A 49,762-nucleotide genomic window follows, 5' to 3' on the forward strand; every position below is an offset into this window, starting at 1 on the left:
CAAGGCCCAACGGCCCGACCGCTCCTTCAAGCGCGGCGCTTAGACGGTCTGCTAATGTCACGAACACCCGAGGCGGGTGCGCTCGGCATCGGCCTTGCTTGCAGGTTCGCCCCCCGGAAAGCGCAGGCCGACTTCGGCAAGCGTTTTGCAGGCTTCAACAGTCTGGCCCAAACGGCCCAGCCCCTGCCCCAGACGAAAGAGAGATTCTGGCGCATCTTCGCCGTTCGGATCACGACGGAAGGCATCAAGATAGGCCCGCGCAGCACCTGTCAGATCACCTTGCCCCTCCAGAGCCGCGCCATAAGCCAGCGCGGCTTTGCTCGCCACAGGCGAACCGGGGTAAGTCTCGTTAAAAGCTCTCAGACGCTCGGCAGCGTCGGCATATTCGCCAGCCTCAAGCGCTTTGCGCGCCGCCGCAAAATCAGCCTGCTCGCCCACGGCCAGCTCCGGCATCGGTTCACTGCCTTCAATGGGCTGTGATACCACAGGTGCTGCGGCCTGCCCCCCGGGCAGATCACCGCCCAAAGTGCTGGTTTCGCCAAGCTTGCTCACATCGCCGCCCTCAAGCTCCACAAGACGGAACTCAAGGTCAGCCACCCGCCGTGTGCCATCTTGCACAACAGCCTCAACGCGCAGACCAAGCTCTTCGGTCCGCGCAGTCAGGCGCCGTAATTCCGCTTCAATCCCGTCCACCCGCTGCAAAACCGACGCCCCTAAAGTGGCGTTGCCCGAAGCTCCTGTGGTCGAAAGCTCGCGTTTGAGCTTTTGCATCTCCACATTGAGAACGGTCAGTTCCTGACGAATGTCAGCCAGCGTTTCACTATCCTGGGCGGCAGAAAAACCCGCACTCAAACACAGGACAATGGCGGCAAAAATAAAGCGCATCAATAAGCCCCTCTTAGCTGCTCAAGCCGGACGAGAGAATTGTCACAGAGCGGCGGTTCTTGGCATAGCAAGCCTCTTGCGAGCAGATCTCGAGCGGGCGCTCTTTACCATAGCTCACTGTTTTCAGACGTCCCGCAGGCAAGCCCTTCGCCATCAGATACTCGCGCACCGAATTGGCACGGCGCGCGCCCAAGGCAAGGTTGTATTCGCGTGTGCCCTGCTCGTCAGCATGGCCTTCGATTACAACATTATAATCCGAGTTTGTTGTGAGCCAGCTTGCCTGCCCGTCGAGCACGCGCATGGCTTCGCCATTCAGGCTTGACTGGTCCACATCAAACAAAACGCGGTCACCAATCGTCTGCTGGAAATACAGCGGCGATTGCGGGTCTTGCGCCGAACCGGGCAGAACCGACGAAGACATGCCCCCGGCATTCGCACCGGCTGTGTCGTCAAAACGGTTCGCATTGGTACAAGCCGAAAGCGCGAGCGCCGCGGGCAGAACAAGTGTTATCAGTTTGAGTTTCATACTCTTCGCCTTATTTTTTCTGGGTCCTGTCTAACACAGACAGAGCGCCCTGTGAATCCTATTGATGAGTAAACAGCATCCCGCCGCTCACACCATCCCGTTACTTTTGCAAAGGGCTCCATGACGGGTCTGATGCCCCGCCCTCTGTTTTCACTCTCTGCAGGTTGCGTCCCGAAATATCGACAGAATAGAGGCTCGACGCACCGCCTTCACCCTGCGTTTCACGCGTAAACATGATCACACGACCGTTCGGCGCCCAAGTCGGGCCTTCCTCAAGGAACGATGCAGTCAGAAGCTTCTCGCCCGACCCATCCGTACGCATCACGCCAATGTGGAAGCGGCCTTTTGACTGCTTGGTGAAGGCAATCAAGTCTCCGCGTGGCGACCAGACAGGTGTGCCATAGCGCCCCGTCCCGGTGCTGATCCTCCGTGCCTCACCACCGGAAGCAGACATGATATAAAGCTGCTGGCCGCCTGATCGGTCACTTTCGAAGACAATCTGGCTGCCATCAGGCGAAAAGCTCGGCGCGGTTTCAATCGAAGGCGCGTCTGTCAGACGCTGCTCTCCGCCCGAGTTCACGTCCATCATATAAATATCGGTGTTGCCCCCACTTTCCAGCGAGAACACAACCCGTTGCCCGTCGGGCGCAAAACGTGGCGCAAAGCTCATCGTGCCGTCACGGCTTTGCAGCACACGGCGGCCAACAGAGGCCACATCAAGCACATAAATCTTGGGGAAGCCTGATTCGTAACTTGTATAAAGCACACGGTCGCCTGTGGGCGAGAAGCGCGGTGCAAGCACGATAGACGAGCTGTCCGTCAAATACTGGTTGTTCGCCCCGTCATAATCCATTATCCCAAGACGTTTCTTGCGGTCATCTTTCGGGCCGGTCTCGGCCACATAAACAACGCGGCTGTCAAAATACGGGCCCTCACCGGTGAGGCGTGTGTAAACCTGATCGGCCACTTTGTGCGCCATCCGCCGCCAGCCCGCCCGCGTGCCGGCAAGCTGCAGCCCCGCGCCCATCTCCTGGCCCGCGAATACATCATAGAGCCGGAACTTCACGGTGATCTGCTCGCCTTCAACCGTCACAGCACCCAAAACAAGCGCCTGCGCATTTATGGCCTTCCAGTCGGCAAACTGCACAGGCGCGCCGAACGAGCTCACCTGAGAGATGTAGGCCCCCTTGTCGATTTCGCGAAACAGCCCTGTGCCCTTAAGGTCTTCCGCGACGACGCGGGAAATATCGGCAGCAATCTGCCCCGCGCCGGAGGTTTCCGCCACAAAGTCGGGAACAGCGATAGGCAAGGGCTCTATCACCGCATCGGTGATCTCGATGCGCAAAGGCTCCTGCGCGCGGGCCGAACTCGCCGCAACCAGACATGCAGCCATAAACGCAGCCAGACCATAGCCCCAAAATCTTACGATCATACCCTTACCTCATGCTCTCGGGGTTAAACTTGATTTCGACCGTTTTCCACTGGTCGTATTTCTCGGCAGGCAGCTGGAAGCCGTCATTGCCACAAATGATGATGGCGCGCCGCGCCGCCTCATAAGCTTGTTTCGCAGCGGCCTCCGAGCCGTTCTCGCTGCGTAGAAGCTTGATCGAATTGATCACAGGCTTGCCATCACGCGTCATCTCGACACTAACATAGATGTTAACGCCAAGCGCCTCCGATGAAAGTGCACCCACGTTATAACAGCGGGAAATTGCCAGTTTGAGGCCTTCACGCTCACCGCTTGTCAGCGGTGGGCCGGTCGGGCCAGAAGGCGCAGGCGTTTCTTCGGCAGTGTCGGCACTCCCGCTCATCGCCTCGGCCAAGGCATCATTCACAGCACTGCTGGTATCAGATGCAGGGGCCGTGGCCGTTTCAGCCTGACGTTGCGGACGGCCCCTGGGGCGCATCGATTGCGCAGGTGCAAGCGTCACATCATCCGCGGCCTCGGGGTTGATCTCGGTTGTCGCCTCTTCGGGCGCAGCGGCCTCTGTCTCGGGCTGCACAACCTCGGCGGCCCTATCGGGCACAACTTCAGGCGTGGCCTCTTCGGCGGGCTGCACATCTGTCTGCTCGGGCTGGGCCACAGGTTCGGGGGCCACACGCTCGCTCGGGCGCAGTTGCGGGCGCGGGCTTGCACCCGGCACAAGCACAGCCACTTCCTCTTGCGGTTGCACAAGCTCTGGCGGCACGTCTTCCACTTGTGCCACCTCGGGTTCGCTCGTATCCACCACAGGGGTCGGGTCAGCTTCCGGGCTGGCCACTTCGGGCGCGTCCTGCACTTCGGGCTGGGTCTCGGGCGCCGCTTGCGGCTGCACCGTTTCTTCCTCGGCAGGCGGCTGCGGCGCTTCAACATCCGAAACAGCCTGAGGCGCACGCGCCGCCGCCACAGCTGCCTGATACTCGGCCTCGCTCACAACAGACACATCGGCCACTTCAAATGGTAAAGGATCGCTGTTCCAGCTCCCCCCGAAGAGGAGCCAGCCAATCAGCCCGACATGGCCGATAAGGGATATGCGCTGGCCGGTGTTCAAAATGCCCTACTGGTCGCCTGAGTCACTGGCCCCTGTGCCGTCAAGCGCTGGTCCGCCTGTCTCGGTCACAAGGCCAATGTTGGTAAAACCGGCACGGTTGAGCGCGCCCATAACCTGCACGACCTCGGCGTAGGGCACAGCCCCGTCCGCCCGCAGGAAGACACGGTCGCCCTCGCGCTCTGCAGCAATCGCGCGCATCCGCCCGATCAGAGCCTCGCGGTCAACTTCGGTCTGCTGGATCATGATCTGTCCCTCGGAAGTAAGGGTCACAGTGAGCGGCTCTTCCGCCTCAACGGGCAGGCTGTTGGCCGCCGTCTTGGGCAGCTCTACAGGCACACCCACAGTCAGCATCGGCGCCGCCACCATAAAGATAATCAGCAAAACCAGCATAACATCCACAAAAGGCGTTACGTTGATATCCGCCATAGGCCGTGAGCGGCCCCGCGCACGGCGGCGGCGGCTGCCGCCTCCCGTGTCTTTCTGAACAACTCCTGCTCCCATAACTAGCTGTCCAACTGGCGGCTGAGAATGGTCGAGAACTCATCGGCGAAGGCCTCATAGCCCGCCACCAAGCCTTCGCTGTCAGCGCTCAGCTTGTTGTAAAAGATAACAGCGGGAATCGCCGCCAAAAGGCCAAGCCCCGTGGCCAGAAGCGCTTCGGCAATACCGGGCGCAACCACAGCAAGGTTGGTGTTCTGTTGCTCGGCAATCTCGATAAAGGCGTTCATAATCCCGATCACTGTCCCGAACAGGCCGATAAACGGCGTGGTCGAGCCGACTGTGGCCAACACTTGCAAGCCCTTTTGAAGCTTGTCGGCTTCCTTGGCGATGGCAACATCCATGCTGCGGTCAATCCGCGAGTGAGCCCCCGCAATCAGCGCACCGTCAGCTTTGTGCGAGCGTCGCCACTCGGTCATCCCTGCGGCAAAAATCTTCTGGCTCTGCCCCTCGGGCTCCGCGCCAATCTGCTCGTAAAGCGCATCCAGCGGCTCGCCCGACCAGAATTCGCGGTCAAACCATTCGGCCTCGGCCCGCGCTTTGCGGTAGTTGATAAATTTCTGAACAATGATCGACCATGACCAGAACGAGGCCACTATCAAAATAATCATCACGAGTTTAACGGTAAACGTTGCGCGCACAAAAAGCGCCCAGATAGAGAAATCAATCTCCTGCGCAACCGCAAGTACTTCAGTTTCCATTATGCCTGCTCTCTTATAGTGGCTTTTTCGCCTTATTGAGAGCAAAATAGCCGAACTCAAGCGATAAAGCTATCCCCAGCATAAGTTGGCCGATGTTCAGTGCACCATTTGGCGGATATTTGCTGGCAGACGGGTGGACTGGCCCTCAAGAGTCATACAAACAACGGTGACAAGCGCATGGAAAAGCACGTTTTCATCCCGCTTAACCCATTGTTCCATGATCATTCTCACACCCGTAACCGCCTTCACCTGCGTATCAATCACAAGTTCGTCATCCAGCCGCGCCGAACCAAGGTAATCTGCCTCGACACGGCGCACCGCAAAGACGATGCCGTCACGATCCTTCATCACATTCTGGTCAAGCCCAACTTCACGCACCCATTCGCTGCGCCCCCGCTCGATATAACGCAGGTAATTGGCATAATAGACAATCCCCGCCATATCGGTGTCTTCATAGTATACGCGCACTGGCAGGGAGTAGATCATCGGGCAGGCTTTCCTGTTGGGTTCGCCACACTTCAGCACAGCTTCCCGCGAGGAGCAACGCCTAGCCGCGCGGAAGCGCACTCACCCGCGCAAACAGGCGCAGAGCAAAGGCGCTATCCTCGTCTGCCTGCGGCAGCTCGGGCGCATAAGCCGCGCGCAATACATCGCCAATCTCGGGGCGCAAAATGTCGGCTCCGTTCGGCAGCCGCGCCAAAGGCGAGCGCGCCGAGAAAGCCTGCTCACCCCAGAGCAAAAACACCTGCGAAGCCTCCGCCAGTGCAAGGCTCTCGGCAGGCCAGTCGGCCAATGGCCCGTCCATCCTGATAAACACAAACGCCGCCTTGATGGCGCCCTGCTCATCAAACCGAAACAGCCGGTACTGGTTTGCGCCCTGCGCCTCCAGCCGTGTCACAAGCGCGCCAAGCTCGGGCACAAGCTTGTCCAGATTTGGCAAATCAACCAGCTCCGCCCAATCGCGAAACAGAAAAAACATAAGGTTCGAGCCAAGCTCCGTATCTGTCTCAGTCAGCGGATGCTGCGTCAGCGCAGACAGCGCCTCGACCGCCCCCTTAAAGACATTCAAGGTCGCGTCATCCACACCAAATACAATCGGCGCAATCGGCCTGCCCCAGCGGGCAAAGCGAAAGTTTCCTGCTGCATCTGAAAACAGCGCTTCAATCTCGTCAGGTGTCATGGTCATTCAAACATATCCGTCTGGCTCTTTGGCGGGGTCAGCCCCATATGCGCCCAGCCTTTTTGCGCCAGCATCCGCCCGCGCGGTGTGCGCTGGATCAGCCCCTGTTGCAACAAAAACGGCTCAATCACCTCTTCCAGCGCGTCTCGGCTCTCCGACAATGCCGCCGCAATCGTCTCGATGCCCACAGGCCCGCCCGCATAATTCTCGGCAATCAGATTGAGATAGCGCCTGTCCGCACCATCAAGGCCCAACTCATCCACACCAAGCCGCGAAAGCGCACGGTCCGCCAGGGCGCGGCTCACAACGCCGTCCGCCTCTACCAGCGCAAAATCGACAACGCGGCGCAGCAAGCGCCCCGCAATCCTCGGAGTGCCGCGCGAGCGCTTGGCAATCTCCAGCGCGCCTTCCGCATCGGCCTTCACGCCCAGCTTTTGCGCATTCACGCTCACAATCCGCTCCAGCTCGTGCACCGCATAAAACTCAAGCCGCGTCGGGATGCCGAATCTGTCGCGCAAAGGTGTCGTCAGCAAGCCAAGCCGCGTGGTTGCCCCGACAAGCGTAAACGGCTGAAGCTCGATGCGCACCGTGCGCGCTGCCGGCCCCTCGCCAATCACAAGGTCCAGCTCGAAATCTTCCAGAGCTGGATAAAGAATTTCCTCAACCACAGGATTGAGCCGGTGAATCTCGTCAATAAACAGCACATCATTGCGCTCGAGGTTCGTGAGAATAGCCGCCAAATCGCCGGCTTTCGCAAGCACCGGCCCGCTCGTCATCCGAAAGCCCACACCCAGCTCGCGCGAAATAATCTGCGCCAGCGTGGTCTTGCCAAGCCCCGGGGGGCCATGAAACAGAGTGTGGTCCATCGCGTCCTTGCGCATCTTCGCGCTCTCGATGAACACCTTGAGGTTCGCCCGCGCCTCTGCCTGCCCGACAAATTCGCTCAAAGTCTGCGGCCGCAAAGCGCGCTCCACATCCTCGGGCAGCGCCTCGGGTATCAAAACGGGTTCTCGCGCGCTCATAGTTTACCCCTTCGGTGCCAAAAGCCGCAGCGCCTGGCGGATCAACGTGGCCGTGTCCTCGCCGCCGCCGTTCTCCTGCGCCTGCGCAATCGCGCTCGCCGCCTCGCCGGGCGCATAGCCAAGGTTCGTCAAAGCCGAAAGCGCTTCCGATTGCGCCGCCCCGCCAATGGGCGCGGAAGGCGCACTCACAGGCGCAATATCCTCAAGCACATCGTCATCGCCCATGTCAGGCGCGCGCCCCGCCCCCAAAGCCATCACGGCAGGTGCCTTGTCTTTCAGTTCGTTCACAACCCGCTGCGCCGTCTTGGGGCCAATACCCTTCGCCGCCTTCACAGCGTTCCAGTCCCCCAGCGCAATCGCGCGGCTCACACCGTCAGGCCCAAGTGCACTCAGCATCGCAAGCGACGCCTTCGCGCCCACACCCTGCACGCTCATCAGCAGCCGATACCACTCTTTCTCGATAAGCGAGGTAAAGCCAAACAGTTGCAAATTGTCTTCGCGCACGAGCAAATCAGTATAAAGCGCCACGGCCTCTCCCGCAGGTGGCAGGCTGCGCAACGTCCGCTCGGAGCAATAGACAAGATAGCCGACACCCTTCACATCAATCAGCGCATGGTCCTCGGCGATATAGTCAATCCGTCCTGCAATTTTCCCGATCATACCAGCCTAGCTTCCTGTCTTCGCAAGCGTCATTTGCGCGTATTTGTGGTGATGTGCATGACAAATGGCAATGGCCAAGGCGTCCGCCGCGTCAGCTTTGCTCACATCCGCGCTCGGCAACTGCATCTTCACCATATGCTTGATCTGGTCTTTCGTGGCATGGCCCACGCCGACAACAGTCTTTTTAACCTTGTTGGGCGCATATTCCGCCACACCAAGGCCAAACTGTGCGGGCACGAGCAGTGCAATCCCCCGCGCTTGGCCGAGCTTCAGCGTGGCCACCGCGTCTTTGTTGACAAAGGTTTGCTCTACAGCGGCGGTTTCGGGCGCGTATGCGCGCAAAACATCGGTCAGCCCACTGTGAAGCGAGAGCAACCTCTCGGCCAGGTCCTCGCCCACCGAGTTCACAACACCGCAAGCAACATAGCTCAAACGCGGGCCATTGGCCTCAATCACCCCCCAACCCATATTCCGCAAACCGGGGTCGATCCCTAAAATACGCATTCCCTGTCGCCTCGCTGCCCGAATATGTTGCTTTTTTGAAGCACTAGCACGAAAGGGGAACATCTGCCAAGTCTTAACGCCTGTTGCCGGTTTTGACACAGAAACGCCGCAATGCAGCACAAACCGGTTCAAATCCGCCTCTTTCAATGCTGAAACCGACCTCCCCAAGGCCGAGTATAGCTATGAAATAAAGGGCGATCAGCAATTTTTCACTCATGCAAAAAATGCATGGGACTTATGTAAAAGAAACACCTTGCGCAGTGTCAGAACGCGGCCTACATGCCCCTCAACAGAACACAGACCATAACTCTAGAAAAAGGAATACGGATATGGCCTCCATCGAGTACACACGCGCACAGCAAGTAGCTGCCTCAAATGGCCGTATCGGCCAGTTCTTTGTTCACATGACAGCTGCTTTCGTTTCATGGAATGCTGCCCGCTCAACGCGCAACGCCCTGTCACAACTCAGCGACCGTGAGCTGGAAGACATCGGCCTCTGCCGCGGCGACATCGACGCAATCGCAGACGCACAGCGCTAAGCGCTTCTCCCCCCTAAAAGTGAAAGCCGCGCTTCCCATCGGATGCGCGGCTTTTTCTTTGGAGGTCTTAACAGAGAGAGAGAGAAAACAATTACCGGATAACATCCGAGAGAGCTTGGGACACATACATCGTCACAACACCTGGCTCCATGAGCCACGCGCCCGCCTGCTCAACAACCGTGCCATTGCGCATCGGTGCGAGCTTGGAGGCGTATTTTTCGGGGCCAAAATTGGCCACAGCAACGGCTTTGAACAAAACACCGATGCAAAGAACACTGAAGAGAATGGTCAGAGGAGCGGCACCTTTAGCGCGCTTGGGCTTGATGGTGATCAGCCCGGTCCGATCAACACGGAAGCCGTAGCCGTTGCTCATCGAGCGGTGCTTACGAACAATGCGTGTCAGACGCTTATCAAATTTTTGCACGTTGGCAGACATAACAAACTCCAGCGCCCCCACTGAAATGTCCTTATAAAATGCCCCTGAAATGTGGCAAAACTTGGGCAAGTGCCTCAAATTCGTCGAAAAAAGACACGTATTTGTCAGGATTTCTTCAGCAATAGTGTCGTCCAGTCACCAATCACATTGCTCTGCACCAGATTGGTTCCATTCCGTGCATAAACCTCAATCACTTCGTCAGCCTGCTCGTTCAATATCCCCGACAGAATCGCATAGCCACCGGCCGTGAGATTCGCGGAAATCTCGGGGGAAAGCGCCACAAGCGGGCCTTTCAGGATATTGGCAAAGATCAGATCATAAGGCGCGGCCTCCGCCAGAACAGGATGCCCGAAGCCCGCCGCTTCGACGCATTCGATCCGTCCCTCAAGCCCATTGGCCCGTGCGTTGGCTTCGGCAACCTCAACAGCCACCTCGTCAATATCGCTGGCAATAATCCTCACTGGCCAAAGCCGTGCAGCCCCCATCGCAAGCACAGCCGTGCCACAGCCGATGTCAGCGACGCTAGCAGGCACAAAACCTTCAGTCGCCAAGTGATCAAGCGCCAGCAGGCAGCCCAGCGTTGTGCCGTGATGTCCCGTGCCAAAAGCCATCGCCGCCTCGATCAGAAGCGGCTCCGCTTCTGCGGGCACCTTGTCAGCGTCATGGCTTCCATACACCACAAACCGCCCCGCCGTGACGGGCGCAAGCTCGCGCCTCACCTTGGCCACCCAGTCGGTCTCGGGAATATCCGAAACAACAAAGCGCGCACCATGCATCACCTCAAGCAGCGCCAATCCTGCTTTGTCGGGCGTTTCCGTGAAATACCCCGCCACTTCCCAAAGCCCCGAGCCGTCTTCCATCTCGAAAACACCGACCCCTGTAGGCTCCGGCTCCATCCGTTCCAGCGCTTCGCCAAGGGCTTCCGCATCGGCCTTGTTGTCAATCGTGGTAAATGCCGAATAGCTCGTCATGATATCGTCCTGTCTTAGGGGGAGTTATTCTGCGGGCGCCGCCGCGACAAATTTGGAGAAAACAGTTTCATTTCCGGGCTCAGGGTGGCGCGGAATAAGAAGCGCCAGCATGAATGACACCGATGCCATCCCGGCCGCCAGCATAAACACAGCCGTCGGCGACACCAGCCAGAGATAGCCAAGCGAGGCAGGCAGGCCCACAGCTGCAATATGGTTGATGGTAAAGGCCACAGCCGCTGTGGGCGCAATATCACGTGGATCGGCGATTTTCTGGAAATACGTCTTCAACGCCAACGCAAGACCGAAGAAAATATGATCAATCACATAAAGCGTCGCGGCCAGTACAACGCCCCAACCAAACATGTAGATCCCGCCATACGCGAGAAACACAATGAACAGCCCGACATATTCAAACATCAAAGTGTTGCGCTCGCCGTAGCGGTGCACAACATGGCCCAGAAACGGGGCCACAAACATGTTGATCACAAGGTTGATAAGGTAAAGCGAGGCAACTTCATGCACAGCAAAGCCGAACTTCTCAACCATCATAAAGCCCGCAAACACCATGAAGATCTGTCGCCGCGCCCCCGCCATGAACTGCAAGCAGTAGTAAAGCCAGTAACGGCGGCGCAGGATCATCTTTTTCACCTGCGGATGCGGCGCTTCAAACTGCGGATAGGCCAGCATGCAGAAGATAGCCAAAGCGGCCGTGATACCACCCGAAATCATGTAAACAATGTTATACGTCAGGCCCAAAGGCTCCCAAAGGGCGACGATAAAGAGATAGCAAATCAGCGTTGCCCCTGAGCCCATGGCCAGCAAATACCCGAGCACCTTGGGCGCACGGTCCTTGCTCAACCATTGCAACTGAAGCGACTGGTTCACCGTCTCGTAATAATGAAACCCGATAGAAGAAAGCATGGTGATCGTGAGAATTCCCGCCATCGAGGGGAACCATGCAGTCACAGCCGTCGCGGCGCCAAGCATGACAAGCGACACAAGCCCCAAGACCTGCTCGCGCACAAAAATAATGATCGCGATAACCCCGACCGCCAGAAACCCCGGAATTTCCCGCACCGTATGCAGCCAGCCGTTGTCAGAGCCATCAAACCCGCCCACCTCGATCACGAAGTTGTTGAGCAGCGCGCTCCATGTGGCAAAAGCAACCGGCATCGCAAAAGCCATGAGAAACAACAACGCAACCGGCCGCCGCCAAAGCGGCAGGTCTGATGCATCTTCGAGTTTCACAATACGGGCCATAGCTTCGCTTACGCCTTTTCGGCGGGCTTGCACAGAGCAAATCACACCCCGAAAGCGGGGCAATGCAGTCTCCAGAACACCCGATCCCCCTTCAAAATCTGATCCATATCAAAGCATGAATGTATATAATCAGCTACGCGCAGTCAGGAAAGCGAGGACGCATGGACATTATCCCACTCATCGAACGCATCGGCGAAGCGCCCACAGCAGCGCTCTTTGGTATGATCACAGGTCTGGTTTTCGGCATCGCCGCCCAGCGCTCGCGGTTCTGTCTGCGTGCCGCCTCGGTCGAATTTGCCCGCGGACTGATGAAAGACAAGGTCGCCGTCTGGTTCCTCACCTTTTCGACAGCCCTCGTCTGGGTGCAGGGCGCACAGCTCTTGGGCCTCATGGAAACACAGGAGGCCCGCATGATGGCCGTGCCGGGCAGCTGGTCGGGCGCTATCATCGGCGGCCTAATGTTCGGTGTCGGCATGGTGCTGGCACGCGGCTGCTCGGGGCGCTTGCTCGTGCTGGCTGCCACAGGAAACTTACGCTCCGTCGTGGCGGGCCTCGTCTTTGCGGTGGTGGCGCAAATGTCGCTTTCAGGCGTGCTCTCGCCCACGCGGGACTGGCTCGCAGCGCTCTGGATCACGGACGGTGGCCGCAACATGGATTTGCTCGCCTCCGTAGGACTGCCACCTGCATCGGGGTTCTATATCGGCCTCAGCTTTGCAGCACTGGCGCTCTACCTGTCGTTCAAAGAAAAGATCGGCATATCACGGCTTATCTTCGCTTCGGGTGTCGGCTTTTCAGTCGCCCTCGGCTGGGTGCTGACCTATACGCTGGCGCAATCCGCTTTCGACCCCGTGCAAATCGAAAGCGCTACTTTTTCAGGTCCATCCGCCCACACGCTCATGTTCTTCCTTGATCGCAACGCGGTGCTCGAATTTGACGTGGGCCTCGTGCCCGGCGTTGTGATCGGCTCGCTCCTCGCCTCCCTGGCCACCCGCGAATTCAAGTTTCAGGGGTTCACCGACGAAAGCAACATGCGCCGCTCGATGACAGGTGCAGTGCTCATGGGCTTTGGCGCGATGCTCGCAGGCGGCTGCGCCATCGGCGCGGGTGTAACCGGCGGGTCGATTTTTGCTGGTACAACCTGGCTGGCACTCTTCTGTATGTGGATCGGCGCGATGGTGACCGATGTGCTTGTCGACCAGCGCGGGCTGAAAGGCGCGAACGCGGCCAGCTGAGGTTCGTTTCGGGGTCGAATTTTCGCTGCGCGAAAATCCGACCGGCTGGGGGCTTTGCCCCCAGACCCCCAGGATATTTAGAGCAAGAAAAATGACTTAGTAGAAGCTTTGCGGGTCGATATCGACTGTGAGGCGAAGCTGGTTGGGGAGTTTGAGCCCCTTTAGCCACGCTCTCAATGCAGCTTGCAAGGGCGCATCTTTTGGGGCCTTGACAAGCAGGCGCACACGGTGACGGCCCCTCACACGGGCCACGGGCGCAGGCGCGGGGCCAAAGACCTGCGCGCCGATTTTTGCCAGCGGCGCAGCATTGCGCGCAAGGTGCTCGCCGAGGTCAAAGGCATCGCGCTCATCCGGCGCGCTGATCACAATCCCCGCGAGGCGGCCAAAGGGCGGCATCCCCGACAAGCGGCGCTCGTCCGCTTCGGCCCGCCAGAACCGGCGCTCCTCGCCTGACATGATTGCACGCAACACAGGGTGCTCCGGCTGATAGGTTTGAAGCATCGCGACACCCGCCTTATCGGCGCGCCCCGCACGGCCGGAAACTTGTCGCATCTGCTGAAAGGTGCGCTCGGCAGCACGCATATCGGAGCCTTGCAAGCTGAGGTCGGCATCTATCACGCCGACCAGCGTGAGCAACGGAAAGTTATGCCCTTTAGCAACCAGTTGAGTGCCGATGATGATGTCTGCCGCGCCTTCCGCGATGGCCACGATCTGCGCTTTCAAAGCCCGCGCAGAGCCGAAGAGATCGGAGCTTAGCACCGCCACCCGCGCCTCGGGGAAACGCTCTGCCGTTTCCTCGGCCAGCCGTTCCACACCGGGGCCGACAACCGCCAGCGTGCCTTCGGCCTCGCACGAGGGGCACACCTCGGGGATGGGCCGCGTGGCCCCGCATTGGTGGCACATAAGCTGCTTGAGAAAACGGTGTTCCACCATCCGTGCATCACAATGCTCGCAAGCGATCTGCTCGCCGCATTTGCGGCAGAGCGTGACAGGCGCATAGCCGCGACGGTTGAGAAACAGAAGCGACTGCTCCCCCCTGAGAATCCGAGCGTTCACAGCGCTCTCCAGCGCGGGCGAAATCCAGCGATTGGATGGCAGTTTCACCTGCCGCATATCCACTGTGCGCAGCTCGGGCAGCACCGCCTCACCATAACGGGATGCCAGCTCGATCATCTCGTATTTGCCCGATTGCGCGTTGGTCCAGCTCTCAAGGCTCGGCGTGGCCGAGGCCAGAACCACCTGCGCGCCACAGAGAGAGCCGCGCAAAACCGACATATCGCGCGCATTATAAAGCGCCCCGTCTTCCTGTTTGTAGGAGGTATCATGCTCCTCATCGACAACAACCAGCCCCAAATCCTGAAACGGCAAAAACAGCGCCGAGCGCGCGCCAATCACCAGCTGTGCGCCGCCCTCGCCCACCATTTTCCAGACGCGGCGGCGCTCTGTCATCGTTACCCCAGAATGCCACTCGGCCGCCTTCGCGCCGAAACGCGCTTCGACACGACGCATGAAATCCGCCGAAAGCGCGATCTCGGGGAGCAGCACCAAAGCCTGTCGCCCCTGCCGTAGCGCTTCGGCCACCGCCTCAAGATACACCTCGGTCTTGCCCGAGCCGGTGATGCCCCACAGCAAAGTCGCGGAAAAAACGCCTGCCTTTTGCTGCGCAACAAGCCGCGCCGCAGCTGCCCCCTGCTCTTCTGTCAAAACCTTACCTGCGCGGGTGGCATCGAGCCGTGCAAAAGGCAAATCGCGTGGCGTATCTTCCTCGCGCACAGCGCCCTGCTTGACGAGGCCCTTGATCACCGAAGGCGTCACCCCTGCCTGCTCGGCCAACTCCGCCTGCGTAAAGCCAAGCTCACCGAACTCTTCGAGCACAGCCAGAACCCGCGTGCGCGCATCTGTCATGCGCTCGGGCGCAGCACGTCCCATGCGGTAAATTTTCTGCATCGACGGCGGGTTGCTCAGCCCCGGCGCGCGCGTCGCGAGCCGCAGCATCTGCGGCAAGCTGGTGAGCGTATAGGCCCCGCATTTCTCAAGAAACGCGCGCATCTCCTCACGCATCGGCGCCACATCGAGCACGCGGGTAATGCTGCGCGCTTTCGCGAGATCAAACCCGCCAGCCCCCGCGCCCCAGACAACCCCGATCACCTTGCGCGGCCCAAGCGGCACTTCAACAAAAGCACCCCGCATCACGCCGCCCTCGGGCGCTTTATAATCAAGCGCCCGCTCAATGGGCTGCGTTGTGAGAACCGCCACAAGCGCGCCTTCGTCAAAATAATCCTGCTGGCCCACGCGCCCTCCGCTTAGGGGTTTCAGTGCCCCTTTCTATGGGCTAAGCTCGTGAGCGACAATTCCATAAACCGAGGTCGCCATGAAGTTCTTTGTAGACACCGCCGAGATATCCGAAATCGCCGAGCTAAACGACCTTGGCATGGTTGACGGCGTCACAACCAACCCCTCGCTGATCCTGAAATCAGGCCGCGACATCCTTGAAGTCACCAAAGAGATCGCTGAAATGGTCGATGGGCCCGTGAGCGCCGAAGTCGTCGCGCTTGAGGCCGATGACATGATCGCCGAGGGCCGCAAGCTTGCTGCAATTGCCGATAACATCGCCGTCAAGGTCCCGCTCACATGGGCGGGCCTAAAGGCCTGCAACACGCTCACAAACGATGGCTTCATGGTCAACGTCACGCTCTGCTTCTCGGCCAATCAGGCGCTTCTCGCCGCGAAAGCAGGCGCAACCTTCATCAGCCCCTTCATCGGCCGCTTGGATGATATCAACCTTGATGGGCTTGAGCTCATCGCCGATATCCGCACCATCTATGACAATTACGGATACGGAACCGAAATTCTCGCCGCCTCGATCCGCACGGTAAACCATGCGTTCGAATGCGCGCGCATCGGCTCCGATGTGATGACAGCACCGCCCAAAGTGATCAAAGCCATGGCCAATCACCCGCTCACAGAGAAGGGCCTGGCCGACTTTATGGCCGATTGGGAAAAAACTGGTCAAAAAATTCTGTAAGCCGTGCTATAAGGCGACAAAATAAAAGAGGCACTCATGAGCAGCAAGGCCCGCATGGATGATATCCTGCGCGAAAAAATCATTACAGAACCTGATGTTATCCTTGATGATCAGGATGTTATGCGCGCGCTCATCGCCGCAAACGAGCGCACGATGGGTGGCAATATCGTCGATCTGCGCGGCATCGCCATGGAACGCCTCGAAGCGCGCCTTGACCGTCTGGAAGACACGCACCGTAGCGTAATTGCCGCAGCTTACGAGAACCTCGCGGGCACAAATCAGGTGCACCGTGCCATTCTGCGCATGCTTGACCCTGTCGAATTCGAGGTGTTCTTGAAAGATCTGGGCGGCCCGGTCGCCGAAATTCTGCGCGTTGATTCCGTGAAACTCGTGCTTGAATCGGTCCAGAACGATAAAGACCCCGCCGTGCAACGCCTTGGTGATGTGCTCACCGTGGTCGAGCCGGGCTATATCGAAGATTATCTGCGCACAGGCCGCAATGGCGGCGAGCAGCGTCAGGTGACGCTCCGCCAGCTTGAAGAAGGCCCGCCCGTCTACGGCGAATCTGCTGCATGGATTCGCTCCGAAGCTTGCCTCAAGCTTGATTTCGGCGCTGGCCGCTTGCCGGGAATGTTGCTCATGGGCGGCGAAGATCCGCACCAATTTACGCCGCAGCAAGGCACCGACCTGCTCTCTTTCTTCGCAGGCGTCTTTGAAAGAGCAATGCGCCGCTGGTTGTCATGAGCGCCGAAGCCGCGTCTGTCTCGCCCGCCCTTCGCGACGCGGTGCAGACATGGCTTGAGACGCGCCGCGCTCTCAAAGGAGCGTCTGACAACACACTCACAGCCTACGCGCATGATGTGCACAGCTTCCTTGGCTTCATCGCGCAGCACACAGGCGGCGAGACGGGCCTTACTGCACTCAAATCCCTCACCATCACCGACATGCGCGCATGGATGGCGTCCCTGCGCCGTGAAGACCTCACCTCGCGCTCCATCGCGCGCAAGCTCTCCTCGGTCAAAAGCTTCTTTCGCTGGCTGGGCGAGCGTGAAGGCTTTGAAGCCACCGCGGTTCTCAACTCTCGCGCGCCCAAATTTCAGGCCAGACTGCCCCGCCCCCTGCCCGTCGAGGCCACCCGCGATCTTATCGGCGCACTTGAGTTGCAATCAACCGAGCCATGGATCGGCGCACGCGATGTCGCCGTGGTCACGCTGCTCTATGGCTGCGGGCTGCGCATCTCCGAGGCGCTCAGCCTCACCATGCAAGACACCCCGCTGCCGCAAGTCATCCGCATCACAGGCAAAGGTGGCAAAGAGCGCGTTGTCCCCGTGATCGATGCCGCCCGCGCCGCTGTCGCGCAATATCTTGCGCTCTGTCCTTTCACCGCAGACACAGGCCCGCTCTTTCGCGGCGCTCGCGGCGGCGCACTCAGCCCCCGCCTCATCCAGAAAGTCATGCAAGCCGCGCGGATGCAGCTTGGTCTGCCCGCCTCGGCCACGCCTCACGCTATGCGCCACAGCTTCGCCACACACCTCTTGGCGGCAGGCGGCGATCTGCGTGCCATTCAGGAGCTACTGGGCCACGCCTCGCTTTCCACAACGCAAGCCTACACAGCGGTTGATGCCCGTCACCTGCTTGATATATACGAAAAATCCCACCCCAAGTCCGCGAGCAATAGTAAATGACAGCCCAAGCCAAAGCCCTCGCCGTTCACCTCTTCACAGCCACAGGCGCCGTCTTTGCCATGCTCGCCATGCTCGAAGCGATCGAACGCGACTGGCCGATGATGTTTGTCTGGCTCATCGTCGCCTTCGCGGTTGATGGCGTCGATGGCCCGCTCGCGCGCCACTATCACGTCAAGCATAACGCCCCGCAGTTTGATGGTGTCCTGCTCGACCTCATTATCGACTATCTCACATACGTCTTCATCCCCGCCTACGCGCTCTATGCCTCGGGGCTGATGGACGGCTGGTCCGGCTGGGTCGCCATCATCGTGATCACCTTCGGCTCGGCGATGTATTTCGCCGACACCCGCATGAAAACCGCCGACAATTCCTTCTCCGGCTTCCCCGGCTGCTGGAATATGGTCGTTCTCGTGCTCTTCGCCCTTTCGCCGCCATGGCAGGTCTGCCTCGCCCTCGTCGCGGTGCTGACAGTGGCCATGTTCGTGCCCGTAAAGTTCATTCACCCCGTCCGCACCGACCGCTGGCGCATCCTTTCGCTCCCCATGGCGCTGGCATGGACAGTCTTCGCTGGATTCGCCGCCTGGGAAGGCTTCGATCCGATCCCCGTCGTCTTCTGGGGCCTCATGATCACCTCGATCTACCTGCTCATCGCAGGGGCCGCGCAGCAGGCGATGTATGGGGCTGATGGCTAGATCAAAAGCCCCGCAGCGCCTTCATGCTTGAGAAGCCAGACCTTGGTCTCAACCCCGACACCGCCTGAAAACCCGCCAAGCCCACTTGCGCCAAGCACCCGATGGCACGGGATAATCAGCGGAATAGGGTTGCCGCCACAAGCCTGCCCCACAGCCTGAGCAGGCGCGCCGAGCCGCTTCGCAATATCGCCATAAGTCAACGTATCTCCAAACGGGATCGCGGCCATAACCGCGCAAACATCCTGCTGAAACTGCGAGCCGCGCACCTTCAGCGGCAAGCCAAACTCCCTCAGCTCCCCCGCGAAATACGCCTCGATCTGGCGCTCGGCGTCACACAACACATCACTCGTGTCGCCAAACCGGCCGCCCCATTCCACAGCCACAATCGCGCTGTTCTCCTCGGTCAGCGTCACTGCGCCCGTGGGGGTGTCCACCGTGCGTTTCATAGCCGCGTCAGCACAACGCCGCCCACAATCAAACAGGCGGCAGCAGCCTTGCCACGGTCCATCCTGTCGCCAAAGACCAGCCAGCCGATCAGCACCGCAAATAAAATCGAGGTCTCGCGCAGCGCCGTCACCAAAGCAATCGGCGCAACCGTCATCGCCCAGACAGCGATCGCATAAGCCCCATAGGAGGCTCCCGCCGCCAGTGCACCAACGCCCCAGTCTTTCCCGCTTGCCCGCAAAGCCGCCCGCCCGCGCAACGCCAGAATGAGCGGCGTGAAAATCAGCGCATCCAGCGTAAACAGCCAGCCGACATACATCACAGCATTACCCGCCACACGCGCGCCAAGCCCGTCAACAAGCGAATACCCCGCCGTCATACAAGCCGAGCCAAGCGCCAGCGGCACAAGCCTTCTGCTCTCGCCATTGGTGAAAGCCCCCCGCGCCATGAGCGCAATGCCAAGGCCAAGCAAGGCAATCGCGCCATATTCTATCGGCTTGATCACATCAATCAGCAGCAACGCGGAAATGACCGTCACAATCATTGGCGCAGCGCCACGCGCAATAGGGTAAACGCGGCTCAAATCGCCCTGCTCGTAGGCAAACGCCAGAAACAGCTTATACCCGGCATGAAACACACCCGAAGCCGCCAGCCAAAGCCAGACTTGCGCATCAGGCCACGGCTGGCTCATCGCAATAAAAAAACCGGCCACGCCCTGCACAAATGTGAGGATAAACATCGAGGCAATTTTCGACGCGCCCGTCTTGATAAGCGCATTCCAGGTTGCATGTAAAAGCGCCGCACCAAGAACGGCCAGAAAGACCGCCAGACTCACAAGCGCAATCCTTTGACACCGTTTGGCCTGTCGTGGCTGGCGTCATAGCCTTCCATATCGCCCGCCATCAGCAACGCGTTCAAAATGGCCTCTTCCGTCGCCTCTATGGCGGCTTCAAAAAGCGGGTCACACGCGCTGTTGCTCATGTTCGCCTCGGCAGATGTCGAAAAGGCCAAAGCATAGTCGCCCGAGCCGTTTGACAGCGCCGCACCCGTGCGCGCCAACCCCGCAAAACACCGTGTCGCCAGCCGTTTGAGGTTGCGCGCACATATAGGCGCATCGGTCGCGACGACAATCATGATAGAGCCGTCCACATCGGCCTGCGACGTATCACCATGCACTTGTCCGTTGATACGCAAGCTGCCGCCGTAATTGGCCTGCACCAACACACCCAGCACATGCTCCTGAACTTGTCGCGATGCCGTCCCGACCCCGCCTTTCAGCCCGAACGCCACAGTGCCGGTGCCCGCCCCTACAGCGCCCTCCTGCACAGCGCCGCCACTGGCCTGCGCCAGTGCCTGCCCGATCTCCTCAACTGTGGGCCGCACGGCACGAATGTCGTTCAGTCGGCTGTCATTCGTCTCGCCCACCACAGCATTGATCGAAGTGACAAGCGCATTTGCGTCCTGCGCCAAAGTGTAGTGGCGCAAAGCCTCAACAGCGCGGCCCGTGGCCAATGTGTTGGTCAGCACAATCGGCGTTTCAATCTCGCCCAACTCGTCGATCTGGCTTTGTCCGACAAACTTGCCATAACCATTAAGCACAGCCAGAGCCGCGCGGGTTTTCTGGGCAAACACATTGCCTTGATGAGGGATAATCGCCGTTGCCCCCGTGCGGGTGCGTGCGCCTTCGATCAGGGTGATGTGGCCGACAGTTACACCGCCCACATCGGTAATCGCATTCAGGCGCGCAGGCGCATACCGCCCGATATCAACTCCGAGCTCACGCGCCCGCGGCACTAGCCAAGCGCCTTGCTACAGCGCGCACAGGTGCCGGGGTGCTTGTGTGTGCCCACATCGGGCAGGATCTTCCAGCAACGCTCACATTTTGTCCCGTCGGCCTTTTCAAACTCAACGCCAATGCCTTCAACTTCAGGCATACGGAACGCCTCGTCAGAAATAGGGTTGTCTGTAAGCGAAAGCCCGGACGTGATGCAGATGTCCTTGAACGGAACCGACTTGAGCGCCTCAAGCATCTCGGGATCACGCACATAGACAATCGGTGCCGCTTCAAGGCTCGCCCCGATTACCTTGTCCGCGCGCTGCACTTCCAAAGCCGCGTTCACAACACGCCGCGCACGGCGCACATGTGCCCACTTGGCCGCGAGCGGTTCGTCAATCCAGTCGGCGGGCGTGTCGGGCATATCCTGCAAATGCACAGAGCCTTTGTCGTCGGGATAGCGCGAGAGCCACACATCTTCCATCGTGAAGACAAGCACGGGCGCAAGCCATGTCGTGAGCCGCTCGAAGAGCAGATCCATCACCGTGCGCGCCGATTTCGCGCGCAGCGTGTCACCGTCGCAGTAGAGAGCATCCTTTCGGATATCAAAGTAAAATGCCGAAAGCTCCACGGTGCAAAAGTTGAAGACAGCCGTGAAAACCCCTTGGAAATCAAAGGCCCGATAGCCTTTCTTCACCTGATGGTCGAGCTCTGCCAGCCTGTGCAAAATATAGCGCTCAAGCTCCGGCATATCCGCCGCCGCAACCCGCTCTTCTTCCTTGAAGTGTGACAGCGCTCCGAGCATGTAGCGCATCGTGTTGCGCAAACGGCGGTAGCTGTCAGCCACCCCTTTCAGAATCTCCGGTCCGATCCGCTGGTCAGCAGTGTAATCGGTCTGCGCCACCCAAAGCCGCAGAATATCTGCGCCATATTGTTTGATGATCTCTTCAGGCACGATGGTGTTGCCGATAGATTTGGACATCTTCATGCCCTTCTCATCCAGCGTAAACCCGTGCGTTACCACGTTGCGGTAAGGCGCGCGCCCAAGCGTGCCACAAGCCTGCAAAAGTGAAGAGTGGAACCAGCCGCGGTGCTGGTCGGTCCCTTCCATATACACATCGGCAATCCCGTCAGGCGCACCATCTGCACGGTCGCGCAGCACGAAAGCATGGGTCGAACCGCTATCAAACCACACGTCAAGCACGTCAAAAACCTGCTCCCATTCGTCGGCCTTATAGCCTTCCCCAAGGAAGCGCTCTTTCGCGCCGTCAACATACCAGCAGTCCGCGCCTTCGGCCTCAAACGCCTCGGCAATCCGCGCGTTCACCTCAGGGTCACGCAGCAAGAAGCCCTCGTCTGTCGGCAGCTTGCCCACGCGCGTAAAGCACGTCAGCGGAACACCCCAGGCACGCTGGCGTGAAAGCACCCAGTCAGGCCGTGCTTCGATCATGGAATACAAACGGTTGCGCCCCGTCTGCGGTGTCCACTTCACCAGCTTGTCGATAGAGTTCAGCGCCCGCTCGCGGATGCTCTTTCCCATCTCGTCCTGTCCGTCGCCCACTGCGCGATCTACACTGGCAAACCACTGCGGCGTGTTGCGGTAGATGATCGGTGCTTTGGAGCGCCAGCTGTGCGGATAGCTGTGTTTGATCTTGCCGCGTGCAAGCAGCCCGCCGACTTCGACAAGCTTGTCGATGATCGCCTTGTTCGCATCGCCCTCACCGCCCTTACGGCTCAGGATATATTTTCCGCCAAAGAACGGCAGGTCTTTGCGGAAGCCGCCATCGTCCATCACGTTATAAGTGAGAACCTGCTCCAGCATCCCCAAGTCGCGGTAAAGCTCGAACTCTTCCATCCCGTGGCTCGGCGCACAGTGCACAAAGCCCGTGCCTTCCGTGTCCGTCACAAACTCGGCCGCGCGGAAATCGCGCAAGTCGTCCCACTCGCCGTTGGAACCTTCTGCACCGTTCAGCGGGTGCTTGAGGCTTAGGCCCGCAAGCTCGTCCGCAGACACATCACGCACACGACTCCACATACCGTCGTCCAGCCGCGCCTTGGCAAAGACATCTGCCGCGAGGTTATCTGCCAGCAAATACTTGTCGCCCACATTGGCCCAGCATTCCTCAGGCGTCGCAGTCACTTCATAAAGCCCGTAGGAAATTCCCGCGCCATAGACCACAGCCTTGTTTGACGGCAGGGTCCAAGGCGTGGTCGTCCAGATAACGACTTTTGCGCCATCCAGCTCGCCGCCTACAACCTCGAACTTCACCCAAACAGTAAAGCTCTCCTTGTCGTGATACTCCACCTCCGCTTCCGCCAAAGCGGTCTGCTCCATGGGGCTCCACATCACAGGCTTTGAACCCTGATACAGCGTGCCGTTCATCAAAAACTTCATGAACTCTTCCGCAATCACCCGCTCGGCATGGTAAGCCATGGTCAAGTAAGGGTCGGCCCAGTTGCCCGTCACCCCGAGGCGCTTGAACTCCTCACGCTGGATATCCACCCAGCCCTCGGCAAACTTGCGGCACTCCTGGCGGAAATCTACGATGTTCACATCGTCCTTGTTCTTGCCCTTCTTGCGGTATTGCTCCTCGATCTTCCATTCGATCGGCAGGCCGTGACAGTCCCAGCCCGGCACATAGCGCGCATCATGGCCCATCATCTGATGGGAGCGCACGATCATGTCCTTGATGGTCTTGTTGAGCGCATGGCCGATGTGCAGATTCCCGTTCGCATAGGGCGGGCCATCATGCAGAATAAACGGCTCACGCCCCTCGCCCTTTTCGCGCAGGCGGTCATACACGCCGATCTCGGCCCAGCGTTCAAGCCATGCAGGCTCGCGGTTGGGCAATCCCGCACGCATCGGGAAGTCGGTTTCTGGTAGATTGAGAGTGTCTTTATATTCAGGCGTATCGGCGCACATGGTCGGCGTCCTTCGGATCAGATTTGAAAGTTGGTATGGCTCTGCGGCGTGGGCTCCCCAAGCGCCTTTTCCCGACAGCTCCTCTTCAGAGCGTCGGGCAAATAATTCGGTGAATGATCAGGTGAAACCATGTCATAATTGGCGTTATAGGCCGCTCTTTCGGCCCCGTCCAGAGCCACGGTTCACAGCGACAATCTGCCCCCTCGCAGCCCGTCCGTTTTGAGCAGAGCATATGCACAAACAAACAAAGGCCGCCCGATGTCCACCCTCGCCCCCCGCTTCCAAATCACCTCCGATGATATCGACACGGTCATGCGCCGCTTTTACGCCCGCATCCGTGCTCATGAGGTTCTGGGGCCGATTTTTGCTGCCCACGTCTCCGAATGGCCCGAACACGAAGCCAAAATCGGCAGATTCTGGAAAAAGGCGATCCTCCATGAAGACGGTTATTCAGGGAACCCGATGATGACCCACATGGGCGTCGCCCAAATGCGTGCCCATCACTTCGACATATGGCTCGGCCTGTTTGACGAAGTGCTAACCGAAACACTCGCGCCAACACCCGCCACCTCTTTCTCGGCTCTCGCACATCGCATAGGCCGCGGGTTGCGCCTCGGCATTGAAGACCGCGACAAACCAAAAGGCACGGTTCCCATCTTCACCTGACCCGCTCTATTCCAGTGAGGGCGGGCCGACAGTGTCCTTTGTCGGTTCCGCCTGCAAGCTGCGCTACAGGCAAGTCCCTCTCGCACCACGGCGATTTGGCGTGGCCTTTGCGCACATCCTAGTCCTTCTTCGGCCGCACAGGCTTGGCTTTCCGCTTCGGTTTGGCCTCCGTTTGCTCCGGTTCCGGCTTTTCGGGCACAGGTTCCGGTTCTGGCGTGGGCTCTGCTTCGGATTCCGGCTCTGGCACAGCTTCAGGCTCAGGCTCAGGCTTCGGCGCAACAGGCGGCGTTGGCGGAACACTCCCGCCGCCTCCATCTTTCCCGCCGTCGTTCCAGCCCGCCGCCAACACACGATTGAGCCACGTCAACCCCAACAGCGCCAGCCCCAGCCCCATAAACGAGAACACCCGTGTCAGCCCCGACAGCCCCGACATATCGACAAGGAACACCTTGGCAATCGTCAGGGCAACGCCCGCCATCGCCAACTTGCGCAGGTTCACCGAGCGGCGCTTATAGGCCAGCAACAAAAGCACAATCGACGTGACCAGCATCAAGAGCGTATAGGCATAAAGCTCCCCGTCGGTGAACCCGCGGACAGAAAGCCTGTCACCACGGAACAGTCGCCGCGTTTCATAAATCACATAGATCGCAGAATATATCCCGGCCAGCGCATAGCCCGCCTGCATCACGACCACCCGCTTGGCAAATTTCCATGCCGCAAAGGCAAACATAGCCGCCACAGGCAGGTAGGCCACCATGAGACTGTCAAAAATATATGGCCCGCGCACAAGTTCACGGCCAAACAGCCCGCCAAAGAGCGGGTTCGCCGCCACAAACTGTGCCGCGAGACAAAGCCCTGCAAAGCCACCGAAAATCAGCATCAGCACATAGCGCACCCCGCGCTGTAGCGCATAGCGTGTCGCGTCCAGCCTATAGAGCTGCGCCAGAAACGCACCGCCCCAAATGACAGCCCACAGGCCAAGGCCCCAATGGCTGAACAAATCGTCCTCAAACACACGAAAGAGCGCAACACCTATACCCACGAGCGCAATCAGCCATATGGCCGATTCCACAGCCACTTTGGCAGGCATCCGCACCGCCTCATTGCCCGCAAACCACCACGCTGCCGCAAGCAAAGCAATTACGCCAGCATAGGCCACAAAAGCATCAAAGGCGCTGGCCACGTTCACGGCCCAGTAAATACCGGGGTCCGCGACAAGCCGATAGGTAATCACAGCCACACCGATCTGCACAAACCAGCCCAGCATCGGCAATTCAAACTTGCGGTCTGCCAGAATAATCAGCACCACCATCGCCGCCAAAGCCAGCGAAAGTGCGGTTTTGGTAAGGATCAGGAACAGCGCCATGGCAATCAGCGTGAGCGCTGCCAAGGCAAACAGCCCCGTGCGTGCTTTCATCAAGCTGTCACCGTTGCCCGCCCGCGCGCAGCGCTCGGCCAACAGCGTCATAAACGCCGCCAGCGCCACCGCAACAAGCGCCCATGGGTAGCTGCCAATCACGTAGCTCACAGGCCAGACAAATTCCAGAATAAGGAAAACCGCAGGCGCAAACACCGCCGCACCCAAGGCCCATGTCAGAGGCGCATCGCCTTTTGCGCCCTCAACGCGCAAAGCCCGCGTCATCCGCCAGAACCCCACCAGCGAGATAAACGCGCCAAGCGCCACAAGGGTATAAACAAGCCAGCCCGTGTTTGGCGCGTTCACTTCGGGGTCGCTGCTCACGCCGCGCAGAAGCTCCTGCACAAGCACGCCACCTTGCAATCCGTGCAGCAAAAGCCCGGCCAGAAGCCCGCCCGCAGGGAAAACAACCAGATCATAAAGCGCCCGCGCGCCCTCGGCCCAGAGTGCGACAGCCGCAAAAAGCATTAACAACATGCCAAAGCCAAGCCAGACCTCCGCCGCCGTAGTGCCACTCAACAACAGCGAGAGCGCGGCCAAAGTCGCCACGGCCACAACCCCGCCCGCCAGCCGCGTCGGAAACTCGGCAAACTTACGCTCTCCCACACCCAGCATCTCGCTCAAAGCCGCGCCGGCATGGTTCGGCACAAGGCTGCGCACAGGGATCGTCATCGCCCCCAGCGTCACAATCATGATCGAGGCCGCAAAGGCAAAATCACCCGTATCCGCCGCATAAAGCAGCCAGATCGCGGCAATGCCAAGCACAAGCCCAAGCACAGAAATCCACGCCCAGCGCTTCACTGTATCAATGCCCAGCGCCATAAGGATCACGAGCACGAAATAATAGTATAGCTCCGGCGGCGCCCCCGCCCCCGTGCTCAGGACAAAAGGCGCAGCCATCGCACCGATAATGCCGATCGCGGCCAGCACAGGCCCGTAAAACCAGCCCAGAACCATGGCAAACAGCGAGACCAGAACAAGCCCCACAAGCGCCGTGTTACTGCCAATCAGCCCATACATCACCCTGGCCGCCAGCACGCCCGCAAACAGCGTGGCAACGCCGGCACCAGACAGAACCGAGGGCATGTGCCGCATCACAGGGTCGTCCTCGTCGCCATAGCGACGGCGCACATATTCGCCCGCCGCCACCAACGCGCCGCCAAAACCCAGCGCCGCCATCACCCGCCAGAACGGGCTCAGCACACCATGCTCGATACCGTATTGCACCATGAACAGCCCCGCAAACGCGAGCGATGCGGCGGCAATCGCCAACACCCAGTTCACCTTGAGCCACTCGACAAGCTGCTCCATCTTGCCTTCACTAAAGACAAACGCGCGCGGCTGTTCGGGTGGGGGCGTCGGCGCTTTGCGCGCCACAGCCGGAACGGCCGTGCGTGCCGCTTTGTCTGCCGTGCTTGCCGCCACAGCCGCAGGGCGCTCAGGCTCAACAGGGCGCGCAGTCTTCCCGGGCCAAACCGTCTTCACAACCTCCTCGGGCTTATCCGCCGTCACGGATGCAGGCTCTTGCGGTGTAGCCCGTTTCGCAACCGTATCTTCCGCAGCAGACACACCGCGCCGCTTCATATCGCGCATTTCCTGTGCCATCTTCCCCAGATCTTTTTGCAAATCCCTGATCTGGCGCTGCAAACTCCCCTGCCGCACAAGCGCCACAGGCACCCCAAGCAAAACAAGCCCGGCAAACACAATAGCCAGCAAAATAAGAAGGCCTTCCATGGCGTAAATCCTTTAAAAAATCTGCGCTTAACCTAAACGCGCGTCCCCCTCAAAACAAGCGCGAAGCAACAGCCTCAGCTCCCGGATTTACCGCCGCCAAACAGGCCCTTCAAAGCACGGCCCACCGTGGCCGAAACCGAAGGCCGCGCCACCGCCGCAAACGGCAAGGGCCGGCACACTTCCATCGCTGCCACACCTACGCGCGCGGTCAACGCCCCGTTGATCACCCCCTCGCCAAAGCGGCGCGAAAGCTTCGCCATAACACTGCCGCCCGCAAGCGAGCCGATCATATCATCTCCCATAGCCACAGCCCCCGTAGCCACCAGATGAGTCATCACCGCCTTAAGCAAGCGCCAGTTGCCCAAAGCCCCCGAACGGCCGCCATACACTTCAGCAATTCGCCGGATCATTCGCAAATTCGAGGTCAGCGCCGCCGCCACATCAGCCAAAGCAATCGGCACAAGAGCTGTCACTGTCGCCACCTGCCGCGCCGCCGCCTCAACTTCTTTCAAAGCCAGTGCATCAAGCGGCTGCAAAAGCTCCCGCTCTCCAAGTGCGAGAAGCACATCCGCATCGAGCGGCTCACCCGCGCGCTCGGCATAGCGTCCCAAAGCCCATTCCATTTCTGCGCGCCCGCTGTATAGCCGCGTCAACTGGCCCATCGCCCCCCGCGCCTTGTCCAGCGACCCCGTCGCCAATGCCGCCTCCGCCGCCTGCCGAATGCTATCCAGCCGCTTGAGACGCCCGAACGCCGCAAGCTCGCGCACCGCAACAACGAACAACACCAAAAGCAGCCCTGCAATCAGAGCCACAACGCCGTAGCCAAGCAGAGGCGAGCGCGCGATCAACCCAAGCGCAAAATCCCACGCCGCAACCGAGACAACCGCTGCCAGAAGCGCCCCGAGCAACGACCAGAACCACTTCGCCAACCGTGAAGGCCGCCTTGCCGCCAGCCGCATCGCCGTGCCCATCGCCGCACCTGTCGGGGCAATGGTCTGTGTCTCGGGCACGGGCGGCGCCTCGGCGGGCTTGGCCGTTTGAACCTCGTCCAACTCGATCAGAACCGGCCCCTTACGGTTTGCATCCTTGCTCATCGCTCAAGCCTTTCCCACGTCATAAAAATATCCGGCATACCCTCGTCGTTGCCTTGGCCATGCCCGCGCCGCACCTCGCGAAAGCCCTGCGCGGCATAAAAGCCGCGCGCGCCTTCGTTGGCCTCGGCAGCGTAAAGCTCCAGCCGCTCGGTCTGCTTCTGTGCCGCTTTCACAAGCGCGCGCCCCGCACCCCGCCCGCGCCACTTCGGACAGGTGTAAAGTGCATGAAGGCGCACACCATCGCGCGCCAGAAAAGCCCTCACCCGTCCACGCGCGCGCCAGACTGTGACCTTGCCCTGCAAAACGAGCTTGCCCAATGCGCGCGCATCCTCGTCCCGCCGCCCCGCAACAGGCCCGCAGGCCCGTGTCGCCGCCCACAAAATCTGCAGCAATCGTGGCAAATGCCAGATATGCGCCTGCGCCACGCTCACAAGCGATCTCCGATGAGAAATTCGGCTGCACGGTCCAGCCTGATGTGCGGTGGTCCATCCCCACGCGCCAACTCTAACACAGCGGGCGCAAAACTCATGATCTGGTAATCCTGATCAAGCCACTGCTCCGCCCCCTCGCGCGCAGGCTGCAAAAGCTTGCTCGGATCGGAAGGCAAATCGCCCGCATAAAACGCCGCCTGCTTGCCGCTGCTGAGAAGCTTGCCGCGCACAAGCTTCAGCATCTCGCCCTCATGGCGCATCTCGTCCTCAACCGTCGCGCGCAAGGAAGCAACAGACATCGCCCGCACTTCGGCTCCGGCAAAACTTGCACGGTCTGCCGCCTTGCGCACCATCGCCTCGACAATCCCTGTCAGGGCTGCGTGCTGGTCATGGTGCAAATGGTCCGCCTTGGTGGCGGCAAACAGGATCTTCTCCACCCGCCGCCCGAGGAACAGCCGTTTGAGAAATGCATTCTGCCCGGGCTTGAACGCACTCAGAATATCACTCATCGCTCGGCGCATATCCTCAACAGCCTGCGGCCCCTTGTGAATGGCCCCCAACGCATCAATCAGCACAACCTGCCTGTCGATCTTGGCAAAATGCTCGCGGAAAAACGGTGTCACGACCTTGGATTTATACGCTTCAAAGCGCCGCTCCATCTCGCGCCAGAGGCTCTTGCGCCCCGCGCCCGCGCCCGCCAGCAAAGGTGCAAAGGTCAACACAGGCGACCCCTCCAAAGCCCCGGGCAGCAAAAACCGCCCCGGCGTGCAATCATAAAACCCCGCATCACGCGCTGCATTGAGATAGGCAGTAAACGCCGCCGCCAAAGCCTGCGCCTGCGGCTCTTCAAGCTTCTCCGCTCCGTCGACACGCCCCGCCAGCGCCAGAAAACCCGCCGCCTCCGCGCGCGTCTCAAGCCGCGCAAACACCTCGGCAGACCACTCCGAGTAGGACTTTTCCATCAAGCCCAAATCAAGCAACCACTCGCCGGGGTAATCCACAATATCAATATGAATGACCCTCGGCCCACTCAGCCCGCCAAGCAAACCCGTCGGCTTCACCCTAAGCGACAGGCGCAACTCGCTCACGGCACGGGTCGAACTTGGCCAATGCGGGCTTGGGCCCGTCAAAGCGCCCAAATGCTCCTCAAAGGCAAACCGCGCGACAGTGTCATCCGGCTGGGGCTGCAAATAGGCCGCCTCGATCCGCCCCTGCGCCTGTGCGGCAAGCCCGCCCATGCGGCCACGGTCGAGCAGATTGGCCACAAGCGAAGTGATGAACACCGTCTTGCCAGAGCGCGCAAGCCCGGTGACACCTACACGCACCACAGGCTCCATAAACGCCTCAGAAACCGTGCCTGTCAGGTTTTCCACCCGCCGCGTAATGCTATCGGCCAATTCGCTGATCACTGCCTCTGCCCCCTCAAGCGCTTCTTTGCCTCCAAGATAGTCTTTCAAGCGCGCGCATGCCAGAGGGGAGCTTTGCAGCCAACTTCCCCGCTTGCCGCCTTTGCCCCCAGAGGCTAAAGCGGAGCCATGCCCAGATATGCCCTCAAAATCGAATACAACGGCGCGCCCTATTCAGGCTGGCAACGCCAAAAAGAAGAAACCACCGTGCAAGGCACGATCGAAGCCGCCTTGGCCAAACTCGAGCCGCGCACCCACCAGATCGCCGCCGCAGGACGCACCGATGCCGGCGTGCACGCTCTGGGACAAGTCGCCCATGCGGATATGGACCAAGACTGGACGCCCTTCCGCCTCTCCGAAGCGCTCAACTACCACCTGAGCCCTGCTCCCATAGCCATCACCGGCTGCGCACAAGTGGCCGACGACTGGCACGCACGCTTTGGAGCGCTCGAGCGGCGCTACCTCTTCCGCCTGCTCTCCCGCCGCGCCCCCGCAGTGCACGACAAGGGCCTCGTCTGGCAGGTGAAAAACAAACTCGACATTAACGCCATGCGCCAAGGGGCGGCGCAACTTATAGGCAAGCACGACTTTACCACCTTCCGCTCCACGATTTGTCAGGCCGAAAGCCCCGTAAAAACGCTGGATGAAATCACGATCACGGAACATGAGGTCGCCGCAGGAATGGAGTACCGGTTTCAGTTGCGGGCGCGCTCGTTTTTGCACAATCAGGTCCGCTCCATCGTCGGCACACTGGAGCGCGTCGGCGCGGGCTCATGGACGCCCGAAGATGTGACAAAGGCTCTCGCCGCCCGCGCCCGCGCCGCCTGCGGGCCCGTCTGCCCGCCGCAAGGGCTCTATCTGGAAAGCGTGCTCTACCCCGAAAACCCATTCGTCTAATTCCGCTTCGAATTTTCGCTTCGCGAAAATCCGACCCGCCGGGGGACTAGTCCCCCGGACCCCCTAGGATATTTCAGGCAAGAAAAAAGGGGGGCCTCAAGCCACCCCTTCAAAAAGAGCAAATGTCTTTTTCCTTGCACGGTCATCGGCGTCCCCGCCTGTTCCGTCGCTCGAGTATAGGCTGGCTATGTTAACAAATCCTTTTTTCTCGCCTGAAATATCCTCCGGGGGTGAATGCCCAAGCAGAGGGGGCGCAAGCGCCCCTACGTAAAAGAAACCTGTGTGCCTAAAGGCACTCCTTTTAGAAACAGCCTCTCAGGCCTTGCGCGCAAGCCGCGCTTCCAACACCTCAAAGGGCACTCCGGGCTCATCCTTTGCACCGCGTATCACCAGCGAGGTTTTCACACTTGCCACATTGTCCGCTGCCGTCAGATCTTCCGTCAGAAAGCTCTGGAACGTCGACAAATCAGGCGCCACGCATTTCAAAACAAAATCAACCTCGCCATTGAGCATATGGCACTCGCGCACCAACGGCCACGCGCGGCAACGCGCCTCGAAAGCCGAGAGATCCGCCTCGGCCTGGCTCACCAAACCGACCATCGCAAAGACCTGCACTTCAAAGCCAAGCTCGCGCGGATTGACTTCCGCATGATAGCCACGGATAAACCCCGCCTCCTCCAGCGTACGCACACGGCGCAAGCAGGGTGGTGCCGAAATACCCACACGCTTTGCCAGCTCGACATTGGTCATCCGGCCGTCTGCTTGCAGCTCGGCCAGAATTTTACGGTCAATCTCGTCCAGACGCGTATGCGACATCGTTTTATCCTTTTGATTTGCCGATTGTTATAGCAGCGCGCCATTTGGGCGCAACAATATTTCAACCCTGCGCAAGAAAACAAAACCCACTCCGCTTGTCCTGTTCTTTTCCACCAGAAGAAACCACTCTTTTCATACTTAAGAGAGGCAGGTATACCCCGCATCAAACGCTGCATTCAAACAACTTCGGGGGCCAAACACATGGCTGATACACGTCACACAAAAGTTCTCATCATCGGCTCGGGCCCCGCTGGCTACACCGCTGGCATCTACGCCTCACGCGCCATGCTGGAGCCCCTCCTTGTGCAAGGCATCGAGCCGGGCGGCCAGCTCACCACCACAACCGAAGTTGAAAACTGGCCCGGCGACACCGAAGTCCAGGGCCCCGATCTGATGGTCCGCATGGAAGCCCACGCCAAGGCGATGGGAACAGAAATCATCGGCGATATCATCACCAACCTCGACCTCTCCGAGCGCCCCTTCAAAGCCCAGGGCGACAGCGGCACGCTCTACACCTGCGACGCAGTCATCCTCGCTACGGGCGCACGCGCCAAATGGCTGGGCCTGCCCACGGAAGAAAAGTTCAAAGGTTTCGGCGTCTCGGCTTGCGCCACCTGCGACGGCTTCTTTTACCGCAATCAGGAAATCGTCGTTGTCGGCGGCGGCAACACCGCAGTCGAGGAAGCCCTCTTCCTCACCAACTTCGCGAGCAAGGTCACGCTGGTTCACCGCCGTGATGAACTGCGCTCCGAGAAAATCCTCGAAGACCGCCTGATGAAGAACCCCAAGATCGAACCGCTCTGGTTCCACGAGATCGAAGAGGTCTACGGCACAGACAGCCCGCTCGGCGTCGAGGGCGTGAAAGTCAAACACACCAAAACAGGCGAGATCACCGACATCCCCTGCAAAGGCGTGTTCATCGCCATCGGCCACGCCCCTGCGAGCGAGCTGGTCAAGGACACGCTCGAAACCCACATGGGCGGTTATGTCGTCACCAAACCCGACAGCACCGAAACGTCGATCCCCGGTGTCTTCGCCGCGGGCGATCTGACCGATCACAAGTATCGTCAGGCCGTCACCTCCGCTGGCATGGGCTGCATGGCCGCTCTGGAAGCCGAGCGTTTCCTCGCCGAGCAAGAAGGCTGAACGCGCGGCACAGCGTCAAAACCCCTGCTTTTTTCTTGCTGAAAATATCCCGGGAGAGCGCGAGAGGGCAGCGCCCTCTCGCCACCGCGATGCGGCGCAGCCGCAGCGCAATCCTTAACAATACCTAATCGCAGCGTTCAGCGCGTTCACAAACGCGACCGTGCAAAAGCGCCCATTTTGGCGGTGCACGCATGGTGCACGGGCTGTGCACGCATATCACCCCCCTGGAATCAGAGGGGCCGTCCAATCATTAACCCGTCAGAAGACTTGCCAAATAAACTGGCCCGCCTCACATCTTCGCAGGCACTTCGATCCCCAGTAGTCTGAGGCCGAGTTCAAGCTGCCCCTTCGCCGCCACCAGCAACCCAAGATGCGACGCGGCCACTTTTGCATCCACACCATCCGCCAAAACACGGTTGGACTGGTAAAAAGAGTTTGTCGCATTGGCAAGGTTATAAACATGCATCGCCATGTTGCTCGGCTTGCGGGTTTCCACAGAGCGGGCGAGTTTCGCGGGGAACTCGTCAAGTGTCAGTACCAGCGCGCGTGCACCGTCGCTCACCTCGTCAAATGCCGCAGGCTCAAGCCCCGCCACACGGGCGTTTTCCATCAGGGAGGCGATCCGCACGCAGGTGTATTGGATATATGGGCCCGTCTTGCCTTCAAACTGCAAAAACTGATCCATATCAAATATATAGTTGCTTTCACGGTCATGCGACAGCTCACCGAACTTGATCGCTGCAATGGCAATTTGCTCGGCGGTTTTCTCAAGTTCAGCGCCGTCAAGCTTGCCCATCTCTTCCAGCCGCGCGCGCGCCGCCGCGTGCATTTCTTCCATGAGATCATGCAGCCGCATCACTCCGCCTTCACGGGTTTTAAAGGGCTTGCCATCCGTGCCGTTGACTGTGCCAAAAGCAGTGTGCTCGAGCTTCGTGTTGCCCAAGAGGCCGGTCTTTTCCATGCCAAGGAAAACCTGCTGAAAGTGCATTTTCTGGCGCGCATCAACCACATAAAGGATGTAATCGGGTTTATCATGCTCAAGGCGGTCCACAATGGTCGCAAGGTCAGTCGCGCCGTAACCATAGCCGCCGTTGGAATTGCGCAGCATCAGCGGAGGAAGCTTCTTATCTTCTTGTAAATGAACAACAATCGCACCTTCCGACAGTTCCGCCGCGCCACTGTCTTCGAGACTTTTGACAAGCGGTCCAAGCATTTCCTGATAGCGGCTCTCGCCATAAAAATAGGTAAACTCACACCCCAGACGGTTATAATCACGCCGCAAGCTATTGATGCTCACATCGACAATCCGCTGCCACAAACGCATGTAGCGCGCATCTCCCGCCTGAAGCGCCGAGGTCGCCACACGGGCCTTCTCGCGGAAGGCTTCATCCGCCTTTGATTTGGCCGAAGCCGCAGGATACCACTCCTGCAAATCAAGCATGGTAATCGGCGCTTTTACGTCATCTTCAAAGAGGTCCGGCCGCACCTCTTCGATTTGGGTGATAAGCTGCCCAAGCTGCAATCCCCAATCGCCCAGATGCACATCGCTCACAACATCATGGCCGGAAAATTCCAGGAGGTTGATCAGCCCGTGGCCCACAATCGCCGAGCGCAAATGCCCCACGTGCATCTCCTTGGCGAGGTTCGGTCCGCCATAATCCACCATGTATTTCGCCGGCTCATCTGTGGCCGCAAGAGCCCTCGGGTCTGCCGCAGAGGCGGCCACCAGCGCCCGCAGAGCCTCATCCGTCGCTTTGAAGTTCAGAAAGCCGGGCTTCACAAAGTCAGCCTCGAAAAGCCCTTCCAGATCAAGCGCTTCCATAACGGAGGCGCCCGCATCCATCGGGTTCATTTTCCGGCTTTTGGCCACGCCCATCAACCCGTTGCACTGAAAATCCGCAAGATCAGGGCGGTCCGACACCCGCACACCTGCAAACTTTCTATCATACCCCGCGCGTTCAAATGCGGCGTTCACCATCTGTTGCAGCGTCTCGATCAGGGTCTTTTGCACAGAGCTTGTCATAGGGGTGTAGGCCTTCTTGGCAGAGGGTTATAAAGTCGGGCTTTGCATACCGAGCTTACGCGCCAAGGAAAAGGCCCAAATCTCGCGCACAAGGCTTCCCATAGGCTCGGCTTTGCTGTTATCAAATTCGCATGAGCACCTCAAAGCCCCAGCGCATCAACGTCGAGTTTGTCTCGGCCTACCCGAGCCGCCCGCTGCGTGGAGAGGATGCCTACGCAGCCATCATAGGCGATGTGCTCGCCCGCATGGCAGCTGCGCTCGGCCACGAGGTCACCCGCGAATACTACGTCAACGATACCGGCCCGCAGGCCGATGCCTTGGCGCGCGGCGTCTACGCCCGCTGCCTCGCCCCTGCCGAGTTCGAACCCGACGAAATCACCGCCCTCGCGGCCACCGTGCGCAAAGGGCTGCCCGAGCACCTCTTTGCCGCGTCCGAAGCCGACTGGCTCACTCCCGTGCGCCGCGCCGCCGTCAATGCCGCCATGGCCAGTATACGCGTAGGACTCGCAGCTCTTGATGTGCACTTTGATACCTTCACTCACGAAAGCAGCTTGGAAACGCGCGGTAAGCTGGCGAAGCTCTTGAGCGACTTCGCTCAAAAAGACGCGCTCATGGACAGCTTGGGCACACTTGTCAGTGGCGCCCCCGAAAAACCCACAGGGCGGCTGATGCTCGACACCGCCTCGCGCGGCGATCTCCGCCCCCGCCCCCTCACTGATGCAAACGGCAGCTATACCTACTACGCAGGCGATCTGGCCTACCACTCCGACAAACTCGCACGCGGGTATGATCTTCTGATTGATGTGTTCCGCAAGGATCACTCAAGCTATGCTCCGGGCCTCGTGGCGGGTGTTGATCTGATGAGCGCCGGCAAAGCCCGCCTCTCGGTGTGTCTTATTGATCCTGTGCGTCCCGCCACAGGCGAAGAGCCTTCCCCCCGCGTGCCTTATGACAACGGCTTGCCCTCACTTGATGCGCTGCTGGACTTTTACGGCGCTCCACTCCTGCGCCGCCTGTTTCTGGCCCACGAGCCGGGCACCCCGCTAGAGCTGGTCTGCGACCCTGCCATCCGCGCAACTCTTGAGCGCGCCGCAGAGACCACCCGCGCAGCCTTTGAGCTGCCAGTGCAAGCCCGGGAGCCAAGCACCTCGGCAACCGAAGCACTCACAGCCGCCTTTGTCGCGCGCAGCCCGCATATGCTGATGGCCGCTGCCGATGATCTGGCCTCTGCCTGCCTCAAAGCCAATACGGCCTCACCACAAACCAAAGAAACCCTGTCGCGGATGCAAACCGCACTTGGACTATAGATCGGAAACCTTCCATGCCCGAGCTTACAATCCGCAAGATCACTGCTCAAGACCGCCCCGATTGGGACCGCATGTTCACGGCCTACCTGACCTTTTACGAGACATCGCGCCCCAAGGAGCTCTACGACTGCTCTTTCGCGCGGCTTCTCTCGGGGGAGGATAACGAATTCAAAGGCCTCATCGCGCTCAAAGACGGGCAGGCCATCGGCTTTACCCACTATCTTTACCACCGTCACATGTGGTCTGTTGAAAATACCAGCTACTTGCAAGATCTCTATGTTGATCCTGAAATCAGAGGCACAGGCGCTGGCCGCGCGCTCATCGAGGCGGTGCATGACGAGGCCACAAAAGCAGGCGCAAGTGGCGTCTACTGGCTCACGCAGGATTTCAATGAAACCGCCCGCAAGCTCTATGACCGTGTGGGGCAGCTCACACCGTTTATCCGCTACAACAAGCCCATCGGCTAAAACTCACCCGCCGACATCTTCCTGCGCAATCGAAACTGTTTTGACAATCGCATAGGCATCCACACCAAGGCCAAGGCCAAGCGCCTTGGCCGAGCGTCGCGTGATACGCGCCTGTATCTGCCCTGCCCCTGTCTCAAGCGCCACGATAGCGCCCGGCCCGTCACCCTCACGCATCCCTGTAACCTTGGCTTGCAAAATGTTGAGCGCCGAAAGCCCCTCGGGTTTCTGACGCGCCAAAATCACATCACTCGCCGCGATCCGCACCCGCAATCGCGCGCCGATATCATGCGCGACCTTGGGCAAAAACAGCGAAACACCCCCTGCGTTAAGCTCGGTCAGCCCGTCGGCATGATGGGTCACAACCACCGCGCTGATCATGGCTCCGACACCGCGCACACCACCGGGCACAAGATGCGGGTCTGCCAGAACTTCTGAAGGTGCACGCAAGCCCGAGGCCACGCCAGTCTCCAGCGTTACCACATGGTTGGCCAGCCGCCCAAGCTCACTCACCGAGTGAGTGACATACAGGATCGGCATGTTGCCTTCATCGCGCAGCCGCTCAAAATAGGGCAGAAGCTCGGCCTTGCGTGCACCATCCAGTGCCGCCAGCGGCTCATCGGCCAGAAGCACCTGTGGCCCGCTCAAAAGCGCGCGCCCAAGCGCCACACGTTGGGCCTCCCCGCCCGACAGCTTCGCAGGCCTACGCGCCAGAAGCCCACCAATACCAAGCAACTTAACAATGCGCTCGAATTCAGCCTCGCTTGGCGGATTGGCGGCAAGCTTGCGCCCGTAGTTGAGATTGGCCTCCACGCTCAAATGCGGGAACAACCGCGCATCCTGAAACACATAGCCAACCCCGCGCTTGTGCACAGGCTGGTTCACGCCCCTGGCTTGATCAAACAGCGCCTGCTCACCCAAAGCTATGCGCCCGGTGTCGGGCGTCACAAGTCCTGCAACCGCATTGATCAGCGTGGTTTTACCCGAGCCTGACGGTCCAAACAGCACAGTGATACCATCAGGCGCTTCAAACTGCGCCCGCAACTCCAGACCACTCATCGCCTTCACAATATCAACCGACAGCCTCATGCGCCCGCCACCCTACGCGCCATGCGCCGCGCCAGCCACTCCGACAGCAACAGCGCGCCCATCGCCACGACGATGGCAATAATCACAAGCTTGCCCGCCGAGCTTTCACCCCCCGGCACCTGCAAGAAACTATAGACCGCCGAAGGCAGCGTCTGCGTCTCGCCGGGGATGTTTGAAACAAAGGTGATTGTCGCGCCGAATTCGCCCATCGCCTTGGCAAAACCAAGCACCGCGCCAGCCAAAACACCGGGCATTGCCATGGGCAAAGTCACGGTAAAAAATACCCTCAAGCGCGAAGCACCGAGCGTCGCCGCCGCTGATTCAAACCGCATATCCACCGCCTCTATAGACAGCCTGATCGCCCGCACGGTCAGTGGCAACGCCATGATAGCAGCCGCCAGAACAGCCCCTGTCCAGCGGAACGCGAGCGGCAGCCCCACAGCCTCAAGCACCTGCCCGCCGAGGCCCTGCGAGCCCAAAAACATCAGCAGCAAATACCCCGTAACAACAGGCGGCAGGACCAGAGGCAAATGCACCACCCCGTTAAGCAGCCCATGCCCCCAGAACCGCCCCCGCGCCAGCGCATAGGCCACCCCGATCGCGGGCGGAACGCTCAGCGCTGTCGCCCAAAACGCCACTTTGAGAGAAAGGGCAACCGCCTGCCATTCTTCTGGGCCAAGCCAACTCACTCTGCCGCAGCCTCCAGTTTGATAAACCCTTGCGCACCCAACACAGACCATGCCGTATCACTCTGTAAAAACGTCAAAACCTCTGCTGCGGCTTCAGAGCCGCCAACAAGCGCGGCGGGGTAAACAATCGGACTGTGTGACTCTGACGGGAAACCCAGCAAAACCTGCACCTTGGGCTCGGCAACAGCATCGCTGCCATACACAACTCCGTAGCGCGCCTCGCCCATGGCCACCAGCGCAAGCGCCGCGCGCACGTTGTCTGTTTCCACAACCTGCGCCTTGAGCGCCTCCCAAAGGCCAAGTGACGTCAGCGCTTCGCGCCCGTATATCCCAGCAGGCACAGCTTGCGTCAGCCCCATGGCAATACGGCCCTCTCCAAAGCTGGCAGCATCTTCAAAATTCAGATCCGGCTCGGCTTCGCGACCAATAAACACCAAGCTATTGGCCAAAAGATCCAACCGGCTCGCCGCATCAATCTTTCCGCGCTCTTGTAAATGGTCCATCCAACCAACATTGGCCGAGATAAAAATATCAGCAGGCGCACCCTGCTCAATCTGGCGCGCAAGCGTCGAAGACCCCGCAAAAACCAGTCGCAGTTCGTGGTCCGTTGCCGCCAAAATCTCGGGTTTCAAGTCATCCAGCGCCGTCTTGAGGCTCGCCGCCGCAAACACGGTCACACGCTCCGCCGCCGCAGCGCTTCCAAGCGCGACTGCCAGCAAAGCCCCCAAACTCCATTTGCCTGCCCAAGCCATAACCAATCCTTTCCCATAAAAAAAGCCCCGATGCTCTTTCAAACATCGGGGCCATAATGTCAGAGCCTAATGCCTTAGCCCAGAACAGATTTTACCGCCTTGGCGGTCTTGCCGGCAACTTCGTCCGCCTCTTCGCGCGTGAGGCAGAAGGGCGGCGCAAAACCTAGGATGTCACCCTGTGGCATCGCACGGCCAATAACACCCTCCGCCAACAAAGCACCCGCAATCTGCGGACCGATCTTCTCGGAGGCATCAAAATAAACGCGACCGTCGCGCTCTTTCACAAACTCGACAGCACAGAGCATCCCCTCGCCGCGCACATCGCCGACATGGGCATGGTCCCCAAGCGCATCGGCCATGGCTTTGTTAAGGTATCCACCCATCTCTCCTGCATTCTGAACGAGGTTCAACTCGTCAATCAGCTTGAGGTTGGCAACACCTGCCGCCGCCCCGATGGGGTGCGCAGAGTATGTCCAGCCGTGTCCGATGGGGCCGTTTTCGTCCGTGCCCTGCTCAAGAACCGCCCACATCTTCTTGCTCACAATCGAGCCCGAAAGCGGCGCATAGGCCGAAGTAAGACCCTTGGCGATGGTGATAAGATCAGGCTTCATGCCGTAATGCTCGGAGCCGAACATTGTGCCGAGGCGCCCAAAACCGGTGACAACTTCATCAGCCACAAGCAGAATGTCATGACGCTCCAGCACCTCCTGAATAGCGGCCCAGTAGCCTTCAGGCGGCGGCACAATGCCTCCCGTGCCAAGCACAGGCTCACCGATAAAGGCCGCAATAGTGTCAGCCCCCTCGCGCTCGATCAGCGCTTCAAGTTCGGCCACGCAATGCGCAACAAACTCGGCCTCGGACTGGTCAAGATTGTCACGGCGGAAATAATACGGCGCTTCGGTGTGCACCACCTGAGAGAGCGGCAAATCAAACTTCTTATGAAACAGCTCAAGCCCCGTCAACGAGCCTGTCACAAGGCCCGAGCCGTGATAACCACGCCAGCGACTGATGATCTTTTTCTTCTCGGGGCGACCCAGAATATTGTTGTAATACCAGATCAGCTTCACGTTGGTTTCATTTGCATCAGAGCCGCCAAGACCAAAGTAAACCTTGCTCATATTCCCGGGCGCGCGGTCCAAGATCATTTTGGAAAGCGTAATGCTCGCCTCGGTTCCGTGTCCCACGTAAGAGTGGTAGTAGGCCAGCTCCTTGGCCTGCGCCGCAATCGCTTCTGCAATCTCTTCGCGCCCGTAGCCGACGTTCACACAGTAAAGCCCTGCGAAAGCATCGAGCAGGCGGTTGCCGTCACGGTCTTCAATATGACAGCCCTTGGCCCCCGTTATAATCCGCTGAGGCGTCACACCGCGGGCGAAGTCTGCCAAATGCGTTGAGGGATGGAAAAAATTCTCACGGTCCCACTGTTCAAGATGGTCGTTTTTAAGCATGGAAAATGCTCCTATAGTTGGCATCTCACCTTTATGCCGGAGCTCAGCGTGCAGATGGTTGGGTTAATGCGCGCCCCATCTCTGCCAAAAATGAACACGTATTTCCAGAGGAAATTGCCCTAACTTCGGATTTTCGTGCCGATATCGCCCATGACTTGCGCCACATAGGTTGCAATCGCCGTGTCTTGCGCGCCCGTGCCCGTGAGGTCGCATATAGTGATATCGGCCTCGCTTTGCCGCCCCGCGGCTTTACCCGTGATGACATCGCCAAGCTCTACAGGCTGCGTGCCAAGCGGCCATGCTCCTGCTGCCAGAGCCGCTTCAAGCTCGCCCGAGACGTCAACTTGGCTCGCACGGTCAGCCACATAAAGATCGGCCAGCGCAAGCGCCCTCGGGTCGATCTCGTTTTTGCCGGTCTGGTCTGCACCCATTGCGGTAATGTGCAGCCCCTCGTGCAGCCATTCAGCCTTCAGAACAGGCATCCGCGCTGGCGTTGTTGTCACCACAAGCTGGCTCTGCGCCACAAGGTCGGCCGCATCCGTGATCATCTCGCAATCAATCCCGAGGGCCTCGCTCAAATCCGCCGCACAGCGCGCAGCCTTCTGCATGTCCCGCCCATAAACCAGAAGCCGCTCGAACGGGCGCGCCAGATAGGCGGCCTGCATCTGAAGCCGCGCCTGCACCCCCGTACCAATCACGCCCGCAACGCGCACATGCTCCGGCGCAAGGTGCTTCGCGGCAACAGCCCCCGCCGCAGCCGTGCGCAAGTCGGTCAGGTAACCGTTGTCCAGAAACACCGCCTGCACCTGCCCTGTCTTGGCCGACATCAACACCATAAGCCCGCTAAGGCTCGGCAAGCCAAGCTTGGGGTTGTCAAAAAAACCGGGGCTGACCTTAATAGCAAAACCGTCAAATCCCTCAATGTAGGCCGTCTTCACATCAACCTCGCCATTGGCCGCAAGCAGCTCCATCGACAAAATCGGCGGCATGATCACCTTGCCCTGCGCCAAAGCCGCAAAGCCCCGCTCGATCACCTCGACAAGCTCGCCATTTAGCGAAACAAGCCCGCGCAACTCGGCCTCTGTCACAATCGAAATTTCACGTGCCATATGGCCTCCCTTTCAGTTCCACGCCCCCCAGCATCACGCTCTGCCCCGCCATAATCCGCGAAACTTGCGCCATATCGGCGTTACGCCCCGACAGGATCGTCGCCACAGGCCCTTGCGGCTTGGGTAGCTTGCCGGTCAGCATTGCAGCCAGCGCAACAACACTGCCTCCCTCTGCCACCATCCGGTCTTCATAAAACAAAACCTGCATGGCGTGGTAAATCTCGGCCTCGCTCACCAGCACAACGTCATCTAGCAACCCTTGACAGAGCGCAAAACTGAACCGGTTGTTCAGCCCGATCCCCCCGCCCAGACTGTCGGCAAGGCTTGGCCATTCTTTCACATCTACAGGCGCACCCGCCTGAAGACTCTCATACATCGCTGCCCCGGATTCCATGCTGATCCCGTAGACCTTGATTGCAGGACTGAGCGCCTTGGCGGCAATCGCCACACCCGCCGCCAGCCCACCGCCCGACAGCGGCACATAAATCGCCTCAAGTTCGGGACAAACCGCAAGCATCTCAAGCCCTATTGTGCCTTGCCCCGCAATCACATGTCGGTCGTCAAACGGCGAAATCTCGGCAAGCCCCTCTTCAGCCACAAGCCGCAGCACCTCGATCTGCGCGTCATCCTGCGACCGCCCGACAATACGCACCTCTGCGCCCAGCGCCTTGATGCCCTCAACCTTGGCGCCCGGCACAAGCTCCGACATGCAAATCACCGCGCGCAGACCTGCTTTTGCCGCAGCATAGGCCACACCGCGTCCGTGGTTTCCTGTCGAGCAGCATGTCACCCCGCGCGTGCCTTCGGGCAGGTTGGCAACAGCGTTCATCGCCCCGCGCAGCTTGAAGGCGCCGATCGGCTGCATCAGCTCGCATTTATACCAAAACGGCTGGCCCGCAGCCGCAGTCATGAATGGCGAAGCAAACATCGGCGTTGCATCGGCTTGTCCGATAATCACGCGTTGCGCGGCTTCTATATCGCTTAAATCAATGCGCATTCGCCCCCCGCTTTGCCATTATCACTCCTGAAACCACAGCCCAAAGCACATGTCAGCCCCTATTCCACTCCGTCAACACTGTGTTGACGCGCTAGAAAACAATGGTCGAGGCCCCGCCACAGATGGCGCAGACCTGCCCTCCCGTTCCAAATACAGCATAACAAATCAGCTTTGCCTTGGCTGCGCCCGCCTTCGTTATTACGCTTCCCAAGGGTCAACCCACTGAATTTCAGAAAAAGATTGCCAATCGGAGCCAAGAAACTAAGCTTCGAACGGTGCAAACATAAGATTCTCTGTTTGCACGGGGAGAAAAACAAAAAACGCATGACCGATAAAACAACTCAAAATAACACGGCTGCTACACTCGAAGTTGAAGACCTGCACAAATCATTTGGGGATCTTGAAGTTCTCAAAGGTGTGTCGATGACTGCGCGTGAAGGCGATGTTGTCTCGATTGTCGGCTCTTCCGGCTCAGGCAAAAGCACCTTCCTGCGCTGCATCAACCTGCTTGAGTTGCCCACGTCGGGAGTCATCCGTCTCTCGGGTGAAGAGGTCAAATTCAAAGGCACGGGGCTCAACCGCGTGCCATCTGATAAAAAGCAGGTCGCGCGGCTGCGCTCACAGCTTGGGATGGTGTTTCAAAGCTTCAATCTCTGGCAGCACATGAACGTGCTGCAAAACGTGATGGAAGGTCAGGTTCAGGTGCTCGGCGTGCCCAAAGCCGAGGCCCGCGAACGCGCGGAGGCTATCCTTGAGCGGGTCGGCCTCTATGACAAACGCGATCAGTATCCGGCCTTTCTCTCTGGTGGCCAGCAACAACGCGCCGCCATCGCCCGCGCCGTGGCGATGGAACCCAAAGTTATGCTCTTTGACGAGCCGACCTCGGCGCTTGACCCCGAACTTGTGGGCGAAGTGCTCAAAGTTATTCGCGGCCTCGCCGAAGAAGGCCGCACCATGATCCTCGTGACGCATGAAATGCGATTTGCGCGCGATGTCTCGTCCGAAGTTGTTTATCTCCATGAGGGCCGCGTCGAAGAGCGCGGCGCACCGGAAGACATCTTCACGAACCCAAGCAGTGAGCGGTTCGCATCGTTCATTCAAACCACCTATTAACCAACAAAAAACCAACCGGGAGACTACTCATGAACCTTAAATCAATCCTTGGCACAGTCGCTGCTCTGGCGTTCACAGCCACAGCCGCCACAGCCGAAATCAAAATCGGCTTCGCCGCCGAAGCTTACCCGCCCTTCACAGCCAAAAACTCGGCTGGCGAATGGGAAGGCTGGGAAGTCGATATGAAAGACGCGCTCTGCGCCGCGATGGAAGAAGAATGTGTCGTCGTTGACGTGGCATGGGATGGCATCATTCCTGCCCTTCTCGGCGGCAAAATCGACGCGATCATCGCATCCATGTCGATCACCGATGAGCGTAAAGAAACCATCAACTTCTCCGACAAATACTACAACACACCCGCCGTGCTCGTTGCACCCAAAAGCATGGATATCGGCCCTGACAGCATCGGCGGCAAAATCGTCGGTGTTCAGGTGTCGACCATTCACCAAAACTACGCCGAAAAGCACTTTGGTGACGCAACCATCAAATCCTACAGCACTTTTGACGAGCACAACCAAGACCTCGTCGCAGGCCGTGTTGACGCAGTTGTCGCTGACTCACTGGCTTTCTCAGAGTTCCTCAAAGCAACCCCCGACATGGAAGTCAAAGCAGAGCTGATCGACGAAGAAATCTTCGGCCCGGGGGCTGGCGTCGGCTTGCGCAAAGAAGACACCGAACTTGCCGATAAGTTCAACGCAGCCATCAAGCAAATCCGCGAAGACGGCACTTATGAAGAAATCTCGAAGAAATACTTCGATTTCGACATCTACGGCGGCTAATCGCCCCTCGCGCGCGGCGGCTTGTGCTGCCGCGCGCTTCCCTGCCTGATCGGATCTCATGGAAAACGCACTTGAACTCTTGGCCCTTTCGCCCCCCGGATGGGGCGGCAACCTGCTGCGCGGGCTGTGGAGCACGTTCCAGATCGCCCTTGGCGCTTATATACTCGGCCTCGCTCTCGGCCTCTTCGGAGCATTCGGCAAAATCTACGGTGGCCCTGTCCTGCGTGGCGTGCTCACCACCTACACAACAGTCATCCGCGCGGTTCCCGAGTTGGTGCTCATCCTGTTGCTCTACTACCTCGGAACCGACCTGCTCAACATGGCGCTCACCTCAATGGGGTTCGAGCGCACCGATATCAGCGGTCTCTGGGCCGGCATCTATGTCATCGGCTTCGTGCAAGGCGCTTACTCCACAGAAGTTCTGCGTGGCGCGTTTCAGGCTGTCCCCTTCGGGCAGATCGAGGCCGCCCGCGCCATAGGCATGTCGGCTTTCAAATCGCATTGGCGTATCATTCTGCCCGCGATGATCCCTTTCGCGCTGCCGGGCCTTGCCAATCTCTGGCTCATCGCTACCAAAGAAACCGCACTTCTGGCAGTCGTCGGCTTCTCCGAACTGGCACTTGAAACAAAGCAGGCCGCAGGTATCACCAAGGCGTATTTCATGTTCTATGTCGCCGCTGCCGCGCTCTATCTCATGCTGTCACTCGTCTCCACAGGCGTTTTCTCACTGGTCGAACGGCGCTTCCGCCGTGGCCAGCCGACGCAGAGTTAAGCGCATGGATTGGTCATGGCTCCCCGAATATCTTCCGCAGTTTGCGCAGGGCCTCTGGGTCACGCTTCAGCTGCTGTTCTGGTCCGTCCTCATCGGCATGTCGCTGGCCATTCCCATTGGCCTTGTCCAGGTCACCGGCCCACGCCCCTTGGCGTGGTTGGCGCGTGGCTTCACAACCGTGATCCGGGGCACGCCCCTGCTCATCCAGCTCTGGCTCATTTACTACGGTGTCGGCTCTCTTTTCCCGTCCATCCCCGGCATCCGTGAAACCGTCATCTGGCCTTACCTGCGCGAAGCCTTCCCCTATGCGGTGCTGGCTTTCTCCCTCTCGGTGGCAGGCTACGAAGGCGAGATCATGCGTGGCGCCTTCCGTGGTGTGCCCAAGGGCGAGCTTGAGGCTGCCCGCGCCGTCGGCATGACGCCCTTTCAGGTGCTCCGCCGCGTCTGGCTGCCCCGCGCCTTGCAAAACACCTTCCCGACCCTCACAGGCGAGTTTATTCTCACGCTCAAGGCAACCCCTCTGGCGGCCACGATCACTATCTACGAGGTCTACGGCATCGGCTCGATCGTGCGCACGGAAACCTACAAAATATACGAACCGCTCCTGTTTGTTGCTGGCATCTATCTCTGCCTCACTGGCATACTTGTCGTCGGCTTCCGCTATCTGGAAAACCGCATCCCGAAACAATCCCGCAGTTAAAGGCGCACCATGTCTCGCTCATATACCTTCACACATGCCATCTCTCGCAAGCCCTCGCAAAGCATCGTGCAAGGCCTGCGCGCTGTTGATACAGGCACACCCGATCTGTCACTTTTTGCCGAGCATCACGCCGACTATGTAAAAGCCCTGCGCTCCACGGGCGCACATGTCGAGCTGCTCGATGCGCTGGAAGACTACCCCGACAGCGTATTCGTCGAAGACGCCGCGCTCTGCCTGCCACAAGGCGCTGTCGTCATGCGCCCCGGTGCGCCAAGCCGACTTGGTGAAGCCGCGATCATGGCTCCGACACTGGCGCAGTTTTACAGCGATATCCGCACCATCGAAGCGCCCGACTTCATCGAAGGCGGTGATATCCTGACCACTGAAAAAGAGATCCTCGTCGGAACCTCTGCCCGCACCACATCTGGCGGTATTGAGGCGCTCCGCCGCGCAACTGCCGATTGGGGCTACACCGTGCGCGAGGTGGCAACACCCGAAGGCGTTCTGCATTTCAAAACCGACTGCTCGCTTCTGGACGAGGAAACCATCCTCTCCACAAAGCGCCTTGATGCATCAGGCTGCTTTGAAGGCTACCGCGTCATCCACACCGCCGAGGGCGAGGAAGCCTGCGGCAACACCATCCGCTTTAACGAGCTGGTCATCATGCCCGCAGGTTTTCCCCGCACGGCAGAGGCGCTCGATAAAGCGGGCTACAAAATCCACGAGGTCGGCAATTCGGAAGCAGCCAAGCTTGATGGCGGCATGTCCTGCCTGAGCCTACGCTTCTCGCCCCCTAAGGCGTAAGCCAGCCTTCATAGGCCAGCAGCACAAACCCCGCGAGGGGGGCGCGCACTTCAATTTTGAAGTGATACTTGCCATTGGCTCCCCATTCGCGCGCCTCAACGCGCGGCCAAAGCATACGTGGCAAGGGGATATCAAAAAACCGCACCGCCTTAGGCTCAAGCCTGACTGCGCCCGCCTCGATAACAAGCGCTGATGTCACCGTCACAGCGCCCATCCGCTCGGCAATATGCGGACCAGCCTGCCAAAGCTCCGAGCGCAACTCGCGGTCCTTGATCTGCCGCCGCCAGATCGCCGTATCGTCTTCCTCGCGCGTGGCAAACCACATAGGCGCATCCTTGCACGGCGGAGGATATCCCAAAAGCTGCATCAGCGGCGACACGCGCAAAGTGATCTCGCCGTCTTTGATACCAACCTGCGCATGAAGCGCCTGAATCTCAGGCGCAAGCTCCGTGAAGCGTTCGCCCAGAATGCGCTGATATAGCCTCATGTCACATGTCTCCCCATATCTTGCAGCATTCATGCCTATCCCGTGTGGGACTAGGCTTGGAATGCTTGAAACACAAGTATCTAAGGAAAATGGCAGGGGCACACAGACTCGAACTGTGGGCCTACGGTTTTGGAGACCGTCGCTCTACCAACTGAGCTATACCCCTAAGGCCGAGCTATCGGATAAATCGCGCGGCGTCGGAAATCAAGGCGATTTTTGCAATCAGAAGCGCTTTTCCAAAAGCTTGGCTGCATAAGCGGGCGCTTTGTGAACTGCATCCTGATTCTTGGCCGCATCCGCAACCGCGTAGGTTTCATCCGTGAACATACCCTGCACAACCGTTTCCTCCGGCTGGGCAATCAACCCGAGCCCAAGCGCCTCAAACGCACGTTCCAATGCGCCCCAGAGCCGTGCACGATGTTCAGGCTTCGCCTCAACAACACGCGGAAAGCTGTCCAGCACACCGCCTGCCTCGGTCTGGTCAACAATCCCCCAGCAAGGAAAGCCTGCATAGACAAAGACAATCTCCCTGGCCCCGTCCGCTTTCAACATCTGCGCCATACGCACGGCCCGACGCTCCTGAAGAAACTGCGCCGCAGCGTGGTCCAACGCCGCCTCACTGATCGCGCGGTCGGGGTCGAGCAGCAGATCAAGGTACGCGCTGAAAAACTCCGCCAGCCGCAGCCTTACGCCATAAAAAACAAACACATCAAAATCATCGGGCTTCAGCAGCTTTCGCCCTTTACCGTTCACCATCAGAACGGTTTTCTGCGCATCCGGCTTCATCGCCTTCAGCGCCCCATTGTTGTAAACAATATTCCGGTATTCTGGCCCCGCTGCGCCCCAGAACTCAACGTCATAGCCTTCAAACGTCATCAAGCCCTCGTCATAGGCATGGCGCACAGCAGCGATATTGCTGTCACCAAACACAACAAGCTTACTTTGCGAAGGCATTGAGCATCTCCTCTTCGCAGACCAGATCAGCATTCCCCTTGGCCTTACGTGGCGCCTTCTGCTTTGGTGCAGCCGCAGGGACGACCTCGCCAAAAACCCGCACCTGCTCCGTGAAGAAATGCCGCATCACAGTTGCGACCCCCTGCGGAACAACGCTTCGCATATTCGGCGCAAAGAACATGCCCCGAAAAACAGGGTGCGTGATGATTTCGTAGGACGGGAAATAATCAATCTGCCCGCTCCTGCCGGAAACCTCGCCCGCTACAGCGCGCAGAAGTGCCTTGGAATGGCTCGTTGCCGTCAGCACATGCTCACCCGACGCACTCGCCACAAGCGGCACAGGCGAAACCGTGAGCAAAACCCGCAAGTCGCTGTTCTGCACGCGCATCAAGGCCAACGCCGCCTCCAGATCTTCGCGCAACTCGTCAAAGCCCGTGTTGTGAAAGCTGTGCAGCCCAGCGTCAAACGCCGCCCCCGCTACCGTGCCGGGGCAAAGCGCATACTCAAACCCCGTCTCGCTGTTGCGCCAACACTCAGTAAGCCCGAGCGTAAACACAAAAACGCTGGCCTCGCTCACAGCCCGCCTCAAGCTTGCCAGCGTCGCGGCGCGGGCCTCAAGCAGTTCATCACGGCTCGCAAAGCCGCTCGGCTCTATCACGGGGCGCAGCGGATCATACCAGCGCCCCCCAGCTTCCCAAAGCTCGGTTTCTCCGCCTTCAAACGAAAGCCGCAGCCATTGCAACAACATGCGCGGCGTATAAATATTGCCCGTCCGAAAGCTGAAAATCCTGTAGTTGAATGTGCGTGCATCCGCCGCGCGCAGCCAGGGCGGTGCAGGTTCGGCATCAAACCAGTGATATCCCCGCTCCGCGAGCGCGCGCCCGATGTGCTGGGCAAAACAACTCCCCGCTGTCACAATCTTGTGCTCGGGTTTGACCTGAAATTTAGGCTGCCAAAGCCGCTCTAAAGCCAACGCACCTTTTTGGGCCACCGCAGTGCGCCAGAACGCCTGCGCTTCCAGATCTTCATAGGGGTTTGTCATGCTCGGTCTGCTTCTGCATTGTTTCCAAAACCGTAACAAAGTGCCGCGACAGCATCAACAAAACAAAAGGGCCGCCCTGTCGGGCGGCCCTTTCTATTTCAACCGAGGCGGGGTCTCGGCAGCTTTCTTTCAGAAAGCGCC

52 protein-coding genes and 1 tRNA gene (1 of these 53 running past the window's edge) are annotated in these 49,762 nt (G+C 59.3%); 16 read left to right on the forward strand and 37 right to left on the reverse strand.

Features of this window, described 5'->3' with window-relative positions; all coding sequences use genetic code 11:
* The 13 genes from tilS to OE750_RS13665 form a co-directional block, all read right to left on the reverse strand.
* Positions 1 to 61, reverse strand: the 5' end (the start) of a protein-coding gene (gene tilS, locus OE750_RS13605) for a tRNA lysidine(34) synthetase TilS (protein WP_263764807.1). It extends 1,133 nt beyond the left edge of the window; 61 of the gene's 1,194 nt are visible here — the first part of the coding sequence; the start codon lies at positions 59 to 61; its stop codon lies off the left edge, out of view.
* Positions 58 to 885, reverse strand: a complete 828-nt coding sequence (gene ybgF / locus OE750_RS13610) for a tol-pal system protein YbgF (protein WP_263764808.1) — start codon at positions 883 to 885, stop codon at positions 58 to 60. The genes tilS and ybgF overlap by 4 nt, the downstream gene beginning before the upstream one ends.
* Positions 886 to 898: 13 nt before the next feature.
* Entirely contained in the window at positions 899 to 1,411 is a 513-nt protein-coding gene (gene pal / locus OE750_RS13615; protein ID WP_263764809.1) for a peptidoglycan-associated lipoprotein Pal, read from the reverse strand.
* Between the two features lie 100 nt (positions 1,412 to 1,511).
* Positions 1,512 to 2,804: a Tol-Pal system beta propeller repeat protein TolB gene (gene tolB / locus OE750_RS13620; RefSeq protein WP_263764870.1), complete on the reverse strand. Its 1,293-nt coding sequence runs from the start codon at positions 2,802 to 2,804 to the stop codon at positions 1,512 to 1,514.
* Between the two features lie 43 nt (positions 2,805 to 2,847).
* Complete coding sequence (locus OE750_RS13625) at positions 2,848 to 3,942, reverse strand: energy transducer TonB (RefSeq protein WP_263764810.1); 1,095 nt, start codon at positions 3,940 to 3,942, stop codon at positions 2,848 to 2,850.
* A 6-nt stretch (positions 3,943 to 3,948) separates the two neighbouring features.
* On the reverse strand, positions 3,949 to 4,443 hold the full coding sequence (tolR, locus tag OE750_RS13630; RefSeq protein ID WP_263764811.1) for a protein TolR: 495 nt from the start codon (positions 4,441 to 4,443) through the stop codon (positions 3,949 to 3,951).
* A 2-nt stretch (positions 4,444 to 4,445) separates the two neighbouring features.
* On the reverse strand, positions 4,446 to 5,141 hold the full coding sequence (tolQ, locus tag OE750_RS13635) for a protein TolQ (RefSeq protein WP_263764812.1): 696 nt from the start codon (positions 5,139 to 5,141) through the stop codon (positions 4,446 to 4,448).
* A 96-nt stretch (positions 5,142 to 5,237) separates the two neighbouring features.
* Positions 5,238 to 5,627 (reverse strand): tol-pal system-associated acyl-CoA thioesterase, encoded by a 390-nt coding sequence (gene ybgC / locus OE750_RS13640; RefSeq protein WP_263764813.1) that lies wholly within the window; start codon positions 5,625 to 5,627, stop codon positions 5,238 to 5,240.
* 61 nt (positions 5,628 to 5,688) lie between these two features.
* Positions 5,689 to 6,321, reverse strand: a complete 633-nt coding sequence (locus OE750_RS13645; protein WP_412176230.1) for a hypothetical protein — start codon at positions 6,319 to 6,321, stop codon at positions 5,689 to 5,691.
* A 2-nt stretch (positions 6,322 to 6,323) separates the two neighbouring features.
* On the reverse strand, positions 6,324 to 7,343 hold the full coding sequence (ruvB, locus tag OE750_RS13650; protein ID WP_263764815.1) for a Holliday junction branch migration DNA helicase RuvB: 1,020 nt from the start codon (positions 7,341 to 7,343) through the stop codon (positions 6,324 to 6,326).
* A gap of 3 nt (positions 7,344 to 7,346) precedes the next feature.
* Positions 7,347 to 8,003 carry a Holliday junction branch migration protein RuvA gene (gene ruvA, locus OE750_RS13655; protein WP_263764816.1) on the reverse strand — a complete coding sequence of 219 codons (657 nt, stop codon included), beginning with the start codon at positions 8,001 to 8,003 and terminating at the stop codon, positions 7,347 to 7,349.
* Positions 8,004 to 8,009: 6 nt separating this feature from the next.
* Complete coding sequence (gene ruvC, locus OE750_RS13660; protein ID WP_263764817.1) at positions 8,010 to 8,507, reverse strand: crossover junction endodeoxyribonuclease RuvC; 498 nt, start codon at positions 8,505 to 8,507, stop codon at positions 8,010 to 8,012.
* Positions 8,508 to 8,580: 73 nt separating this feature from the next.
* Entirely contained in the window at positions 8,581 to 8,724 is a 144-nt protein-coding gene (locus OE750_RS13665) for a hypothetical protein (protein WP_263764818.1), read from the reverse strand.
* A 112-nt stretch (positions 8,725 to 8,836) separates the two neighbouring features.
* Between OE750_RS13665 and OE750_RS13670 the strand changes: the two genes are divergently transcribed.
* Positions 8,837 to 9,046 (forward strand): DUF1127 domain-containing protein, encoded by a 210-nt coding sequence (locus OE750_RS13670; RefSeq protein WP_263764819.1) that lies wholly within the window; start codon positions 8,837 to 8,839, stop codon positions 9,044 to 9,046.
* Between the two features lie 91 nt (positions 9,047 to 9,137).
* On the opposite strand, the gene OE750_RS13675 is transcribed toward OE750_RS13670, so the two are convergent.
* The 3 genes from OE750_RS13675 to OE750_RS13685 all read right to left on the reverse strand — a co-directional run bounded on the left by OE750_RS13675 (position 9,138) and on the right by OE750_RS13685 (position 11,713).
* Positions 9,138 to 9,482 (reverse strand): hypothetical protein, encoded by a 345-nt coding sequence (locus OE750_RS13675; RefSeq protein ID WP_263764820.1) that lies wholly within the window; start codon positions 9,480 to 9,482, stop codon positions 9,138 to 9,140.
* Positions 9,483 to 9,586: 104 nt separating this feature from the next.
* Positions 9,587 to 10,453 (reverse strand): 50S ribosomal protein L11 methyltransferase, encoded by an 867-nt coding sequence (locus OE750_RS13680; RefSeq protein ID WP_263764821.1) that lies wholly within the window; start codon positions 10,451 to 10,453, stop codon positions 9,587 to 9,589.
* Positions 10,454 to 10,477: 24 nt separating this feature from the next.
* Positions 10,478 to 11,713, reverse strand: a complete 1,236-nt coding sequence (locus OE750_RS13685; protein WP_263764822.1) for an MFS transporter — start codon at positions 11,711 to 11,713, stop codon at positions 10,478 to 10,480.
* A 161-nt stretch (positions 11,714 to 11,874) separates the two neighbouring features.
* Here OE750_RS13685 and OE750_RS13690 point away from each other — a divergent pair, with 161 nt between their 5' ends.
* On the forward strand, positions 11,875 to 12,945 hold the full coding sequence (locus tag OE750_RS13690; RefSeq protein ID WP_263764823.1) for a YeeE/YedE family protein: 1,071 nt from the start codon (positions 11,875 to 11,877) through the stop codon (positions 12,943 to 12,945).
* A gap of 96 nt (positions 12,946 to 13,041) precedes the next feature.
* Here OE750_RS13690 and OE750_RS13695 read toward each other — a convergent pair whose 3' ends face one another.
* Complete coding sequence (locus OE750_RS13695) at positions 13,042 to 15,237, reverse strand: primosomal protein N' (RefSeq protein WP_263764824.1); 2,196 nt, start codon at positions 15,235 to 15,237, stop codon at positions 13,042 to 13,044.
* A 79-nt stretch (positions 15,238 to 15,316) separates the two neighbouring features.
* On the opposite strand from OE750_RS13695, the gene fsa reads away from it, so the two are divergent.
* The 4 genes from fsa to OE750_RS13715 are packed head-to-tail and all read left to right on the forward strand — an operon-like array spanning position 15,317 to position 18,347.
* Entirely contained in the window at positions 15,317 to 15,970 is a 654-nt protein-coding gene (gene fsa, locus OE750_RS13700; RefSeq protein WP_263764825.1) for a fructose-6-phosphate aldolase, read from the forward strand.
* A 36-nt stretch (positions 15,971 to 16,006) separates the two neighbouring features.
* On the forward strand, positions 16,007 to 16,714 hold the full coding sequence (locus tag OE750_RS13705; RefSeq protein WP_263764826.1) for a DUF484 family protein: 708 nt from the start codon (positions 16,007 to 16,009) through the stop codon (positions 16,712 to 16,714).
* Complete coding sequence (locus OE750_RS13710; RefSeq protein WP_263764827.1) at positions 16,711 to 17,655, forward strand: tyrosine recombinase XerC; 945 nt, start codon at positions 16,711 to 16,713, stop codon at positions 17,653 to 17,655. Before OE750_RS13705 ends, OE750_RS13710 begins: the two co-directional genes overlap by 4 nt.
* Positions 17,652 to 18,347, forward strand: a complete 696-nt coding sequence (locus tag OE750_RS13715) for a CDP-alcohol phosphatidyltransferase family protein (protein ID WP_263764828.1) — start codon at positions 17,652 to 17,654, stop codon at positions 18,345 to 18,347. Before OE750_RS13710 ends, OE750_RS13715 begins: the two co-directional genes overlap by 4 nt.
* Here OE750_RS13715 and OE750_RS13720 read toward each other — a convergent pair.
* The 4 genes from OE750_RS13720 to ileS are packed head-to-tail and all read right to left on the reverse strand — an operon-like array spanning position 18,344 to position 23,488.
* Complete coding sequence (locus OE750_RS13720) at positions 18,344 to 18,793, reverse strand: methylated-DNA--[protein]-cysteine S-methyltransferase (RefSeq protein ID WP_263764829.1); 450 nt, start codon at positions 18,791 to 18,793, stop codon at positions 18,344 to 18,346. The two genes, OE750_RS13715 and OE750_RS13720, sit on opposite strands and share 4 nt — an antisense overlap.
* Positions 18,790 to 19,626, reverse strand: coding sequence for a DMT family transporter (locus OE750_RS13725; protein WP_263764830.1), 837 nt, complete (start codon positions 19,624 to 19,626; stop codon positions 18,790 to 18,792). The genes OE750_RS13720 and OE750_RS13725 overlap by 4 nt, the downstream gene beginning before the upstream one ends.
* Positions 19,623 to 20,585, reverse strand: a complete 963-nt coding sequence (locus tag OE750_RS13730) for a P1 family peptidase (protein ID WP_263764831.1) — start codon at positions 20,583 to 20,585, stop codon at positions 19,623 to 19,625. The genes OE750_RS13725 and OE750_RS13730 overlap by 4 nt, the downstream gene beginning before the upstream one ends.
* Complete coding sequence (ileS, locus tag OE750_RS13735) at positions 20,585 to 23,488, reverse strand: isoleucine--tRNA ligase (protein ID WP_263764833.1); 2,904 nt, start codon at positions 23,486 to 23,488, stop codon at positions 20,585 to 20,587. Before ileS ends, OE750_RS13730 begins: the two co-directional genes overlap by 1 nt.
* Before the next feature lie 258 nt (positions 23,489 to 23,746).
* Between ileS and OE750_RS13740 the strand changes: the two genes are divergently transcribed.
* A complete protein-coding gene (locus OE750_RS13740) occupies positions 23,747 to 24,154 on the forward strand; it encodes a group III truncated hemoglobin (protein WP_263764834.1) in 408 nt (135 codons plus the stop codon).
* A gap of 118 nt (positions 24,155 to 24,272) precedes the next feature.
* Here OE750_RS13740 and OE750_RS13745 read toward each other — a convergent pair whose 3' ends face one another.
* The 4 genes from OE750_RS13745 to OE750_RS13760 all read right to left on the reverse strand — a co-directional run bounded on the left by OE750_RS13745 (position 24,273) and on the right by OE750_RS13760 (position 30,287).
* A complete protein-coding gene (locus OE750_RS13745) occupies positions 24,273 to 27,305 on the reverse strand; it encodes a DUF2339 domain-containing protein (RefSeq protein WP_263764835.1) in 3,033 nt (1,010 codons plus the stop codon).
* Positions 27,306 to 27,379: 74 nt separating this feature from the next.
* On the reverse strand, positions 27,380 to 28,399 hold the full coding sequence (locus OE750_RS13750; protein WP_263764837.1) for a YcjF family protein: 1,020 nt from the start codon (positions 28,397 to 28,399) through the stop codon (positions 27,380 to 27,382).
* Positions 28,396 to 28,830 carry a GNAT family N-acetyltransferase gene (locus OE750_RS13755; protein WP_263764838.1) on the reverse strand — a complete coding sequence of 145 codons (435 nt, stop codon included), beginning with the start codon at positions 28,828 to 28,830 and terminating at the stop codon, positions 28,396 to 28,398. Before OE750_RS13755 ends, OE750_RS13750 begins: the two co-directional genes overlap by 4 nt.
* Positions 28,827 to 30,287 carry a YcjX family protein gene (locus OE750_RS13760; protein WP_263764839.1) on the reverse strand — a complete coding sequence of 487 codons (1,461 nt, stop codon included), beginning with the start codon at positions 30,285 to 30,287 and terminating at the stop codon, positions 28,827 to 28,829. Before OE750_RS13760 ends, OE750_RS13755 begins: the two co-directional genes overlap by 4 nt.
* A gap of 78 nt (positions 30,288 to 30,365) precedes the next feature.
* Here OE750_RS13760 and truA point away from each other — a divergent pair, with 78 nt between their 5' ends.
* A complete protein-coding gene (truA, locus tag OE750_RS13765; protein ID WP_263764840.1) occupies positions 30,366 to 31,133 on the forward strand; it encodes a tRNA pseudouridine(38-40) synthase TruA in 768 nt (255 codons plus the stop codon).
* 315 nt (positions 31,134 to 31,448) lie between these two features.
* Here the strand turns inward: truA and OE750_RS13770 are convergent, their stop codons facing one another.
* The gene (locus tag OE750_RS13770; RefSeq protein WP_263764841.1) at positions 31,449 to 31,949 is read right to left on the reverse strand and encodes an Lrp/AsnC family transcriptional regulator; all 501 of its coding nucleotides are present in this window, start codon (positions 31,947 to 31,949) and stop codon (positions 31,449 to 31,451) included.
* Between the two features lie 201 nt (positions 31,950 to 32,150).
* Between OE750_RS13770 and trxB the strand changes: the two genes are divergently transcribed.
* Entirely contained in the window at positions 32,151 to 33,095 is a 945-nt protein-coding gene (gene trxB / locus OE750_RS13775) for a thioredoxin-disulfide reductase (protein ID WP_263764842.1), read from the forward strand.
* Positions 33,096 to 33,384: 289 nt separating this feature from the next.
* Here the strand turns inward: trxB and argS are convergent, their stop codons facing one another.
* Entirely contained in the window at positions 33,385 to 35,118 is a 1,734-nt protein-coding gene (gene argS, locus OE750_RS13780; protein ID WP_263764843.1) for an arginine--tRNA ligase, read from the reverse strand.
* Positions 35,119 to 35,249: 131 nt separating this feature from the next.
* On the opposite strand from argS, the gene OE750_RS13785 reads away from it, so the two are divergent.
* Together OE750_RS13785 and OE750_RS13790 are read left to right on the forward strand one after the other, a co-directional pair.
* Positions 35,250 to 36,425, forward strand: coding sequence for a hypothetical protein (locus OE750_RS13785; RefSeq protein ID WP_263764844.1), 1,176 nt, complete (start codon positions 35,250 to 35,252; stop codon positions 36,423 to 36,425).
* Positions 36,426 to 36,439: 14 nt separating this feature from the next.
* Positions 36,440 to 36,892: a GNAT family N-acetyltransferase gene (locus OE750_RS13790; protein ID WP_263764845.1), complete on the forward strand. Its 453-nt coding sequence runs from the start codon at positions 36,440 to 36,442 to the stop codon at positions 36,890 to 36,892.
* 3 nt (positions 36,893 to 36,895) lie between these two features.
* Here the strand turns inward: OE750_RS13790 and modC are convergent, their stop codons facing one another.
* From modC to eutB, 6 genes are all read right to left on the reverse strand, one after another.
* A complete protein-coding gene (gene modC / locus OE750_RS13795; RefSeq protein WP_263764846.1) occupies positions 36,896 to 37,978 on the reverse strand; it encodes a molybdenum ABC transporter ATP-binding protein in 1,083 nt (360 codons plus the stop codon).
* Positions 37,975 to 38,667 carry a molybdate ABC transporter permease subunit gene (gene modB, locus OE750_RS13800; RefSeq protein ID WP_263764847.1) on the reverse strand — a complete coding sequence of 231 codons (693 nt, stop codon included), beginning with the start codon at positions 38,665 to 38,667 and terminating at the stop codon, positions 37,975 to 37,977. The genes modC and modB overlap by 4 nt, the downstream gene beginning before the upstream one ends.
* Positions 38,664 to 39,419 carry a molybdate ABC transporter substrate-binding protein gene (gene modA, locus OE750_RS13805; RefSeq protein ID WP_263764848.1) on the reverse strand — a complete coding sequence of 252 codons (756 nt, stop codon included), beginning with the start codon at positions 39,417 to 39,419 and terminating at the stop codon, positions 38,664 to 38,666. The genes modB and modA overlap by 4 nt, the downstream gene beginning before the upstream one ends.
* A 74-nt stretch (positions 39,420 to 39,493) precedes the next feature.
* A complete protein-coding gene (locus tag OE750_RS13810) occupies positions 39,494 to 40,864 on the reverse strand; it encodes an aspartate aminotransferase family protein (protein ID WP_263764849.1) in 1,371 nt (456 codons plus the stop codon).
* 119 nt (positions 40,865 to 40,983) lie between these two features.
* Positions 40,984 to 41,973 (reverse strand): cyclodeaminase, encoded by a 990-nt coding sequence (locus OE750_RS13815; protein ID WP_263764850.1) that lies wholly within the window; start codon positions 41,971 to 41,973, stop codon positions 40,984 to 40,986.
* Entirely contained in the window at positions 41,963 to 42,970 is a 1,008-nt protein-coding gene (eutB, locus tag OE750_RS13820; protein ID WP_263764851.1) for a hydroxyectoine utilization dehydratase EutB, read from the reverse strand. The genes OE750_RS13815 and eutB overlap by 11 nt, the downstream gene beginning before the upstream one ends.
* 324 nt (positions 42,971 to 43,294) lie before the next feature.
* On the opposite strand from eutB, the gene OE750_RS13825 reads away from it, so the two are divergent.
* The 5 genes from OE750_RS13825 to OE750_RS13845 are packed head-to-tail and all read left to right on the forward strand — an operon-like array spanning position 43,295 to position 47,138.
* A complete protein-coding gene (locus OE750_RS13825; RefSeq protein ID WP_263764853.1) occupies positions 43,295 to 44,083 on the forward strand; it encodes an ABC transporter ATP-binding protein in 789 nt (262 codons plus the stop codon).
* 29 nt (positions 44,084 to 44,112) lie between these two features.
* A complete protein-coding gene (locus OE750_RS13830; protein ID WP_263764854.1) occupies positions 44,113 to 44,862 on the forward strand; it encodes a transporter substrate-binding domain-containing protein in 750 nt (249 codons plus the stop codon).
* Positions 44,863 to 44,920: 58 nt separating this feature from the next.
* Positions 44,921 to 45,634 carry an ABC transporter permease gene (locus tag OE750_RS13835; protein WP_263764855.1) on the forward strand — a complete coding sequence of 238 codons (714 nt, stop codon included), beginning with the start codon at positions 44,921 to 44,923 and terminating at the stop codon, positions 45,632 to 45,634.
* Between the two features lie 4 nt (positions 45,635 to 45,638).
* On the forward strand, positions 45,639 to 46,334 hold the full coding sequence (locus tag OE750_RS13840) for an ABC transporter permease (RefSeq protein ID WP_263764856.1): 696 nt from the start codon (positions 45,639 to 45,641) through the stop codon (positions 46,332 to 46,334).
* A 9-nt stretch (positions 46,335 to 46,343) separates the two neighbouring features.
* Positions 46,344 to 47,138, forward strand: a complete 795-nt coding sequence (locus tag OE750_RS13845; protein WP_263764857.1) for a dimethylarginine dimethylaminohydrolase family protein — start codon at positions 46,344 to 46,346, stop codon at positions 47,136 to 47,138.
* On the opposite strand, the gene OE750_RS13850 is transcribed toward OE750_RS13845, so the two are convergent.
* From OE750_RS13850 to OE750_RS13865, 4 genes are all read right to left on the reverse strand, one after another.
* A complete protein-coding gene (locus OE750_RS13850; protein ID WP_263764858.1) occupies positions 47,128 to 47,625 on the reverse strand; it encodes a DUF4166 domain-containing protein in 498 nt (165 codons plus the stop codon). The genes OE750_RS13845 and OE750_RS13850 overlap by 11 nt on opposite strands.
* 90 nt (positions 47,626 to 47,715) lie before the next feature.
* A tRNA-Trp gene (locus tag OE750_RS13855) sits at positions 47,716 to 47,791 on the reverse strand.
* 56 nt (positions 47,792 to 47,847) lie between these two features.
* The gene (locus OE750_RS13860; RefSeq protein ID WP_263764859.1) at positions 47,848 to 48,579 is read right to left on the reverse strand and encodes a hypothetical protein; all 732 of its coding nucleotides are present in this window, start codon (positions 48,577 to 48,579) and stop codon (positions 47,848 to 47,850) included.
* Positions 48,563 to 49,621, reverse strand: coding sequence for a GSCFA domain-containing protein (locus OE750_RS13865; protein ID WP_263764860.1), 1,059 nt, complete (start codon positions 49,619 to 49,621; stop codon positions 48,563 to 48,565). The genes OE750_RS13860 and OE750_RS13865 overlap by 17 nt, the downstream gene beginning before the upstream one ends.
* Positions 49,622 to 49,762: the final 141 nt, after the last annotated feature.

Origin of the sequence: Lentibacter sp. XHP0401, from assembly GCF_025751535.1 — a bacterium.
Lineage (GTDB): Bacteria > Pseudomonadota > Alphaproteobacteria > Rhodobacterales > Rhodobacteraceae > Lentibacter.

What these genes read in the sequence shown, in the direction of transcription:
- OE750_RS13845 (WP_263764857.1), top strand. Translation starts at nt 46,344, where the DNA reads ATGTCTCGCTCATATACCTTCACACATGCCATCTCTCGCAAGCCCTCG.
- ruvC (WP_263764817.1), bottom strand. Translation starts at nt 8,507, where the DNA reads ATGCGTATTTTAGGGATCGACCCCGGTTTGCGGAATATGGGTTGGGGG.
- OE750_RS13745 (WP_263764835.1), bottom strand. Translation starts at nt 27,305, where the DNA reads ATGGAAGGCCTTCTTATTTTGCTGGCTATTGTGTTTGCCGGGCTTGTT.
- trxB (WP_263764842.1), top strand. Translation starts at nt 32,151, where the DNA reads ATGGCTGATACACGTCACACAAAAGTTCTCATCATCGGCTCGGGCCCC.
- ileS (WP_263764833.1), bottom strand. Translation starts at nt 23,488, where the DNA reads ATGTGCGCCGATACGCCTGAATATAAAGACACTCTCAATCTACCAGAA.
- OE750_RS13865 (WP_263764860.1), bottom strand. Translation starts at nt 49,621, where the DNA reads ATGACAAACCCCTATGAAGATCTGGAAGCGCAGGCGTTCTGGCGCACT.
- OE750_RS13785 (WP_263764844.1), top strand. Translation starts at nt 35,250, where the DNA reads ATGAGCACCTCAAAGCCCCAGCGCATCAACGTCGAGTTTGTCTCGGCC.
- truA (WP_263764840.1), top strand. Translation starts at nt 30,366, where the DNA reads ATGCCCAGATATGCCCTCAAAATCGAATACAACGGCGCGCCCTATTCA.
- OE750_RS13835 (WP_263764855.1), top strand. Translation starts at nt 44,921, where the DNA reads ATGGAAAACGCACTTGAACTCTTGGCCCTTTCGCCCCCCGGATGGGGC.
- argS (WP_263764843.1), bottom strand. Translation starts at nt 35,118, where the DNA reads ATGACAAGCTCTGTGCAAAAGACCCTGATCGAGACGCTGCAACAGATG.
- OE750_RS13830 (WP_263764854.1), top strand. Translation starts at nt 44,113, where the DNA reads ATGAACCTTAAATCAATCCTTGGCACAGTCGCTGCTCTGGCGTTCACA.
- OE750_RS13815 (WP_263764850.1), bottom strand. Translation starts at nt 41,973, where the DNA reads ATGGCACGTGAAATTTCGATTGTGACAGAGGCCGAGTTGCGCGGGCTT.
- OE750_RS13675 (WP_263764820.1), bottom strand. Translation starts at nt 9,482, where the DNA reads ATGTCTGCCAACGTGCAAAAATTTGATAAGCGTCTGACACGCATTGTT.
- OE750_RS13840 (WP_263764856.1), top strand. Translation starts at nt 45,639, where the DNA reads ATGGATTGGTCATGGCTCCCCGAATATCTTCCGCAGTTTGCGCAGGGC.
- OE750_RS13665 (WP_263764818.1), bottom strand. Translation starts at nt 8,724, where the DNA reads ATGAGTGAAAAATTGCTGATCGCCCTTTATTTCATAGCTATACTCGGC.
- OE750_RS13720 (WP_263764829.1), bottom strand. Translation starts at nt 18,793, where the DNA reads ATGAAACGCACGGTGGACACCCCCACGGGCGCAGTGACGCTGACCGAG.
- OE750_RS13850 (WP_263764858.1), bottom strand. Translation starts at nt 47,625, where the DNA reads ATGAGGCTATATCAGCGCATTCTGGGCGAACGCTTCACGGAGCTTGCG.
- fsa (WP_263764825.1), top strand. Translation starts at nt 15,317, where the DNA reads ATGAAGTTCTTTGTAGACACCGCCGAGATATCCGAAATCGCCGAGCTA.
- OE750_RS13680 (WP_263764821.1), bottom strand. Translation starts at nt 10,453, where the DNA reads ATGACGAGCTATTCGGCATTTACCACGATTGACAACAAGGCCGATGCG.
- OE750_RS13645 (WP_412176230.1), bottom strand. Translation starts at nt 6,321, where the DNA reads ATGACACCTGACGAGATTGAAGCGCTGTTTTCAGATGCAGCAGGAAAC.
- OE750_RS13860 (WP_263764859.1), bottom strand. Translation starts at nt 48,579, where the DNA reads ATGCCTTCGCAAAGTAAGCTTGTTGTGTTTGGTGACAGCAATATCGCT.
- OE750_RS13770 (WP_263764841.1), bottom strand. Translation starts at nt 31,949, where the DNA reads ATGTCGCATACGCGTCTGGACGAGATTGACCGTAAAATTCTGGCCGAG.
- eutB (WP_263764851.1), bottom strand. Translation starts at nt 42,970, where the DNA reads ATGCGCATTGATTTAAGCGATATAGAAGCCGCGCAACGCGTGATTATC.
- OE750_RS13690 (WP_263764823.1), top strand. Translation starts at nt 11,875, where the DNA reads ATGGACATTATCCCACTCATCGAACGCATCGGCGAAGCGCCCACAGCA.
- OE750_RS13715 (WP_263764828.1), top strand. Translation starts at nt 17,652, where the DNA reads ATGACAGCCCAAGCCAAAGCCCTCGCCGTTCACCTCTTCACAGCCACA.
- ybgF (WP_263764808.1), bottom strand. Translation starts at nt 885, where the DNA reads ATGCGCTTTATTTTTGCCGCCATTGTCCTGTGTTTGAGTGCGGGTTTT.
- OE750_RS13685 (WP_263764822.1), bottom strand. Translation starts at nt 11,713, where the DNA reads ATGGCCCGTATTGTGAAACTCGAAGATGCATCAGACCTGCCGCTTTGG.
- modC (WP_263764846.1), bottom strand. Translation starts at nt 37,978, where the DNA reads ATGAGGCTGTCGGTTGATATTGTGAAGGCGATGAGTGGTCTGGAGTTG.
- ybgC (WP_263764813.1), bottom strand. Translation starts at nt 5,627, where the DNA reads ATGATCTACTCCCTGCCAGTGCGCGTATACTATGAAGACACCGATATG.
- pal (WP_263764809.1), bottom strand. Translation starts at nt 1,411, where the DNA reads ATGAAACTCAAACTGATAACACTTGTTCTGCCCGCGGCGCTCGCGCTT.
- tolR (WP_263764811.1), bottom strand. Translation starts at nt 4,443, where the DNA reads ATGGGAGCAGGAGTTGTTCAGAAAGACACGGGAGGCGGCAGCCGCCGC.
- ruvB (WP_263764815.1), bottom strand. Translation starts at nt 7,343, where the DNA reads ATGAGCGCGCGAGAACCCGTTTTGATACCCGAGGCGCTGCCCGAGGAT.
- OE750_RS13710 (WP_263764827.1), top strand. Translation starts at nt 16,711, where the DNA reads ATGAGCGCCGAAGCCGCGTCTGTCTCGCCCGCCCTTCGCGACGCGGTG.
- OE750_RS13810 (WP_263764849.1), bottom strand. Translation starts at nt 40,864, where the DNA reads ATGCTTAAAAACGACCATCTTGAACAGTGGGACCGTGAGAATTTTTTC.
- tolB (WP_263764870.1), bottom strand. Translation starts at nt 2,804, where the DNA reads ATGGCTGCATGTCTGGTTGCGGCGAGTTCGGCCCGCGCGCAGGAGCCT.
- OE750_RS13705 (WP_263764826.1), top strand. Translation starts at nt 16,007, where the DNA reads ATGAGCAGCAAGGCCCGCATGGATGATATCCTGCGCGAAAAAATCATT.
- ruvA (WP_263764816.1), bottom strand. Translation starts at nt 8,003, where the DNA reads ATGATCGGGAAAATTGCAGGACGGATTGACTATATCGCCGAGGACCAT.
- OE750_RS13750 (WP_263764837.1), bottom strand. Translation starts at nt 28,399, where the DNA reads ATGAGCAAGGATGCAAACCGTAAGGGGCCGGTTCTGATCGAGTTGGAC.
- tolQ (WP_263764812.1), bottom strand. Translation starts at nt 5,141, where the DNA reads ATGGAAACTGAAGTACTTGCGGTTGCGCAGGAGATTGATTTCTCTATC.
- modA (WP_263764848.1), bottom strand. Translation starts at nt 39,419, where the DNA reads ATGGCTTGGGCAGGCAAATGGAGTTTGGGGGCTTTGCTGGCAGTCGCG.
- OE750_RS13825 (WP_263764853.1), top strand. Translation starts at nt 43,295, where the DNA reads ATGACCGATAAAACAACTCAAAATAACACGGCTGCTACACTCGAAGTT.
- OE750_RS13670 (WP_263764819.1), top strand. Translation starts at nt 8,837, where the DNA reads ATGGCCTCCATCGAGTACACACGCGCACAGCAAGTAGCTGCCTCAAAT.
- OE750_RS13740 (WP_263764834.1), top strand. Translation starts at nt 23,747, where the DNA reads ATGTCCACCCTCGCCCCCCGCTTCCAAATCACCTCCGATGATATCGAC.
- OE750_RS13790 (WP_263764845.1), top strand. Translation starts at nt 36,440, where the DNA reads ATGCCCGAGCTTACAATCCGCAAGATCACTGCTCAAGACCGCCCCGAT.